Raw genomic sequence first — 45609 nt, 5'->3', positions numbered from 1 at the left:
TAGGTTTTATTATTCTTTAGTTAGTCTTTTTATTCTTTATTCTCTTTACTTCTTTACTCCCTTAAGTTTAAAACCTTACAAGCAATTAGGACAGCTTTGTTTATTATCTATTAGAGTTATTATATAGCAATGATTAATTCTATATCAAAGCTTAAGTTTCCTACTCTTGTTTGTAAGGTTTTAAGGTTGAGGGGGTTGGTTGGTTTATTTGTTTTTTAGAGTCTTTAGGTTGGTTGGATTCTTAGTTTAATTACTCCCTTAAATTAAAAACTAGATTTCTTTAAGGAGTAAAGAATTTTTTTGTGGCAACCCTTAGTTTGTAAGATTAAGTATTTGGTAGGTTTGATTGATTGGCATTGAGCTTTGTATTATGATACTAAAAGAAAAGCGGGGTAAAAATATTTTAAGAATAAAGGTAAAAAGTCTTTTGAAGAAAAGAATTAATGCTATAATGCTTCATTTCTATAAGATTTGTGGAGTTAAAGAATGATAAAAATTACTGAAAATAGTTTAAGAGATGGGCATCAATCTTTACTAGCAACTAGAATGCGAACAGAAGATATGGTAGAAGCCGCAAGGATTTTTGAAGAAGTGGGGTTTCATAGTGTTGAAGTATGGGGCGGGGCAACTTATGATACTTGTTTGAGATACCTAAAAGAAGATCCTTTTGAGCGATTAGCCATTTTTAAGGATATTTTTAAAAAGACTCCTATCCAAATGTTGCTAAGGGGTCAAAATCTCATTGGTTATCGTCATTATGCGGATGATGTAGTCCGCGAATTTATCCGTCTATCTGCACAAAATGGCGTAGATATTTTTAGAATCTTTGATGCTTTAAACGATATTAGGAATCTTGAAGTTTCCATAGAAGAAGTCAAAAAACAGGGAAAACACGCACAAGGAGCAGTTTGCTATACCACTTCACCGGTGCATACTATCAAAAACTTTGTAGAACTTGCTAAAGAGTTAGAAAAGCGGGGTTGTGATTCTGTAGCTATTAAGGATATGGCAGGTTTAATCACGCCAAATGCTGCTTATGAGCTTGTAAAGGCACTTAAAGAATCCATAGGCGTTCCTTTGGCTTTGCATACTCATTCCACAGCAGGGTTTGCTTTTGGCTCTCATTTAATGGCTATTGAAGCGGGGGTAGATATTATTGACTTAGCTAATTCGGCTTTAGCGGAGGGGACTAGTCATCCTTGCACACAATCTATGGTGGCAACACTTAAGGATACGCAATGGGATAGTAAATTAGATTTAAACCTTATGGAGAAAGCAGCAGAAATACTCAAACGCAATCGCAGGAAATATAAAAAGTTTGAATCAGAATACAATCAAATTGATACGCGTGTATTGGTTAATCAAATACCCGGTGGTATGATTTCTAATATGGCTAATCAGCTAAAAGAACAAAATGCTTTAGATAAAATGGATGAAGTTTTAGCAGAAATCCCTAAGGTAAGAAAAGATTTTGGATACCCTCCTCTTGTTACCCCCTCTAGTCAGATTGTTGGGACTCAGGCGGTTTTAAATATCCTTAGCCAAACAAGGTATAAAACACTTACCATAGAATCCAAAAATATCATTAAAGGGTATTATGGAAAGACACCTGCGCCTATTGCTCAAGAATTGCTTGATAAGATAAAGGCAGAGGGGGAAGAGATTATTGATGTGCGTCCAGCGGATAAAATAGCCCCAGAAATGCAAAAGGCTAAAGAAGAATCTCAAACATTTGCAAAAAGCCCAACAGATATTATTTCTTATGCTATTTTTGGCGGGGTTGCTAAGACTTTCTTAGAAGAGAGGAATGAAAATCGTTTGTCTCCAGAATCGCTTAAAACCTTTGAAGAAGGGATTCATACTCCAATCTCTAAGGAATTTACGATTAATCTCCACGGCGAAACTTATAGGGTGAAAGTTGAAGGAAGTGGTGCTAAAGATGAAAATGTTCGTCCGTTTTTTATTCGTATCAATGGAGATTTAAAAGAAGTTTTAGTGGAATCCCAAAATGAAAATTCCGCTAATGCTAAAGGTAGTAATGATTCTTTACCTCAAGCAAGTTTGCCAGGTCATATTATCTCTCCAATGCCGGGAAATCTAACAAAGCTTTATGTAAAAGTAGGGGATAAGATTAAAGAGGGCGATGTTTTAGCGATTGTAGAAGCTATGAAAATGGAAAATCAGGTTTTAGCAACTATTGGTGGAGAGATTAAAGAGATTTATGCTAAAGAGGGGCAGCAAATTAGTGCAAATCTTGCAATTATGCTTGTTGAATAATGCAAGTTTTAAGTGTTAGTGCATTAAATCTGCAAATTAAGAGTTTATTAGAGGCTACTTTTTTACAAGTAAGTGTTTGTGGAGAAGTGAGCAACTGCACTTACCATTCTAGCGGGCATTTGTATTTTACTTTAAAAGATAAAGATTCTAACCTTAAATGCGTAATGTTTAGAGGAAATGTATCGAAGTTGAAATTTAAAATTACAGAGGGAAGTAGTGTTATTCTCTTTGGTGCTATTTCTCTTTATACTCCAAGGGGTGAATACCAATTAAATTGTATAAGTGCTACTCCAAGTGGCATTGGTGAGCTAACCTTAGCTTATCAGCAACTCAAAGAAGAATACGAAAAGAAAGGGTATTTTAAAAAACAGCAGTTAATTCCAAAATTCCCTAAAAAAGTGGCTTTGCTTACTTCTAAGAGTGGGGCAGTGTTGCACGATATGTTAAGGGTTGCACAAAAGAGGTGGGAATTAACAGAGTTTTTTTTGCTTGATACTTTGGTTCAAGGTGAGGGTGCTAAAGAAGAGATTGCTAGGAATCTAAAATATGCCGATTCTTTAGGGGTGGATTGTGTAGTTTTGGCAAGAGGTGGGGGGAGTTTAGAGGATTTATGGGCTTTTAATGAACCTTTGGTTGTTGAAGCTATTTTTAATATGAAAACACCTGTTATTTCTGCCATAGGACACGAGCCTGATGTGGTGTTAAGTGATTTTGTGGCGGATTTACGCGCTCCTACGCCATCAGCAGCAATGGAATTGCTTTTACCTGATAAGAATGAATGCCTAATGGGATTGGACTTTTTGCAAAGGAATTTAGAAGAGAGGATCAAGCATACTTTAGAAAGCAAATTAAGAACTCTCAATACCCTAATAATGCTTTTAGAGAAGAATCCTTTCTTTCATAAGATAGAAAATCTTTATCACCAGTTCCATTATTTATCTTTATCTCTCCAACAAAAACTTGAATCAAAATTGAAAAAATACGAATATGCCTTGAAACCTCTTGAGATGAATTTGATGCAAAAATTAGAAGAGACATTTTATAAAAATCAAAACCATTTAGAATCTCTGCGATTAAGCTTAGAATCTAAGAATCCAAAAAACTATCAAAGAAAGGGTTATGTGTTTGCCCATATTCATCAAAAACCTATCCAAAATCTCTTAGATTTAAAATTCCATTCTAATATTACTTTAGAGGATAGTCGTGCTAGAGTTTTAGCACAGGTCTTAGAGATTCATTCTTTAGAGGATAAAAACTCTTAGAAATTATCCTCAAACCAACCTGCAATCTCACTTCTAATGGTGTGCTTTAAGACAATTCCTGCTAGAAAATCATCTTGTTTTGCCTTTTTTAACAAGCTTACTAATCCATTGCGGTATTTGCTAAGGTAAGGGTGGTCAATTTGTGCAGGATCGCCTAAAAATACTATTTTAGAATCTTCGGCAATTCTTGTGCCAATGAGTTTAATGGTTGCGTTAGAAGCATTTTGTGCCTCATCAAAAATAATAAATTTCTTTGCGATACTTACACCTCTGGCGTGGGCTATATCCATAACTTCAATATTATGCTTTTGGAGAAAATATTCTGTGGCTTCTCTGCTCTCAAAACTATTAGCCTCTCCTTTGTATTCTATCCTTTTTGCTAGAGATTCTTTTTGCATTTTTGTAATCATAAAATTAATGGTGCTAAAGAGAGGATACATAAAATAACTAAGTTTTTGTGCTTCATCGCCTTTTCTAAAGCCTAATTCGGCTTCTTTGTCATTTGCGGTAATGGTATTTCGCATATAAATAATGCCATTGACTACTCCTTTTTTAAGCAAGGTAATTCCAGCTTGTAGGGCAATAAGTGTTTTTCCACTACCTGTTGCCCCGCTACAAATAGTAATTTTGTTTTTGGGGTGGGTTAAGATTGTATAAAGGAATTTCTGCTCTAAGTTAATGGGGTGAATATAGAGTTTATCTTCTTGCAAGATTTCATCGAAATTTAGCTCTTCAAACTTTCCTTCTAGCTTAATCCCATAATATTTTTTCCCTGTTAGATAAAGAGAGCTTTCTGTGTTATCCTCTTCATCAATTTCTAATAAGCTCCAATTTTTTAATGTTAGAAAATCTTTGTTATTTTGTAGGGAATAGGAGAGGTCTCTTTTATGCGCTCTAAGGGTGTAGAGAAAGTTGATAGAATGAGGATTGTCGATTTTATCGCGCATTAAAGATTGGGAGATGAGATTATTAGAGATGGCATAGACTTTGAGAGAAATATCATTAGTGAGCAATATAAAACCATAATCTTTGGCAATTTCTAAGATTCTTGCATCATTTAAACCATAATCTAAATGTTGAATCTCATATTTGGGGCGATGAATGATTTGTAAGGGGATTTTTGTATCATTGTAGGCAAAGTTAATGCTATGGATACTGTCTTCTAAAAGGGGTTTAAAAGAGGAGATATGCGATTCATCACTTAAAATATTGCGAAAAAACTCCCTTGCAAAAAATCCTGTTTGTGTGCTTAAGTCTTTCTTTTTATCAAGTTCGCTTAAGGTAACATCACAGATAAAAATAGTATTCTCGCCATTTTGATGAAGAAAAAAGAGATTTTCTACATCATCTAAAATAATGGAAGTATCGATTAAATAAGTTTTATTCACTTATTGGCAACCTTCACATTCAATGCTTCTATCCATTGTGGAGTTTTCTGCTTCTATGCTTTGAGAGCGGAGATAGTAAGTAGATTTTAATCCTAATTTCCAAGCTAGGGTATAGATTTCATTGAGGTATTTTCCACTAGCCTTTTCTAAAGACATAAAGATATTGGTGCTTTGTCCTTGATCAATCCATTTTTGGCGCACAGCGGCTGCTTTTATAATAGCGGTTTGGTCGATATTATAAGCACTAATATAGTAATTCCAATTTTCTAAGTTTAAATTAGGGGCGACTACTGGGATAAGTCCGCTTAGATTTTCTTCAAACCATTTGCGCTTATAGATAGGTTCGATAGTTTGTGTTGTGCCAACTAAGATAGAAATAGAGCTTGTAGGGGCGATAGCCATTAAGTAACCATTGCGAATCCCTTTAGTCTTTACTTCATTGCGTAAAGAATCCCAATCATAAATAAATCCAAAAAGTCCGCCTCTATCTACAAGTGCTTTAGCTTCTGTATTTGCTCTATCCATAGGAAATATTCCTTGCGACCAAGAAGAACCTGCAAAATCGTTATAAACCCCTTTAGTTTGTGCTAATTCGCAACTTGCTTTAATGGCGTTGTAGCTGATGATTTCCATAATTTCATCAATCTTTTCTAAATGTTTTTTGCTTCCCCATTCTATTTTGGATTCTGCTAACATTTGAGCCTCTCCCATTATGCCAAGCCCAATAGAGCGCGTATCAAGATTAGTGGCTTTAACTTTGCGGTTAGGGTAGAAGTTTAAATCAATCACATTATCAAGCATTCTAATAGCCACAGGAACAACCCTCTCTATATCTTCTTTGGTATAAACCTTAGAGAGATTAATAGAAGCTAGGTTGCAAACAGCGGTTTTTCCATCTATGGATTGCCTTTGGGCGATAAAAACTTTTTTGCCCTTAATACTATCCAAAGAAGTGATTTTATTGGAGGGTTTTTTAACCCCACTATCAACTAAAATTTCTTGAAATTCAGGATAATCTTCAATGCTACCATCTTCAAATTCTACACGAATAAAACATTTATTGGGTTCAGTGTTTTGGAATATTTCTGTGCAGAGGTTAGAGCTTCTAATGATTCCACGATGCCCATTGGGATTTGCTCTATTGGCATTATCTTTAAAGCATAAAAAAGGCGATCCCACTTCAAAATAGCTTGTTAAGATTTTTTTCCATAATTCTTTGGCTTTAATGGTTTCTTTAGGGATACTCTCATCAGCTTCGTATTGTTGGTAACGTATTTCAAATTCTTCCCCATAAAGATTGGTTAAATCTGAACAAGTGAGTGTGTCAAAAAGACTCCATAAGCCATCTTCGGCGATTCTCTTCATAAAAAGGTCGGGAATCCATAATGCGGGGAATAAATCGTGTGTTCTTCGTCTTTCTTCTCCGCTGTTTTTCTTAATATCTACAAAATCAAAAATATCACTATGCCAAGGCTCTAAATAAACAGAAATAGCTCCTTTTCTAGTGCCAAGTTGATCCACAGCAATAGCAATATCATTAGTGATTTTTAAAAAAGGTATCACTCCCCCAGCGGCGTTTTTATGCCCATCAATAAAGCTCCCTAAGCCCCTAATCTTAGAAAAATCCCAGCCAATCCCTCCACCATATTTACTCAAAAGTGCCATTTCTTTATAAGAATCAAAAATCCCTTCAATATTATCAGGAGTGCTTCCAATATAACAAGAGCTTAATTGATGGCGCGGTGTTCTTGCATTTGAGAGAGTAGGGGTTGCTGCCATAACTTCAAATTTAGAGAGTAAGTCATAAAATTGTTCTGCCCAATAGTTTGGATATTCTTCGTTTTGTGCTAAAAACATCGCAATCCCCATAAACATATGTTGGGGTAATTCTATGGGGTCGCCTTGCTTGTCTTTTAATAAGTATCTATCATAGAGGGTTTTAATCCCTAAATAAGTAAATTGCAAATCCCTTGTTTTATCAATCTTTAAATCCAATCTTTCTAAATTAAACTTTTCTTTCATTCCTTTAATAATGCGATTTTCTCTCTCTCCTAATTCTAAATATTCTTTTAAGCTTTTATAGCCATTAAACCGATTGACACGATGGTATAAATCATAAAGAAATAATCGTGCTGCTACAAAAGTCCAATTAGGGCAATCAATGTCGATTTTATCCACAGCAGTTTTAATGAGTGTTTGTTGGATTTCTTGGGTAGTGATTTTATCTCTAAATTGCAATTTCGCATCAACTTCTAGCTCACTTTGGGAAACCCCTTCTAATCCCTTTACAGCATCTTTAGTGTATTTTTGTATTTTAGCAACATCTAGGGGTTCAACGCGTCCATTTCTTTTGATAACTGTTAGCATTTCTCTTCCTTATTTATTTTTTCGTTTTCTTTGTGTTGGATCTAAGACTTTTTTACGAATCCGAATATTTTTTGGTGTAACCTCTAAAATCTCATCTTCTTCAATCCACTCTAAGGCTCTCTCTAAATTTAAATCACGGGGTGGGGTGAGTTTGATAGCATCATCACTTCCACTTGCACGCATATTGGTTAAATGTTTCGCCTTTATAGGATTAACATCTAAATCATTTTCTCTGCTATGCTCTCCAATGATCATCCCTACATAGACTTTTGTTTGAGGAGGGATAAAGAGAACTCCTCTTTCTTGAATATTCCCTAAAGAAAAGGGAGTGGCTTCTCCATTTTCCATAGAGATTAAAGCTCCATTATTTCTTGTTTCCACATTTCCGCTAAAGGGGCGAAACTCTAAAAAGCTATTATTCATTACCCCCTCACCTTTGGTATCAGTTAAAAACTCGCTACGATAACCAATAAGCCCTCTAGCTGGAATCTCAAATTCTAATCTTGTATAACCTTCTCCCATTGGATTCATAGCTTTTAACTCCGCTTTTCTTCTCCCTAATTTTTCAATAACACTACCAGAATAATCTTGGGGTGTATCAATAACTAAGGTTTCAAAGGGTTCGCATTTCTTGCCATCTATTTCTTTGACGATAACTTCAGGACGTGAGATGCTAAACTCATAATCCTCTCTCCTTAGATTCTCTGCTAGAATGGTAATTTGCAATTCCCCTCTACCGCTTACCTTAAACTTCCCTTCGCCTAGTTCTTCAATTTTCATTGCAATATTGGTTTGCATTTCTCTCTCTAATCGCTCTTTGAGCTTGTTGGCGGTTACATGTTTGCCCTCTAATCCTGCAAAAGGAGAATCATTAACCGCAAAATTGACACTCATTGTAGGTTCTTCTAAGTGCATAGGATCAAGAGGGATAGGGTTATTAATATCTACAATAGAATCCCCTACATTAATGGAGTGAAACCCAGCTAAAGCAATAATATCCCCCGCTTGTGCTTCTTGTATCTCTGTCCTAGCAAGTCCATAAAAGCCAATGAGTTTTGTAATCTTACCCGTGGTTTTTTCTCCATTGCTTTTGGCTAACATCACATTTTCACCTTTTTTTATTTTGCCATTAAAGATTCTTGCAATTCCGATTTTTCCTACATAATTATCATAATCTAAAGTAAAGATTTGCACTTGTAAGGGATTTTCTTTATTTCCACTAGGCAATGGGACATATTCTAAAATCGCATCAAAGAGGGGTTCGAGATTCTTTTTCTCATCCTCTAAGTTTTTGATTGCATAGCCATCTCTTGCTGCTGCATAAATTACAGGAAAATCAAGTTGCTTTTCATTAGCATCCATTGCGGCAAAGAGATCAAAGACTTCATCAATCACTCTATCAGGGGCTGCAGCGGGTTTATCGATTTTATTAATGACAACAATGGGGCAAAGCCCTAGTGCTAGAGCCTTTTTGACGACAAATTTGGTTTGTGGCATTACTCCCTCTTGTGCATCAACAAGCAATAAAACTCCATCAACCATTTTTAAAACCCTCTCAACCTCACCTCCAAAATCAGCGTGTCCGGGAGTGTCGATGATGTTGATTTTTGTGTTTTTATAATGGATAGCGGTATTTTTTGAAAGAATGGTAATACCCCTTTCTTTTTCAATATCATTACTATCCATTACGCGTTCATCGATTTGTTCGTGGCTTGCAAAGGTTCCTGATTGTCTAAGCAGACCATCAACCAAGGTGGTTTTTCCGTGATCAACGTGAGCAATAACGGCAATGTTTCTAATCTCTTGCATACTATTCCCTTGAAAATAAAAATTGTGCGGATTTTATCGAAAATAGTCTTAGAGAAAATCTAAATTTTAGGAATACTATTTGCTTGTATTGGAGTAAAAATCCATAAGTTTTAGAGGTGATAAATGTTTTCTTTTCTTGAAATAGATAAAAGTAATTTAACCAATTTATCTAAAGATAAGAATAAATCTTCCATAGAAGAGGAATCGCAAGAGGAAGTAGCTTTTTCAAAAATTTTTAATGATTTGATAGAAGATAAAGAAGCAGTTAAGAAAAAAGGTAAAAACCTAGAAAAAAAAGCAATTAATCTATTGCTTAAAGAAAAGAATATTGCAGATGTAGATAAGGAAGAGATTAAAGAAGAACCAATCATAGAAACAAAAGAAGGAAACATTGCTTTTAAAAAAGAGTATAAAAAGATTATTAAAACAACTAAAGAATCCTTAGAAATAGCAATAGAAGACAAGCCTACAAAAAAGGCACATTCTTTAGAGACTTTAAGGTCTGTTCCACAAAATGCTAAAGAATTATTACAAATGGCAAAAGAAGCAAAATCTCCTAAGACAATAAAAGATGTTCTTCAAAAAGCAAATGATTTAAACCTTAATGTGAAAAAAATAAATTTTCAAGAGGAGTTACAAAAGACTAATAAAGCTTCATTACAAGAGATTTTTGAAAAGCCTAAAAGCAAAGATGTTAAGGGGTTAAAACGTGAAAAAATATCCACTTCTGATAAGGTGTTAAGCAATCTCTTACAAGATAAAAAAATCTTAGAAAATGGGAAAAAGGTAGAAAAATCTCTTTTACCAAAGCAAGAGAAAATTAAAGAAACTCCTACTTTAGGAAAAGAGCTAAAAAATCCTAAAAACACCCAAGCAGTAAAAGAAGAAGTTAAAATAGTAGAAAACCCCAAAAAAGAGGCACAACATATAATCCAAGAGAAAATCATTCCTACTTTAGTTACCAAGGAAGAAAAAAAAGAGGTATTAAGAGATTCTAAAGCCTCCTTAAACCCAAAAGAGCCTATGAGTGAGAATCTCTTACAAGATAAAAAAATCTTAGAAAATGGGAAAAAGGTAGAAAAATCTCTTTTACCAAAGCAAGAGAAAATTAAAGAAACTCCTACTTTAGGAAAAGAGCTAAAAAATCCTAAAAACACCCAAGCAGTAAAAGAAGAAGTTAAAATAGTAGAAAACCCCAAAAAAGAGGCAAAACATATAATCCAAGAGAAAATCATTCCTACTTTAGTTACCAAGGAAGAAAAAAAAGAGGTATTAAGAGATTCTAAAGCCTCCTTAAACCCAAAAGAGCCTATGAGTGAGACTCCTAAAAATTCTAATTTTATTTTAGAATCCCCTCTTAAAACAGCTACTAAACCAATAAAAGAAAGTTTAAATAAGCAAGAGAGACTAAAAACTTCCTTGAAAGAAGAGAAAAATCCTTATTCTTCTATAAAAAAAGAAAGAAAAACTATAAAAGAAGATAAAGCAATAGATAAACCTTACCAAAAACAACATTTTGCTTTGCAAGAAGAGAAGCAAAATATCCAAAATATCATTAAAGAGGAAATGCAAACTAAAGAGGGAGCGCAGCAAAATTTTTTGGATAATCTCTTAAAAATGCAACATTCACTCAAAAGCTCTTTAACCCAAGAGACTAAAGAAGCAAGTCTTACACAAAAAGAAATCAAAGAAAAAAGTCATCAAGAAGTTTATCAAAGTGCGATACAAAGTCAAAATACAGAACGTTTTAGTGTTCAAAATACCTTTGCACACTTCAGTGATAAGCTTAAAGAGGCTTTACAAAATTATCGCCCACCAGTTACTAAAATTTCTTTAGAATTAGACCCTCAAAATTTAGGCAATGTGGAGCTTACTATTACAAAAAGGGGGGATAATATCCATATCCAAATTGGTTCTAATCAACAAGCCTTACAGCTTTTTATGCAAAATGCACAAGATTTTAAAAACCAATTAAGTAGCTTAGGGTTTAATGAAGTGCAAATGGATTTTAAAGATACAGGTGGAAATAGCTTAGGAGGAGGATTTAGTGATTCCAATGGAGGAAGTTCTCAACAAAATTCTCATCAAAACTCTCAAAATAATCAAAAGAGGAATGAAAATGGCTTGTATGTTTATCAACAAGCCGATGATTCTTATAGAGAGATTTCTTATATGGATTTGAGCTTTTCCTATGATGCTTAAGGAGTAAAAATGACTACAACTAACACAACTAACACAACTGCAACAAATAATACAAATACAGCAACTAATACAAACAATAGCACTTTTCCCGGAGATTCTCCTATTCCTAGCAAAGATAAACCCACAGGAGGGAATTCTTTAAATAATGAAGCCTTTATGCGACTTTTTTTAGAGCAACTTAAAAACCAAGACCCAACAGCTCCTATGGAGACGCAAGAAATTTTGACACAAACTGCACAATTAACACAAGTGGAAGCACAAGAAAAGATGAAAACTGCGATGGAAAAAATGACAACTGCTATGGAGAGTATGCAAAAAACCAATGAAAAAACTATTGAAGCCCAAGAAAAGCTTATCCAAACACAAGATAATATGCTTAAAACTATGCAGACTTTAGCAGGTAGTATCACAGATGGAAATATTTTAAATGGTTATAGTGCGGTAGATGTGATTGGTAAAATTGCTGAAACAGGATATTCTGCTATTACGCTTTCTAATAATGATAAGGTAAATTTTTCACTCTATTTTGACAAGCCCATTGATGCCTCTAAAGGAGACCCAAAGGTTACTATTACGACTAAAGTTAAAGATAAAGATGGTAAAGATACTACACAAATTGTTAAAGAAATCAGCCTTAAAGAATACGATGGAAAAAGTGGGTATATTGAATTTGAATGGGATACAAGAGATGATGGCGGTAGTTTTGTGAAAGCAGGAGAGTATAATATTAGTGCCGAATATAACCTTGATTCTAAGACTAATAAATATTTAACTACCGAGATGGGAAGAGGAGAGGTTCAAAGTATTGTTTATGATAAAGGTGTGCCTTATATTAAATTAGGTGATCATTTTATTATGCCAATCACTTCAGCGCAAACTTTCTATCCTAAAAAATAAAGAAGGATTTGACTATGGTGGGATCTCTTTATAGTGGAATAAGTGGTATTAAAACTCATCAATTTGGGATTGATGTTACTTCTAATAATATTGCCAATGTTAATACAACGGGTTTTAGGGCAAATTCGCCAGAATTTAGTAGTCTTTTTGCAAGTAGCCTTAATTATGTGAATTCCAATTCTCCTATTAATAATGACTATAACTATGGAGTAAAAATTGCTTCTAATGCTATTAATGCTAATGATGGAAGTTATGTAAAATCTGATGGGGAATTTAATGTGGCTTATTCAGGAAGGGGTTGGTTTGTTGTTGGGACTAATAAAAATGGTTCTTTTGATGTCGGGAATCCTGTAACGGCTATGGGACAAAATTATTTCACACGAGATGGATCTTTTAGTCTTGATGGTGAGGGATATTTGGTAAATTCTTCGGGTTATTATATGTATGGGATTAATCTTAAAAAAATCGCAGCAGATGGAACGCTTATGGCTACTAATGATCTAGAGCAAGACTATGCCAAGCTTGGAGGTTCAACCTTAGAGCCAATACAAATACCTAAAGAATTATATTATCGACCGACTTTAACTAGTGAAATAGGTTTGGCGATTAATCTAAATCGCACCCAAAATGGTAAGCCTATTAATATTTTGCAAGATGAAAAAGGGGATTTTGATAAAGAAAAATTTCTTAATCAAGATATAAATACCTTTATGGATTCTAAAGGCACTCCTTTAGATGCACAAAATTTCAAAGATATTACCTTTAGCATTACCCAAAATAAACAAACTAAAAGCTATACTTTTACTTATGGTAAAGAGGGTGAAAATAGTTTTACTACTATACAAGAATTAAGTGAATTAATCAAAAAAAATACCGGTTTAGATCTTGGAATAAAACTAGATAATAAGGGACTTCCAACAGATAGCTCTCTGTATCTTGGCAATAATACGATGCAAAATATTACTTTAGGTATTAGTGGTAAATTGGCTGATAAATTGGGCTTAAAAGCAGTCAATCAAAAATTAGATTCTATTTTTGAAACGCGTATTAAAGAATTTGATGCCGCTACTGATTATGCAGAGGGTGATTATGTTAAATACAAAGGATTGGTTTTTCAAAAAAATGGTGATGGCACCACAGCTAATAATCCTCTTAATGATGCTAATTCTTGGAAGCTAATAGATACAAGTAGGGTGGAGACTTATAGCCAAAATCAAACTTATCAAGAGGGAGATTTAGTTGCTTTTGAGGGAAAAATTTACCAAAGAGAACCTAATAATAACCCACAAGTTGGTAATCCTCTTGATGATACCAATTCTTGGAAAGAAATTGCTGATTCTGTCATAGGTGAAGTTGCTACTTATCAAGAAGGAACAAATTATGAGGAAAATAGTATTGTTGCTTTAAATGGATTGCTTTATCAAAAGGTTAATGAGGCAGGAGATACCAACCCACTAGAAGATAATATAGGGTGGAAGATTGTTGCTGTAAATTCCGTGAGTAGCACACAATTACAAGTCCCAACCTATGAGAGTAATACAGAAGTTTATGATGAATCAGGAAAAAAATTTATCTTAAAAAATCAATATATCCTTATAGAGCAAGGAGACCAAAGTATCACTCCACCAATTAATGAGCGTTGGGAGGTAAGGAGTGCGATTTATGATGCTACGGGTAAAACACTCCTTAGCGACACTCCTGTTATTAATGAGATAAGTTTCAATCCAGATGGGAGCTTAGAAGCACCTGTTTTTCAAGTTCCTTTTGGGAATGGAAATATTAGTGTGGATTTAACAAAAAGCCAAGATGGCAAAGTTTCGAGTAATTTTGCTTATGCTGATTCTAGTGTGAAATCCACTACGCAAGATGGTGCTCCTGAAGGCATATTAAAAGAGATTGTTATTAATGATCAAGGGATTATTTTAGCGAATTTTACAAATAATAAGTTTGAAGCTTTAGGAAGATTTGGCATTGCAGCCTTTGTTAATGATCAAGGATTAAGCAAGGTGGGCGGGAATCTTTTGGAGATGAATATTCGTCTAAGAAATGGGGAAGTTTCCATAGTGAGCGGACCCCCTCTTTTGGCGTGGGAAGATAAGGGATATGCAGCTTTAAAATACGGAAGAATCTTAGATCATATGTTAGAAACAAGCAATGTTGATACAGGGACAGCCTTAACGGATTTAATCATTTATCAAAGGGGCTACCAAATGAGTGCAAAATCTATAACTACTGCAGACCAGCTTATGCAAGAGGCTATTCAACTAAAACGCAATTAATAGTAATAAAGTTAAAGGAAATAGCTTTTGGTGGTTTATTTATAAGTGCAAATGCTATTAAAACTATAAAGCCTTTAAAACTATAAAACTTCCTCTTGGGCATAGATTTATACTTAGGATTCTTAGTTTTATAGCAAGTTATTGTAGTCTTGGAGATTGTATCTTGCAATTTTGGTAATTTGCAAGGGCTTTTTGGATTTGAAGTTTTATGAAGAATTTAAAGAAGAGTTCTTTAAATTCTATTTTACAAGGAGTTCTAAATTATTTAAAAATTTGCGCTTAGAGAAAGCCAATATCTTCTTCCTTCTTCTACGCGGTTATAAGTGTTATACCAAGTTCCATCAGATTCTACAAAGTCTTTTGTAAAGTCTTTATTGAGTAGATTGTAAATCCCTGCATTTAAATGCCAATCTTTATTAATCTCATAGCCTAAACCTAAAGAGAGTAAGAAGATGTTTTTATAATACCGATTGACATTGTTGTATTCGCTAGGATCTCTGTATCTATTCCCTTGCCATTCTGCTTTAAGGTAAGGAGTGGCTTTTAGGATTCTATAAGTGGCTTTTCCCATAAAATTATGCTTTAATGAACCGCTTTCTGGCTTACCTATGGCATTTATTGTGCTTGAATCTTTGACTTCATTGTCTGTGTAGGTGTAGGCAAAGTCAAAGCTAAGATGTTTAGCAGGAGTGATTCCAGCTGCTAATTCTATCCCTTTATAATCGACTTCTCCGTGATTAATGGCTTGAAAGCAACGATCTGCAGAGCAAATTCCAATACTTGGGACATTTTGATCTTTATTGAATCTTGTAGTAGAGATTTTATCTTTAAACTTTGTAAAATATCCTGTTAGACTTAGATAATAGTTTTCTTGATTATAGATAGCAGAGGCTTCGTAGTTAATAGAGGTTTCTTCTTTTAAATTAGGGTTTCCATAAATAGGGTATTTACCTTGTCCTCCATAGTTATATTCTCCCGCTATTAAACGATTGGCATAAGGGGCTTTAAATCCTGTTGCTACACCACCTTTGAGTGTTAAAGCATTATTAGGATTAAAAACCAAATAAGCCCTTGGAGAGAAGTTACTACCAAAAATTTCGTGATAATTGTATCTTCCTCCTAAGGTTAAGTTTAAATTCTCTAAAATCGAAAATTCATTTTCAGCAAAAGCCGCTAAAAGGTATTGATCAAAGCTTGTTGGATTAGCAATCTTATCGTGCATTTTTTCTAATTTGTATTCTCCTCCAAGGCTTAAAATGTTTTTCTCTCCTATGGGAATAACGGCTTTGGTATCTATAATAATATCTTCTGCTTTAATATCTCTGTTTTGTCCTAAATGTTTCTGTGTGGCTTGTCCTACAACCTCTCTTCCATCATTGGTAACACGATTATATTGGATTCCTGAATCAAGATTAAAATTGCTATAAGTTCCTTGATGGGTGAGATAAGTTACGATTTTATCAACATTCATTTGAGTGGTATATCCACCTGTTAAACCACCTCCATTCATAGGGGTTGTCAAAGTCCCAAGTTGAGCATTTTTATTGTTATAAGAGTTTTTAGAATAATCTATATCAAAAGCTATGGTATCTTCTGGTGTAGGGAGATAAGTAAGTTTGGCTCCGGCATTAAAGTTATTGGCTCTTGTTGGGCTTTGTGCTTGGGTTGCTGGAACGATGTTTCCGGTAGAGTTGGTGTATGTTACATTAGAACTCTCCCGATGAAATTGTCGGTAACGCAAGGCTAATCCTAAGTTTTCTGCTAAGGGACCATTTCCATAGAGACTTACAGAATAACTATTCCCCCATTTTGAATCATTGTGAAAGAGGGCATCACTTTGGACATTTAATCCCCACTCTTTGCTGACTTTTTTTGTAATGATATTGACAACTCCACCTAAAGCCTCTGAACCATAAAGGGTACTCATAGGACCTTTTATAATCTCTATCCTTTCAATGGCAGAGAGAGGAGGCAAAAAAGCATTCGCAATTTCACTAAAGCCATTTGGTCCAACCTCTCCACCAACCCCTTGACGCCTACCATCGACCAACACAAGAGTGTATCCTGTAATCCCTCGCATAGTGATATTATAACTTCCTGTTTTTCCTTTAGAAGCAAACAAATCTACCCCGGGAATATCTGCAATAGCTTCAGTTACATCACGATAGGGCTTAGTAGATAATTCTTCTTTAGAGATAACATTAATAGTAGCAGGAGCATCTTTTACATCTTGTAAGAATCCCGAAGCACTAACAACAGAAGTATCTAAAACATACTTTGAAGAAGCTATTCCTACTTGTGATAGTAATAGAGAACTTAATGTGATTTTAAGATAACCATTTTTTAACATATCTTTTCCTTGTCTTGTTGTATTGTATTTAGCTCTTAGCTCTTAGTATATTATCAGAAATCTTCTTATTTTTTTATTATAATAATTATTTTTATTTTTTAAATAGAGAATTCTAAATCCTCAATAAATTTTTAGGCTTTTTAGGATTGTGGGGTTATAGTGAGAGTGAGTTATAAGAATGTTTTAAAGTGACATTAAGGCACAGATTGTAATGCTTGTATTTCTTCATCATTTAATAATCTTGACTCTAAAACAAACATTTCTCCACTTCCATATTCCAAAGAATACTCACTACCATAACCTTCTTTTGCGTTTATAATGAGTTGTGAATGTTTATAATATTCTAAATGGCTTTTTGGGATATAAAATGATACTCCACCTATCTCTCCCAAAAGCTCATCACCAGCTCCGACTTTAAAATCTTTTTTTTGATAGCAATTAGGAACAGAGCCATCGCAGCAGCCACCACTTAAATGAAAAAGTAACTCGCCATATTCATCTTTAAGTTTTTGAATAAGCTCTAATGCCTTTTGAGTAGCAATCACTTGCTTAACCATATCCATCCTTATAATATCGCACTATTTTGGGCTTCAAGCCCAAAATTATTGTCCAATGTCCAAAACCATTCTTCCATCAATTTGTCCTTTTCGCATTTTATCAAAGACTTCATTGACATTTTCTAGTTTTGTTGCAGTAACATGGGCTTTAACACGACCTGTTTGTGCGAAGTTAATGGCTTCTTGTAAGTCGAGTCTTGTTCCAACAATAGAGCCTCTTACTGTGATTCCATTTAAAATCATATTGAAGATGCTAATAGGGAATTCTCCTGGAGGAAGACCATTCATAGCAACAGTTCCTCCTCTTCTTGCAATAGCAACAGCTTGTTCAAAGGCTTTTGGGGAAACTGCAGTAACTAGCACACCATGAGTTCCTCCATCTGTTGCATTGCGTATTTTTTCAATAACATTTTCAGTTTTTGCATTAGCGACAATTTCAGCTCCATATTTTTTGGCTAATTCAAGTTTGTCATCAGCAACATCAACAGCGGCAATACGCAATCCCATTGCTTTAGCATACTGCACCGCAACATGTCCTAATCCACCAATTCCCGAAATGGTTACCCACTCACCGGGTCGTGCTTCAGTCATTTTAAGCCCTTTATAAACGGTTACACCCGCACAAAGAATGGGGGCAATATTGACTAAGTCTTGATGGCTTAAATTTTTATCTAGCACACCTACATAATCTGCAGCACCTACAGCATATTCTGCAAAACCTCCATTGACAGAATATCCTCCATTTTGCTGACTTTCACAAAGTGTTTCCCATCCTCCAAAACAATGCTCACAATGTCCGCAAGCACTGTAAAGCCAAGGGATACCAACAACATCACCTACTTTTAGGTGTGTTACACCTTCTCCTAATTCAACAATTCTCCCAACACCTTCATGTCCAGGGATAAGGTTTGCCTTAGGCTTAACTGGCCAATCACCATCGCAAGCGTGTAAATCGGTATGACAAACACCGCAAGCTTCGATTTTGACTAAAACCTCACCTTTTTGAGGTCTTGGAACTGGGACTTCTTCGATTACAAGTGGCTTACCATATTCTTTTGAAACAGCAGCCTTCATAGTTTTTGGAATACTAGACATAAATGCTCCTTTAATTTTTTTAAGAGTTTATAAAAACTCTATCATCCCAATTTTGTCGCTACAAAAAGCGACAAATCTCAAAAATTATTTAGAATTGTAGAATTTTCACTTCCTCCAAGAAGCGTTCATACGACACTTCTTGAAGGAGCAAGCTCCTAGAAAAACCCTAATTTATTAATAGAATAGCTCACCAAAATATTTTTAGTTTGCTGGTAATGCTCTAGCATCATTTTATGGGTTTCTCTACCAATTCCTGATTGTTTATAACCACCAAAGGCTGCGTGTGCAGGATAGGCGTGATAACAATTTGTCCAAACTCGCCCTGCTTGAATCCCACGTCCAAATCTATAAGCTCTATTCATATCGCGTGTCCAAACACCGCTTCCCAAGCCATAAATCGTATCATTAGCAATCTCTAAAGCCTCTCTTTCGTCTTTAAAAGTTGTTACTGCTAACACAGGTCCAAAGATTTCCTCTTGGAAGATTCGCATTTTGTTATGTCCTTTAAAGATAGTTGGTTTGATGTAGCAACCATTTGCCAACTCTCCACCAAGCTGATTTCTCTCGCCACCAATAAGACATTGTGCGCCTTCTTCTTTCCCTACTTTTATATAGTTTAAGATAGTTTCTACCTGCTTTTCATCCACTTGAGCGCCCATCATTGTATTTGGATCTAAAGGATTGCCCACTTTGATGGCTTCAACGCGTTTAAGAACCTTTTCCATAAACTTATCATAAATTTTTTCATGGATTAAAGCTCTGCTTGGGCAAGTGCAAACTTCTCCCTGGTTGAAAGCAAAAAGAACAAGCCCTTCAATGGCTTTATCTAGGTATTCATCTTCATGTGCCATAACATCTTCAAAGAAAATATTAGGCGATTTACCTCCAAGCTCTAAAGTGCAAGGAATAATGTTTTCTGTGGCAAATTGCATAATCTGTCGTCCAACACTTGTAGAGCCTGTAAAAGCTACTTTTGCGATTCTTGGGTTTGTCGCGAGTGTTTTTCCAATTTTTCCTCCACTTCCATTAACGATATTTACTACCCCTGCAGGAAGTAAATCACCAATAATGTCAAAAAGTACTAAAATACTTGCTGGAGTAGGGCTTGCAGGTTTTATAACAATGCAATTTCCCGCTGCTAATGCAGGAGCAAGTTTCCAAGCTGCCATCAAAATAGGAAAATTCCAAGGAATGATTTGTCCAACTACCCCTAGAGGCTCGTGAAAATGGTAAGCGACTGTATCAGCATCAAGCTCACTAATGCTTCCTTCTTGAGCGCGCAAACAACCAGCAAAATAGCGGAAGTGATCAGCACTCAAAGGAATATCGGCATTTAGGGTTTCGCGGATAGGCTTTCCATTATCCCAAGTTTCTGCATAAGCAATAAGCTCAAGATTTTCTTCGATTCTATCTGCGATTTTTAGCAGGATTTTAGATCGCTCTTGAGGGCTTGTATTTCCCCATTTGTCCTTTGCTCTATGAGCTGCATCAAGGGCAACCTCTATATCTTGCTCACTTGATAGAGGGACTTTGCACAAAACCTCTCCTGAAATAGGAGTTCTATTTTCAACATATTTTCCATCAACTGGAGCCACCCATTTACCACCAATGTAGTTTTCATATTGCTGTTTAAACACATTTGAAATTTTTGTATATTTGCTCAACTTATCTCCTTTTTATTCAAATATTTATTGAAAATCTTTTTAATAATATTGATTTTCATCTACTAATGTATCCTACAATCTATTTTTTTATTTTTAAAATGTTGCAATAAAGTAACATATTAATTTAAATGTTACTTTTAGAAACTTATAGAAATATTTGCTTCAATGGGTGAGAATATTTCCATATCAAGAAATAGGGCATTAACTAGTTGATTCTAATTAAGAATCTTTGCGGTCATTGGGGGGGGGGGAGTTGATTGGAGATAATGTTAAATATTCTTAAGTTATATGTAAATTGAAAGAGAGAATTTCTTTTCTAAGCTCTATTAAGGTTTATCTTAATTTTAGCATTTAAAAAGATAGTTTTATTTTTAATGAGAATTGCAGAAAATTTCGATTCGTTTAATGCCTTCTTCAATGCTTTTCAAATCTGTCGCAAAAGAAAATCTAAAATATCCATCCATACCAAATCCAATACCCGGAACTACTGCAACCCCAACTTTCTCTAGTAAGGATTTGCAAAAATGCATCGAATCATATTCAACTTTTGAGCAATTAACAAAGAGATAGAATGCACCATCTGGTGTATTGACATTCAATCCTTTAATGGTATTAATTTTTTCACAAGCAAAATCTCTTCTCTCTTGGAAAGCCAAGCGCATTTTTTTGATTGCTTCATCTGCCCTTCCGTCAAGTCCAGCTATGGAAGCTTTTTGTGTGATAGAGCAGATATTAGAAGTTGATTGGCTTTGGAGATTGTCAATGAGTTTGCATAGTTTTTTATCTTTGCACGCCAAATAACCCATACGCCAACCCGTCATAGCAACAGATTTGCTTAACCCATTAATGGTAATAGTTCTCTCCAGCATATCAGAGCTAATACTTGCAGTAGAGGTAAAGTTGCCGTGATAAATAAGTTTTTCATAGATTTCATCACTAATAACCCAAATATTCGTTCCTTTTAATACTTCAGCAAGTGCTTGTAGTTCTTCTTTGGAATAGAGCATCCCAGTAGGATTTGAAGGGGTTGTTAAAATAAGTATTTTGGTTTTAGGAGTGATAGAATCTTTTAATTGTTGGGGAGTGATTTTAAAATTATTTTCTTGTGTGGTTTGCAAAAAGACATTGGTTCCTAAGCTATAAGATACAAGTTCTGGATAAGTAACCCAATAAGGAGTGGGAATAAGGACTTCATCACCTTTTTGGATAAGTGCTGCGATGACATTAAAAAGAGAATGTTTTGCTCCATTGCTTACAATAATCTCTTTTGTCGTGTAGTCTAAATTATTCTCTCTTTTTAATTTATCACTAATAGCTTGTAGTAATTCTGGAATCCCAGAAACAGCTGTATATTTCGTAAAACCTGCCTGAATGGCTTTTATGGCTTCATCTTTAATGGCTTGTGGAGTATCAAAATCAGGTTCTCCAGCAGAAAATGAGAGAATATCTTTACCCTGTGCTTTTAAGTCTCTAGCTAATGTGCTAATTGCAATCGTAATAGATTCTGAGAGATTATTGATTCTATCTGAATACATAATTAATGAATCCTCCTTAATCATTATATATCTTTGTGTATGCGTGGCAAGTATAACCTTATTTTCCTTTACAAAATTTGAAAATATGATAATTATGCCATTATTTTATTATATTTAGTTAAATACACTTATTAATCTTTAGTTTATTAGACTAAGATTAAATGAATTTTTTTACTAAGGTTATTGACAAAAGATTTTTTTTGAAGTATAATCGCACTCGTTTTTATCAAATATTATTTATGGAGGTAATCCTTATGAATTTTAAACCACTTGGAGAAAGAGTCTTGGTAGAAAGACTTGAAGAAGATACTAAAACTGCTTCTGGAATAATCATTCCTGATAATGCTAAAGAAAAGCCTTTGATGGGTATTGTAAAAGCAGTTGGAAGCGAAGTAAAAGATGTAAAGACAAATGACAAAATTGTATTTGGTAAATATTCTGGAACAGAAGTTAAACTTGATGGCGTAGAATATTTAATCTTAAAATTAGAAGATGTTTTGGGCGTAATCGCTTAATTTATTAAAGTTTATAAAAGGAATTTAAAATGGCAAGTAAAGAAATTAATTTTTCAGATAGCGCAAGAAATAGATTATTTGAAGGTGTTAAGCAATTAAGTGATGCAGTAAAAGTTACTATGGGACCTAGAGGAAGAAATGTTTTAATTCAAAAAAGTTTTGGTGCGCCAAGTATCACAAAAGATGGTGTTTCAGTGGCAAAAGAGATAGAGTTAGCAGATCCTATTGCAAATATGGGTGCTCAACTTGTTAAAGAAGTTGCTAGTAAAACAGCCGATGCAGCAGGTGATGGGACAACAACTGCTACGGTTTTGGCTTATAGCATTTTTAAAGAAGGTTTAAGAAATATTACAGCAGGAGCGAATCCTATCGAAGTAAAAAGAGGTATGGATAAAGCTGCAGAAGCCATTACAGAAGAACTTAAAAAAATCACAAAACCCGTAGCTGGTAAAAAAGAAATTGCTCAAGTTGCGTCAATCTCTGCAAACTCTGATGTAAAAGTCGGGGATTTGATCGCTGAAGCTATGGAAAAAGTAGGAAAAGACGGGGTTATAACCGTCGAAGAGGCAAAAGGTATCAATGATGAGTTGAGTGTGGTTGAGGGTATGCAGTTTGATAGAGGTTATCTAAGCCCTTATTTTGTAACCAATAGTGATAAAATGGAAGCAGAGTTAGAGCATCCTTATATCCTCTTAACCGATAAAAAAATCACTTCTATGAAAGATATTTTGCCACTCTTAGAATCTACAATGAAAAGTGGTAAGCCTTTATTAATCATCGCTGAAGATATTGAGGGTGAGGCTTTAACAACTTTGGTTGTCAATAAATTAAGAGGTGTTTTAAATGTCGCTGCTGTCAAGGCTCCCGGATTTGGTGATAGAAGAAAGGAAATGCTAAAAGACATTGCAACTTTAACAGGCGGAGAAGTTATTAGCGAAGAGCTTGGCAAAACTTTAGAAAATGCTACTATTGAGGATTTAGGACAAGCTTCAAGAATCGTTATTGACAAAGACAATACAACTATCGTTGATGGAGCAGGGGATAAAGCTGCAGTAACTGCTAGAATAGCACAGATTAAAACACAAATTGAATCAACAACTAGTGATTATGACAAAGAAAAACTCCAAGAGCGATTGGCAAAACTTAGCGGTGGTGTGGCAGTTATCAAAGTAGGTGCTGCTAGTGAAGTAGAAATGAAAGAGAAAAAAGATAGAGTAGATGATGCACTCTCTGCAACTAAAGCTGCGGTAGAAGAGGGGATTATCATCGGTGGTGGAGCGGCTTTAATCCGTGCAGCTGCAAAGGTTAATCTCAATCTTGAAGGTGATGAAAAAATAGGTTATGAGATTATTAAACGAGCAATTTCTGCCCCTATTAAACAAATTGCTGCAAATGCTGGGTTTGATGATGGTGTGGTTGTGAATAATGTAGAAAAAGATTCAAATATTAATAATGGATTTGATGCTTCAAGTGGAAAATATGTTGATATGTTTGAAGCTGGGATTATCGATCCTCTTAAAGTAGCTAGAATCGCCTTACAAAATGCAGTTTCAGTATCTAGCTTACTGCTTACCACAGAAGCAACAGTTCATGAGATTAAAGAAGACAAACCTGCTATGCCCGATATGAGTGGTATGGGTGGAATGGGAGGTATGGGTGGAATGATGTAAATCCCCCTACCTTTTCTTGAAATCTTTTTAAATTTTGCAAGAAGTTTCTAGCTTCTTGTGCTTTCTACTATATTTTAAATCTAATTTAAAAAAATATCCATCATCACAAGAATCCTAAATACTCTTAACAATCTATAACTTGGCAGTCTATAAGTTTTTACAAAGGGATATAAATAATGATTATATAAGTGAGGTTTTAATTTTGTAAATGACTAGGGGGCTTGGCATAAAGCCTTTTGCCATTGCAAGAGTAAGGTTGAGGACAAAAGTGCTTTATTTATCCTTAGATGAGGCTATAAAAGTGTGCTAATTATGCCTTTGCCTCAAAAATAAGGTTTTTATTAGAGGAAACTTCTTCTACAAATTCTTGAATTTTATCGCTTAGATGTTTGTCGATAACACTAGAATCAACATTTTGTTGTTTTAATCGTTCTACCTCTCCTGCGAAATATTGTCGCACTATTTCTTGCTCTTGTGGTGAGAGTGAGCTTAAGTCTCCGCTTCGTTTGATTTTTGCTAAGATTTTCGCTGCTTCCTCTAAAGCTGATATATCGAGTTTATTTTTCTTTTTTGTTTTTATTCCCTCATTGATTGCTTTGTTGGAATTGTCTATCATTTTGGCTAAAGGATTTTCTTGAGATTTTAAAATATTTTTAAGTGTCTCCGCTAAGCTACCCCGAGTTACCTCAATATGTTCTTTCACACTTATTTCGCCATCTAAGTTTTGGTCTTGAGTGATGAAATTATCGAGTAAATCCTCTATGGTGCGCACATTGGTATTGTCTGCCTTTGAGTTTGTAGAGACAGAATGCACCACCATCCCCTTATTTAAAATACCTTTTTCTAATATCTCAAATTCATAGCCGTCTTTTATTAGCTCTCTTTCTGATTCGGAGAATTTCCCATCCTTGTCTAAATCCGCTTTTTGTGCCTCTACATCTCCAGTGGTAATGTGTGTATACCAACCACTCACATAGGATTCTGCCTTACCGCTTAAACGTATTAGCCCATCTTCTCTAGTAAAAAAATTTTTTTTATCAAATTTTTCTTGCAATCGATCTAAATTCTCCTTAGAGAGGAGTGCGCTAATTCTATCGCCACTTGTAGGATCATTAAAAAGCACGAGTTTATAATTAGAATCTTGCCCTACTAGCCTTGCTTTTATAGATTTTTTAATGTTTTGTAGTTTTGTCTGTGAATCTTGCTCTGCCTCCCCTTGTAGAGAGGATTGTGAGCGATTATTAGCGGATAGATAGAGTTTTTTGGATACGATATGATCTGCACCACCTATAGCCATCTTCTCTCCTTTAAATTATATTTTTTCATGCTAATAAACAAATATATCTCTCTATTTTCGTAAGAATTCTCTTTCTAAAGTTTTTAAAAATGTTTTAAACTTTGAGATGAGAAAATCCTAAAATAATAAGCCTCATTTATTTAAGTGAAGCTTAATTGAGGGTAATATTTCTTGTTATGCAATAGGGGGTTGTTACAATATTGAGTATTTTTGAAAATTATAAAGTTTTTAAGAATGTTTTAATGAATCCTTTTTGAAACTTTTTAACTCTCTATCTATCCTCCTATCCTCCGTGTTTAATCTTTATTTGAATAATCCCTTATTAGCCATAGGGCTTAATATATGGATAATTTAAGAATTATACAGAGTTTTGCAAAGTTTTATTAAGAAAATAAAATTTATCTAAAAATATTCTAAATTAAGTGCATTTGGTGTAGAATTCACAACTTAAGTTAAGATTTATATTTAAAAAGGAATTTTATGCAAGATGCGAAGAGTTTGTGGGATTTAACCTCACTTTTTAGTGATAGAGATTCTTTAAAGATTGCGATTAAAAAAAGTATAGGAAATACAAAACAATTCGAACAAAAATATAAGGATAAACTGAATACTTTAAGCCCCAAAGAGTTTTTTTTACTTTTAGAAAGTTATGAAAATAATTGTGAAGATCTTGCTAGAATAATGACTTATGCTTTTTTATCCTTTGCTGCTAATACTAAGGAGGGAGCATTTTATGCAGAATGTGAAATGGAGGTGAATAAAGCTCAAGAATCTTTGCTCTTTTTTGAGGTGGAGTTCAATACACTTCCAAAAACATTGCAAGAGCAGTTTATCCAACAAGGTGGAAAATATAGTTATTTTTTGGATCTTTTATCTAAAAATGCTAAACACCAACTAACCTTGCCTGAAGAAAAAGTTTTACTAAAAACGCAACCCGTTGGAGTAGAAGCTTTTAAAAGGCTGTTTGATGAACATTTTAGTCGTATAAAGTTTAAGTTTGATGAACAAGAATTAACCGAAGAGGAAATTTTAAGTTTTTTATATGATAAAAATAGAGAAATGAGAAAAAAAGCCGCAGAATCCTTGAGTTTAGAATTAAAGAATAGTATAGAATTTTTGGCATACATTTATAATGTGGTAAGAAAAGATTTAAAGATACAAAGTGAGCTTAGAGGATATGAGAGCTTAGAGGAATTTCGCCATATTAGTAATCAAACAACGCAAACAAGTGTGGATTTAATGGTGCAAACCATTAATGAAAATGTAAAGATTGTTGAGGAGTATTACAAAATAAAGAAAAAGCTTTTAAATTATGATAGGCTTTATGATTATGATAGATACGCACCTTTGGCTGTGGGTAAGAATGAAGCTTTTAATTACGAAGATTCTAAGAGAGTGGTTTTAGAGGCTTTTCAAGGTTTTTCTACTAGATTTTATGAGATTGCTAAAAAGGCTTTTGAAGAGGGTTGGATTGATTCGCATCCTAGAGATAATAAACGAGGAGGGGCTTTTAGTCACGGTGCGGTTACCAAAGCTCATCCTTATTTATTGCTAAATCATACCAACCAAAGAAGAGATGTTTTTACAATGGCTCACGAATTAGGTCATACTATTCATCAAAATCTTTCTTATGGTGTAGGGTATTTAAACTCTGACACACCTTTAACCACTGCCGAAACTGCTTCGGTATTTGCTGAAATGCTTTTGTTTGAAAAAATGAAAGATTCTTTAAGTAAGGAAGAGAAAATCTCTCTTTATGCAGGCAAGTTGGAGGATATTTTTGCGACACTTTTTAGGCAAAATGTTTTTACGAATTTTGAGCGGAAGATTCATTTGCAAGAGGGTGAGTTGTCTGTAGAAGAGATTAATAAAATATGGCAAGATGAAAATCAAAAAATGTTTGGAGATAGTGTAGTTTTAAGTGAAAATTATGCCCTGTGGTGGTCTTATATTCCTCATTTTATTCATACGCCTTTTTATTGTTATGCTTATAGTTATGGACAACTTTTGGTGATGGCACTTTTTGGCGTATATCGCAAAGAGGGTAAAAGTTTTGTCCCTAAATATGAGAAATTTTTGAGTCTTGGAGGTAGCCAATCACCTAAAGAACTTGTCTCTATTTTTGGACTTGATATTGAAGATAAAGATTTTTGGAAAATTGGTATTAATGAAGTTAGAATATTACTAGAAGAGTTAAAAAGGATTTTATAAGGAGAGAGGGTGGTGAAAGTTTTGCTAAGCGATAAAAGGTTTTTTTCTTTATTGAAAAGGTATTGCTATGAAATAATAAAAGTTCTTATGGATAAACGAATGAATTTTTCTATTGTTTGCAATGTTGCTTGTGTGAAATTTGAACCTCCATTGCCTAGTCAGATTTATGATACCTTTAGCGATTTAACGGTGTTTATTTTAGCTGGTTATACTTTTGAGAGTTTAGAATTAGAAGAGAATAATTTATATTTTGAAGCAGGGTTTGGTGAGGACAATCTGGGGAGTTTTGTAACAGTGCCTTTGGAGAGCATTGTCCAAATTTTATTACCTGATGATGAAAATTTTCGTTCAGATTTATGCCTTTATATTAATTTGCTTGGAACACTTTTAGAACCTAAAAATGCTAAAAGCAATGAAGAAGAGGGTATTAATAGCTCAATGAAAGCTTTATTGTCAAACCCTGAAAATAGTAAGTTTAAAAAATGAGGAAATTTTGTTATACTAAGAAGCTCGTTTGGGAGGTAGTTTGATGAAAAAAAAGATAGAATTAGAATTATTCCGTTTTGATATACAAACGGATTATTTGCCCTATTACACTAAAATTAATATAGCTATTAATGAATATGCTACTTTGTCTGATTTGTTAGAAATAATTAAAGAAAATGTTTTTGCATACGCTTATGATGCTTATGGGTTTAAAATCAATGAAATTGTTGTTTTTGATTTTGAATTAACCATAGAATCTTTGTGCAAAAAGTTTGGTTTTATTTGGAAAATTGAGCCTTTAAATCCACATTTAGTGATAAAAGATTTAGTGATTAATCCCGAATCTTTTATAAAAAAAATAGAAATTTTAAGAGAATATGGATTTAAGCAAGATGATAAATTTATTCTCTCTTTTTTACCCTATGCTTATGCTACACCCTTAAGTGTTAAAAATAAAGAATATTTAACGGAAGCCTTTTTTGTAATTGCTTATTCTTTATATCAGGAAAATAAAGATAAAGAATTATTGAAGCTTGTGGCAAATTTTGAAACGGGTATTTTTAATGCTCAAAATCTTGAGACTTATCTTTATCCTCAAGATAGTAAAATTGATGACTATATTTGCGAGTTCCAAAAAAATGTTTTGGAAGAATGTTTAGAGGGTGATATACAAAAATTTAAGAATTACCTTACAAAAAATTTATTGAAGGAATAATATGAATTCTTTTGTGATATTGCATAATAACTTTTATCCCACAAGTTCAGAAATTTTGTTGCAAAATTTAAAAAATCTTTTAAAGAAAATTTGCATTAACGATTACCAAATCCAACAACTCCCTTTGGGGAATAAATTTTCTTCCTTAATGGGAGAAAAATTCTATTGCCAAATTTTAAAAACTCTTATGAAGACACAACAAGAAGATAAACAAGTTCTAATCTGTGATAGTCAAAGTCTCTTAGCGATTATAAAGCTTATCAAAAAACTTTATGAAGAGCAGGAATTTAAAGAGAAATTAAGCTATCTTTTAAAAGAAGAAATTGATATTTTAGTTTTAGAGAAGAGTATCAAATTTATCCCAGAAATCATTTTGGAGTCTTTTAGAAAAGATGATAATTTTAGAAGTTGGAAAGGCTTTAAAAGTGCTTTTATTATTGATAGGGAGTTAGAAAATTTTGTTAGAGAAATACAATTTTTGGAGAAACTAGAGAGCCTATTAGGATTAAAAATCCTTCCTTTTTATAAGGAAAGTTATGATTATCTTTTAAAAACCAATCCGACTTTGGCTTATAAAATGGCTTCTGATGATTATTATGAAATGGTTGATTGTGGAATTGATTTTATCATCACTACTAATATTGGAAATTTTGAAATTTTTGATAAGCATTCAAAGATGATTCAAAAAATTGCTGGACGCGATGATTTAGAGATTCCGCTACTATTTTTACCGCAGGTATTTTTAAGCACTTTTAGAGATAGTGATGCTTCTAACTTACTTTTTAAAGAACATAATATTCTTCCAAAGATGCTTTAGTGGTTCATTTACTTAAAGTTATTGTTGCATTTGCTATTGCAGTAATGTGGTATTATCTTACAGGAAATCAAGAGATTGCCATAGCTTTTCTTGTTTTGATGCTTATTATCTCTTTTGTTAGACCTATAGCATACCAAAGCACAACTGAAAGGCAAGAATTTATAGAAAAATTTAGGAAATCCAAAGAGCGTCAGATAAATTTAGAATTAATGAGAAAAGAAGAAAAAAGACGCGCTCAAGAAGAGAAGGGCAAGAAAAAATCCAAAGAAGAAGACTCTGAATAATGGCTCTTATGATTTTACAAACAACTAGTAATTCCAAGAATGCAAGATTACTTATTCGAAAAGTTTTTAAAAAAGGTTTAACTTCTTGTGTGCAACAAGATGTTATTAGGAGTAATTACCTTTGGAAAAATAAAAGAATAAGAGAAAAGGAAATACTTTTAAGCTTTAAAATCAACCAAAAGGATTTCAAAAAGATGAAAAAGTTAATTCTTAAGTGGCATATTTATGAGATTCCAGAGATTATAGGTGTAAGGGTTAATAAAGTTTCAAAGTCTTATCGGAAATGGCATAAAAATACTCTAAAGGTTTGAGTATAAACCTTTAGCTTTTTTGCTCTTTAATGTATTCCATAATGATTGCGTGTGCTTCGTCTTTAAGTTCTAATTTTTTTCGTTTTAGCTCTCTTAGTTCCATATCGCTAAGATGTTCCCTGCCTTCTGTAATATCTTGAATCTTTTGGTCTAAATTATTATGCTCATCAAAGATTCTAGCAAAGTGAGCATTTTCTTGCTTTAAGATACTAATTTGTTCTCTATATTCGTGCAACATAAAAACTCCTAAAAATGATTTAAAAGATTATAGGTAATTTTGGCTTAAAAATTGCAACATTATTGATGAAGTATTCTCTTTAGGAAACCAAAACTTCCTAAGGAATAAATTGCTATAATTCCACAATAAACTTAGAGTTTAATTAGGGAACTTGTATGAATATAACAATCATAGGAACAGGCTATGTAGGACTAGTGAGTGGCACATGCTTTTCTGAAATGGGGAATAAAGTTTATTGTGTTGATATACAAGAGAGCAAAATACAAGACCTAAAATCAGGCAAAATTCCTATTTATGAGCCTGGATTAGAGGATTTGGTAGCAAAGAATTATCGCCATAAGAATTTGTTTTTTACAATCTCTTTGCAGGAGGCATTGAGGGATTGCGAGATAGTATTTATTGCAGTTGGTACGCCTATGGGAGAAGATGGGAGTGCGGATTTACAATATGTTTTAAATGCTGCTAGAGAAATTGGTGAGATTATGCACAAACCTCTAATTATTGTTAATAAATCTACTGCCCCAGTAGGGACAGCACAAAAGATAAAAAGGGTTATTTATGAATCTTTGCAAAAGCGAGGTTTAGAGATTAGTTTTAGCGTCGCTAGTAATCCAGAGTTTTTAAAAGAGGGTGATGCAGTCAATGATTTTTTAAAGCCCGATAGAGTGGTTATTGGGACAGAGGATAAAGCAAGTGAAGAGATATTAAAAGAGCTTTATGCGCCTTTTGGAAGAAATTATGACAAGATTATTACTATGGATATTCAAAGTGCAGAAATGACAAAATATGCAGCTAATGCAATGCTTGCAACAAAGATTAGTTTTATCAATGAGATAGCTAATATTTGTGAGGCAGTAGGCGCAAATGTTAATGATGTCAGGAGAGGTATCGGGAGTGATAAACGGATAGGTTATAGCTTTATTTATGCAGGTTGTGGTTATGGAGGGAGTTGTTTCCCAAAAGATATTAGAGCACTTAGTAAAATCGCATTAGAATCAGGGGTTAATCCAAGAATTATTAATGCAGTAGAACAAGTCAATCAAGAGCAAAGGCAAGTTTTAGCAAAAAAAATCATTCGGTATTTTGGGGAAGATTTAATCGGTAAAAGCTTTGGTATTTGGGGGCTTAGCTTTAAACCAGAAACCGATGATATGCGTGAGGCAGCCTCTGTTGTGTTGATTAATGAGCTAGTAGCAAAGGGTGCTAGGCTTAAGGTTTATGACCCAAAGGCTATGGAAGAAGCAAAATCTTTTTATCTAAAAGGGCTTCCTAATATTATCTATATGCCTAGCAAATACGAAGCTTTAAAAGATTGTGATGCTTTGGTGCTTGTTACGGAATGGAAAGAGTTTAGAAGCCCAGACTTTGATGAAATTAAAGCTTTATTAAAAACCCCTATTATTTTTGATGGTCGTAACCAATATAACTTAAAACGACTCCAAAAAATGGGGTTTATTTATTATCAAATTGGTGTAAAAGAATGCTAAAGTATTTTGTCTATTTAAGTGTCTTATGGTTTGTTGGCTGTGCAACTAGTCCTGTAAATTTTATGAAACTTACTCCTACATCTTTAGAGGAATCTTATATTCAAGCGACGAGAAAAACAGAAATCATCTATCAGGAAAAAACACAAATTATTCTAATAGCTACACACTTAAGTGAATTTGATGAGGAGACTTACCCTAAACAAAAGGGCGAGGTATTTTTTATCAGCGTTTATCAAAGTGAGCGAGAGAGAGGTTTTTTAAAAGAATATAATCTTGTTTTAAATGATGGAGAAAAACCCCTTAAGGTAACACCCTTAAAGGCTAGTGAGCTAAAAGGATTAATGGCAGAATATGCGATACCTTGGGGAGAACATTATTTATTGGAATTCTCCCCTCAAAATAAACGCATTCAAGATAGATTAAGTATTACTATATCCCACAAAAAATTTGGAGAGAATACTCTAAATTTTGGCTTTAAAGCTATTCAAAAGTGATGATGCGATTAGACATAGCCTGTGTTCAAAGAGGATTCTTTGAATCAAGAAACAAAGCGCAAGTGGCTATTAAAAAAGGGCTTATAAGCGTTAATAAAGCCTTAATGCTTAAACCCTCTTTGGAGGTTTCTTTGTGTGATGAAATTACACTTAAAGAAACAAGAAAATTTGTCAGCAGAGCAGGGGAAAAGCTGTTTTATTTTTTTTCAAACCATTTCTTTGATATAGAGGGTTTTACTGCATTAGATATAGGTTCTAGCACGGGAGGATTCACCCAAGTTTTATTGCAACAAGGGGTAAAAGCTGTTTATTGTGTAGATGTCGGCAGCTACCAATTGCATAATACTCTAAAGAATAATCCCAAGATTCAACTTTTTGAGAAGACAGATATTAGAGATTTTGTTGCAATCTCTCCTTTAAGGGTTTATGATATTGTTGTTTGTGATGTTTCTTTTATTTCTATTTTTTCTATTTTTAAAAGTTTTAAAGATTTCATTGGGCGGTGGCTAATTTTACTCTTTAAGCCACAATTTGAAGTAGGCAGAAGCACAAAAAGAAATAAAAAAGGTGTAGTAATAGAAAAAGAAGTTATCCAACAATCCCTTAAGGCTATGTTGGAATTTCTAAAAGATAATGGTTTAGAAATACGCATTTGTGAAAAATCTATTATCAAGGGAAGGGAGGGGAATGAAGAGTTTTTTATCGCTTGTGAAAGAGCCTAAAGAAGCTTCAAAAATTACTAATATTGCTTTGGGGAAATTTGATGGTATGCATATTGCACATCTTGAACTCTTTAAGGCTTTAGATGAGGGTGGGGCTATTTTATGTATTGAATCTAATGTCGGAGAGTTGCTCCCTAAAAAATATCGGCAATTCTTCGCACCCTATCCACTCTATCACCTCTCCTTGGATTTGGTTAAAAAAAAGAGTGCTAGAGAGTTTTTAAAGCTCTTATCAAGTATTTTGCCAAACCTTCAACATATTGTTGTGGGCTATGATTTTCGATTTGGCAAGGATAGGGCTTATTACCCCTTTGATATTAAAAAGCATTTTTCAGGTAAGCTTACGATTATTAATGAAGTCTTTTATAAAAAGCTCTCTGTGCATAGTGGTTTAATCAAGGAATTATTATTAAATGGAAACATTAAACAAGCCAATAGGCTTTTAGGTAGGCTTTTTGAGATTAGGGGAGAGATTATTAGAGGGCAAGGATTAGGGCAGAAGAAACTTGTTGCAACGATTAATTTAGAAAATGATGGATTTTTGCTTCCACAAGAGGGAGTGTATGCGGGTTATGTGCAATTAGGCAAACAAAGCCATACGAGCTTGAAATATCCAGCAGTGATTTTTCTAGGTAACCGCGTAAGCACTGATAAAACCTTTGCGATTGAAGGACATTTATTGAATCAAAATATAGAGATTGCAGGAAAAGAAGCAGGATTTTATTTTTATAAAAAAATCCGTGATAATGAGTATTTTAATACCTTAGAGCTTTTAAAGGAGCAAATTAAGCAAGATATACAAAAAGCTTGTAAAATCCTAAAATTAGAGCAACAATATGGATAAAATTTTCACACAATCACCACAAAAACAATTTGAATTTGACGAAAAGGTTGCAGGGGTTTTTGATGATATGCTAAGTCGCTCTATCCCTTATTATAAAGAGGTTTTATCTCTAAGTGCGGACTTTGCTTTGCGTTTTTTAAAAGAGGATTCTACATTGCTAGACTTAGGCACTTCCACAGGGGCTATGCTACTTGAGATTGCATCAAAAGCCGATTTTAAACTTAATCTTATTGGAATAGATAATTCACCCTCTATGCTAAACCTTGCAAAGAGCAAATTAGAGGCTTATGGAATAGAAGCAAAGCTTATTTGTGGAGATATTTTAAAAGAGGATTTTCCTCTATGTGATGCCATTATTGCAAATTACACCTTGCAATTTATCCGCCCTTTGCACAGAGAAAAACTCATCCAAAAGATTTATCACTCTTTAAAACCTGAAGGGTTTTTTATTTTTTCAGAAAAGGTTATCTGCGAAGATAAGCGATTAGATTTTGCAATGATTGATTATTATTTGCAAAACAAAAAGAAGCAAGGTTATAGCGAGTTTGAAATCACCAAAAAAAGAGAGGCTTTGGAGAATGTCCTTGTTCCTTATAGTGAGAGAGAAAATAAAAAAATGCTAAGAGATTCTGGCTTTAAAACCATAGAAACCCTTTTTAAATGGGTAAATTTCGCCACTTTTATTGCCATAAAAGAATAGTAAATTAACTTTTACTTAGCTGGACTACAAAATTCCCTCCCATCCTTTTATAAATCTTAATTTATATTTTACTTAATTTTTTGTAAAGTTTGGAAAAATTACTCACCCAAAAAATACCATTGCAAGTTTAAAACACATTTTAACAAACTTGAGCGATGTTTTTTAATCATCTTAGTGAGTTTAAGGAGTGTCTATGGCTTTTAATAATCCCTCTTATTCTGCCCCCCACCCCCCTAAATTAATACCCCAAGAGGGCAATTGTGAAATGCCCTCTAACTTCCCCTCTAACTTCACTACCAATCAAGGCAATAACACCCTTTTAAACCAATTCAAAAATGCTCTTAGCTCTAAAGATGTAGAGAATCTAGCCTTTTTAGTAGGCTTTTTTCGCATTAGTGGCTTTATCCATTTGCATACACTGCTAAAAGATAGCGGATATGAGAGGTTTAAAAATATCCGCATTTTGGTAGGGATGGAAGTGGATAATCTCCTTTATGAATTATCCCAAAACAACTTAGACCCCAAGCACCAAGAAGACAAATTTAAAAAACTCTTTTACCAAAGCCAAAAAGAATTTTTAAACAAAGAAGACTATAAAGAGGAGATAGAGCAATCCATACAAGCCCTAATAGATGCCTTAAATAATGTTAGTTTTTGTATGCGTATGGTGAGAGAAAAAAATGTCCATTCTAAGTATTATGTCTTTTACTCTAACCCTAAGGAAAATTTTGCGCATAAAGGGAGAATCTCTTATGAGGGCGCACTTATTGTAGGGAGTTCTAATCTCACGCATAATGGATTGGAGAAAAACTTTGAGTTTAACTTGCAAAGCAAAGATTCTGATGATATTGCTTGTGCGTTGTGTTGGTTTGAGAAGCTTTGGGAAGATTCCATAGAGATTTGCAAAGCAGACATTGAGAAATGCAGAGAAGAAAGCTTTCTTAAAGTGCTTCCTGTAAGGGATATTTACCACAAATTACTTTTATGCCATTTTGGAGAGGAGTTTTTAAAAGACGATCCTTCTTTGAGGCAACTCTTTAAAAATTACGCACCCTATGAGTATCAAATAGGCGCTATTAAAGAGGGCATTAGTAAGCTCAAGAAATATAATGGATTTTTCTTAAGCGATGTGGTTGGGCTAGGCAAGACATTGATAGCCTCTATCATCGCTAAGAAATGCCGTAATGATGGCATTATAGAGGGCAAGATTGTAATTATCGCACCCCCAGCTGTGGAAAATGCTTGGAAGAGGCATTTTGATGCTATTGAGGTAGCAAATTATCATTTTATCTCCAAAGATTCTTTGTATAAAATTGACGATAAAGAAGCAATAGAGCTTGTTATCGTCGATGAAAGTCATAACTTTAGCAACGAAGAATCTAATCGCTACAAACACCTTAAAGACCTTTGCCAAACCCCATACAAAAAAACAAAAAAACCAAAGAAAATCATACTGCTCTCAGCCACACCTCAAAAAAACAGACCCAAGGATATTGCCAATCAGATTTTCTTATTTTTGCCAGATAATTTCATAATCGAGGGGATAAATCTAAGCACTTTTTTATCAAATAAAGATAAAGACTTTAAAAATATTTTAAAAGAATTAAAACAAGACATTGAGGAAAAGCACAAAAGAAAGCTTTATAAAAAATTGAAAGAAAATTCTGAGGAGTTGCGGGATAAATTGCTTGTGCATATTATGATTCGCCGCACGAGAAAAGATATTGAGGAATATTATAAAGAGGATATGCAAAAAGCCGAACTTTCTTTTCCAGAAGCCAAAGACCCCATAGATTTGCCTTATCAGTTTAATAAACAGATATTTAAGCTTGTAGAGGAGACTTTGGATTTTGTTATAGAAAAAGAAACCTCTAAAGGCATTTTTACTTACAGCCGCTATTTGGTTTTTGACCACCTAACAGAGGAGGGCAAAGCGGTTTATAAAGGGGGTTCTAAAAAAGATGATGATTTCTTTAGCCGCACTGGAAGTAGGCTTTATGCGCTTATGAGACAGCTTTATTTTAAACGTTTTGATTCAAGCCTATATGCCTTTAAACAAACCCTCCAAAGAGGGATTGATGCTTATAAGGAGTGGATTTTGGGCTTTGAAAAAGGAGAAATCAAAATCAGCAAAAATCCTAAAAAGGAGAAAGAGCCAGAGGAGGAATACTTTAATGAAAGTTTTGATACAGAGGATGGAGGCGAGATTGATTTAGAGATTACTTTAAAGGTGGAGCATTTTGAAAAAGGTTTTTTACAAAAGCTTAAAAACGATAAAAAAATCCTAGAGTATCTTTTAAAATCGTGGGAAGCGATAGAGGAAGACCCAAAATGCAAGAGACTTCAAGACTTCATCAAAAACTCTAAAGATTCTAATCAAAAAATCATTATTTTTACAGAATACTCCGACACGGCAAAATATCTTGCAGATACTTTAAAGTCTCCTGATGTTATCCAAGTGGATGCAAGCAATAGAGAGGAAAAAAGAAAAACCTTAGAGGAAAACTTTGATGCAAACTATGATGAGAGCAAACAAAAAAATGACTTTCGCATTCTTATCACCACAGATACCTTAGCAGAGGGGGTAAATCTCCATAGAGCCGATACGATTATCAACTATGATTCTCCTTATAACCCTACGCGCTTAATGCAAAGAATAGGGAGGATTAATCGTATAGGAGCAAAGCATAAGCAAATCCATATTTATCACTTTAAGCCCGATGAATTCATTGATAGCATTACCAATATCATCTCTATTATCCAAAGCAAATTAGCGAGTTTTCACGAGACCTATGGCGGAGATTATGCGATTTATGATTCCATAGAGCAAGTAGGGAGCAAGGAGATTTATAGTATTCAAAAACTCCCAGAAGAAGAGGTAAGCAAAGACACTAAACACAAAAGGCACTTAAGAGATCTTTATTTAAAGGACAAAAAAGAATTTGAGCGCATCAAAGCTTTGCCGCTAAAATCACGCACGATTATAGAGGTTTCACAAGAAGAATCCAAAAGCTTTGCTTATATCAAACAAAACAAAAATCATCGCGATATTTTCTATCCCTATGAGATTGTCGGAGATGAAACTGATATTGAAGCTAAGAAATGTGATTTTTACACAATGGCGGATTTTTTGCACCAACATTTAGAGTGTGAGCCTTTAGAATGTGAGCCTGCCACTAAGAGCCTGCACTATAAACATATCGATAAAGCATTAGAGCAATACCAAGAAAGCACCAAAGCTAAATCAACCCTTAAAGATTCTAACCCAAAACCCAAACAAAATGCTTTCAATAAGCTAAAAAGCCTAAATCTTGATGAGAGCAAAAAAGAGATTTTAAGAGCCGCCATAGATAGAGGCGATACAAAAGTCCTTAATGCGATAAAAGAATGCAAACCAAAAGAGCTTGAAAACCTCCAAAATCTTACAGAAAGCCTCGCAAAAATCAATTTAGGTGCGACTGCTTCAGAGCCAAATGGCACTCAAGAGGCGCAAAATATCCAAAAACCACAGATTCAAATCAGCATTACCGCAATAGCCACAAAGGAGAAAGAATGAATTTAGAATCTTTTTTAAACCACCCTATGAATATGCGCATTTCAAAGACTTTGTTTTGAGAGCTTTTGGAGAGGACATAGGCATACAAAAGGAGAGAGAAAACCCCTACAAAGAGGGCAATATCATCAAGTCTTATACGCAAATTTGCAACCCCATAAAGCTAGATTCTGGGAGACTTGGAGTTTATGCCTTTAAAAGCTCCTCTATTGGTGCGAAAGTTGGCTTACACACAGAGCTAAAGAGTATCTTAAAGGACTCTAGTGATTTAAGTGTTTTATTAGCAGTGTTTTACCAAGAGGGGCTAGAGGAGTTTCGCTTAAGCCTTGTTACGCAAGGTTATGATTACGAAAAAGAAAAGCCCACTTTCTCAAACCTCTCGCGCCAAAGTTTCCTGCTAGGGAAAAATACCAAAACAAAAACCGCAGAAACCCAACTAGGAGGTTTTCTCCATTCTCAAAAAAGTTTGAATGATTTAAAAGAAGCCTTTAGTGTCGAGCCTTTAAACAAGGAGTTTTATAATGCCTATAATGGGCTTTTTGAAAAACTTACAAAAAAGCTTAATAAACCCGCACTCTATCAGGCTTTGGAGGGTTATGAGGGCTTAAGTGGAGAGAGGGCTATTAAGGCTTTTGTCAAAAAGCTTTTAGGGCGCATTGTGTTTTTGTATTTTCTCCAAAAAAAGGGTTGGCTTGGAGTGCCAAAAGGCGAAAAATACGGACAAGGGGATAAGAAGTTTTTAGCCTCACTTTTTCAAAAAAGCGAACAATCCAAGCAGTCTTTTTATGAAAAATACCTTTGTCCTTTGTTTTTTGAAACCCTAAATCAAAAGCGAGAGGAAGACTACTCCACACTCTTTGAATCCAAAATGCCCTTTTTAAATGGTGGGCTTTTTGAGGAGGGCAAAAACCACTTAGGAGAGGGAGTAGAGAGGAATTTTATCCTTAGCAAAAGCCTAGAAAACAAAGATTTTGAGCAGATTTTTGAAGTCTTTGAGAGCTATAACTTCACCATTGAAGAATCCACCCCCGATAATGTAGAAATAGGCATTGACCCAGAAATGCTAGGCAGAGTTTTTGAAAACCTCATTGACTATAATAAGCAAAATGGGGCATTTTATACCCCAAAGAGCATCGTGCATTTTATGTGTAAAAACATCCTTGCTAGAATCTTACAAGAGCATTGCATAAAAGAATCACTCTGCAAAAATGACGCAGACAAAGAGGCTATTAGGGATTTTATCCTCTACCACAAAAGAAGTGATTTTATAAATAACAACACTAAAAAGCTAGAGAAAATCATAAAATCGCTAAAAATCCTAGACCCTTGTATCGGAAGCGGGGCGTTTCCTATGGGGTTACTCAATGAAATATTGCATTGCTTAAGAGAGCTTAAGCCAGAGCTTAAAGATAAGCAAATCGCACACTTAAAGCGAGAGATTATCCAAAACCAAATCTATGGCATTGATATCGATGCCGATGCCATTGAGATAGCAAAACTCCGCTTTTGGCTCTCTATCGCAGTGGATGAGAGTGAGCCTAGCCCTCTGCCAAATCTTGATTTTAAGTTTATGCAAGGAAATGCACTTTTAGAAAAGATTAAGCAAATAGAGATTGTTAAAGAGGCAAGAGAGAGCAGTTTGTTTGATGAGGCAAACATAGGGGATTCACTCTTTAGCCAAAAGGATGTCAATACGCTTCAAAAGCTCTTTGTGGAGTATTACCAAGCTCAAGAATATAAATCCAAGCAAAGCACTAAAGCAAAGATTTTAAAGCTTATGCAAAAGGGCTTTGAGGAGCGAATAGGGCTTATTGAATCCTTTATACAAACAGAAAAGAAAAATCCAAAAATAAAGCCAAAGGAAATCTCTAAGCAGCAAGAATATATTTTGCAGCTACTAGACTTTAAGGATGAATTAAAAAAGATTTGCGAAAGTTATAGAGAAAACAACTTCCACTCCGATAAGCTTTTTTTATGGGATTTCTTTTTTGCCCCTGTGTTAGAGCAGGGTGGCTTTGATGTAGTCATCGGCAATCCACCCTATATCCGCCAAGAAAGTATCAAAAACAAAGTGCAGATTTTACAAGAGTTTCAATCCCAAGAGGAAGCAAAAAATATGGCAAACTCTACAGCCGATATTTATACTTATTTTTATGCAAAGGGGCTAGAAAAGCTAAGAGAAGGCGGAATCCTAAGCTTTATCACAAGCAATAAATGGTGCAGGGCAGGTTATGGTAAGAATCTAAGAAAATATTTGTTGCAATACTGCTTGGATTCACATTATGATTTAAATGGCATCAAAGCCTTTGAAAATGCCACAGTCGATACGGCTATCACCACTATTTTAAAATCCCCTCCAAGCCAAAGCCACGCCCTATGCTTTGCTAACCCAAAGGACTATAACCCCAAAGACAACGAGCCTTTGCAAGATTCTATCACACCTCATAGCATTCCTCAAAGTTCGCTAAATAGCGAGGGCTTTATCTTTAATAGCCCCGAAGTGGCAGCCCTAAAGGCAAAGATAGAATCCATTGGCACACCGCTCAAAGATTGGGATATTAGTATTTATCGTGGAATTTTAACGGGCTATAATGAAGCCTTTATCATTGATACGACAAAAAGAGAGGAGATATTAAACTCTTGTGATGATAGCAAGGAGAGCCTTTTGCCCTATCCTTTGAGTGAGTATGATGAGAGGCTTTGTCAAACTGACTCCTTGTATTGTCAAACTGAAATCTCCTCTTGTCATTCTGAAGTTTTCTATTGTCATTCTGAGCGAAGCGAAGAATCTCAACAACCTCAATTCATTTCCCCCTCCCTTGCGGAGGGGGCTAGGGGGTGGGGCAAATCCCAAAGCAAAAGAGATGTTTCGGCTTCGCCTCAACATGACAAACAAGATTCAAATTGTCATTCTGAACCTGCATTAGCAGGTGAAGAATCTCATTTAATACAGAGAAAAATCAATCTTGAAAACAACACCATTCTACTCACCGAAAGAGAGCGCACTGCACAATTGCTAAAGCCCATTTTGCGAGGGAGAGACATTAAGAGATACAGTTATGAATGGGCGGGGTTGTGGATAATATTTATATCGTGGCATTTTCCAAATACAGATAATCCAAAGTCTATGCAAGAAAATGAGCAAGATTTAGCAGAACAATATCCAAGTTTATACTCTCATTTGTTGCAACATAAAGATAGACTTTCTAAACGAAACAAAGATGAAACAGGTATTCGTTATGAATGGTATTGTTTGCAACGTTGGGGTGCAAATTATTATCAAGAATTTGCCAAGCCTAAGATTGTCTATAGCGAAATCGTGCGTGAGCCACAATTTTATTTAGATAATGGCGAATTTAAGTTTGGACATTTCTATGCAGAGGCAACAAGCTTTATCTTAAGTGCAAATTGTCAAACTGAAGCTTTAGAATCTCATAACCCACCCCCTAGCCCCCTCCGCACAGGGAGGGGGAATAATCCTTGTCAAGCTGAAGTCTCTCTTTGCCAAACTAACTCCCCCTATTGTCATTCTGAACCTTTAGCCGAAGAATCTCAACATTCCAAAAGAGATATTTCGCTTTCTATGAAAGCTCAATATGACAAAGGGGAAGCGCAACACCACAAAATGCAAGTGAGCTTAGAATACCTTTTAGGGATTTTGCATTCCAAACTTGCCACCTTTGCCTTTAAAGAGTTTTACGCTGGGGGAGGGCTAGGAGAGAGTGGCTATCGCTACAAAAAGGCATTTTTAGAAAAGCTCCCCATTCCAAGACTTGATAAAACACAAGAAGCAGAGTTTGTAAGGCTTGTCAATGAGATTTTAGAAACCAAAGCGCAGAATAAAGACACAAGCAAACTAGAACAAACATTAGATTCTATGGTCTTTGCGCTCTATGGCTTAGACGATAAACAAAGAGCTATGATAACCGCTGCGGGGGGGGGGCAAATATAGTTTAGCTTATTTGCTTGTTGCCTGTGTAAAATCCCAATCCCTTGCCTTGCTTAAGCTCCTTTGTGAAAACTTCGAGACTGAACTCAAAGAGGCTTTTAGATTTTGCGAGGGATTGCAAGTGCCACAAAAACAATATGAGGGTAAGATTATTTATCCAGAAACTACACAAAGTGTAAATTTTATGCTTGATAAAATGGGATATTTTTTGGATAAAACTGCTTTTATGATAAAAGGGGGCAGTTTAGAATATCTCAATGCTGTGCTTGCCTCTAAAATGGCTTTTTGGTATTTAAAGCAAATTTGTAACACACTTGGAGCAAGTGGATTTTCTATGAGCAAAATCTTTGTAGAAAAACTACCTGTGGTAGAAACCAACAAAATAGATTCTAAACTCTTAGCAGAGATTGAGGATTTAGCTGGTGAGATTTTGACAAAAAGTAATTCTAAGATAAATCATACCAACGCACAAGCGGAAGCAGTTGAGATGAGAAATTGCGGTTTTCAAGCACGAAACAAGGGAGTTACCCAAGCGGTAATGACCGAAGTTGAGGGCGAAGAATCCGCAGTTTATCGCTCAAATGCAACGCTAAAAGAGTTAGAATCCCGCCTTGATTCTCTAATCTATCAAGCATACAACCTAAACCAAGATGAGATAGCTCTCATAGAATCTGCCTTTAATTCTGCGGGGGGGGGGGGCATAAATGCCTATCTTGAAGCGTTTAATAGTATTTTGGATACTTTTATTCTCAATACTTTAGAGAGGTTGGAAGCTAGTAATCTGGCACAAAAGCATTATCAAGGCAAGATTATCTGGGCGGAGATGACAAACACACCTTGTTTTGTGTATGAATCACAAGGCTTTTATATCAATCAAACTTGCTATTTTATTCCAAGAGATGATATGTATTTATGTGCTGTGCTAAACTCAAAATTGATTTATTTTTATATGCGACAAATTGCTTCTGGCTTAGGAGATGGAGCGTTTCGATGGATAAAGCAGTTTATAGAAAAACTCCCTGTGATAGAGAAAAATGCCACTAATGAAGCAAAAATCAAAGAGATTAAGGCTCTAGCCACTCAAATCATCGCTTTACAACAAGAGAATAAAGATATCCATAGGCTAGAATCTAAGCTTGATAGTATGATTTATCAACTCTACAACCTAAACCAAGATGAAATAAACCTCATAGAATCTGCCTTTAATTCTGCGGGGGGGGGGCATAAATGCCTATCTTGAAGCGTTTATGCAAACTTTTAGAAAAGAATTTGAAGCTTTTTATTCTCTTAAGTCTTTTTATACTCCACAACTTTTAAAAACTAATGCTAGTGTTGGATATGATTCACAAGATTCCAAGCTTATTCCTCATCCTTTTGCAGATACTTCCCCAGCTCATTCCCTCTCACAGCAAGATGGGCTAACCATTCCCTCATCTATTGCAGAGGATTCCGAGCTTCTCCCCCCTCCCTTTGCGGAGGGGGTTAGGGGGTGGGGTAAATCCCAAATCCATTCTTATCAAACTAAAGCCTTTGAGGGCGAAAAATCTTACCCTCTACATTGCCAATCTGAATCCTTGCATAGCAAGGCTAAAGAATCTAAAAGAAATCCTTCACTTGCTATGCAAACTTGGAATAACAAAGGGACTTATGAGGGTAAGATTATGTGGAATAGAATCTCCAATGAACTTTGTTTTTCTTATGATTGGGCAGGGCATTATATTTTGGATTCTATGTTTATGATTACTACTAGGAATGAAACTTTAGTTAAATATCTTTTATCAGTGTTAAATTCTAATATTTCGAGGCATTGGATTAAAAATAATGCGGCAACTTTGGGTGAGGGAGTTTATGGAGCTAAAATTTATATCGAAAAGCTTCCTATCCCAAAAATCACTAAACAAAACCAAACAATCGTAGATAAAATCATTGCTTTAGTTGATGAGATTTTAGAATCTAAAGCCACAGATTCCACGACAGACACCACAGATTTAGAATATAAAATTGATGTTTTAGTGTATCAGCTCTATAATCTCACGAATGAGGAGATTAAAATCATAGAATCCAAATAGTGCTATAATGCTATAATTTGTGTGATAGCTTGAAATAAGGAGATAATCAATGACCATAGATTTAAGCGTAGAAAATGCCAATAAGGATTTAATCAAGGCTTTTAAAAATATGGCTAAGGCATCAGGCGCAAAGCTAACGATTAAGCGGGATAAAAAGTTAAGCGAATCTCTGAAGCAAACAATCAAAGAAGTGAAGCAAGGTAAAGTGGAAAAATTTAAGGATTTTGAGAGCTATAAAAAGGCTATGGATTCTTAGATGTTTGAAATACATACTTCCATAAAATACAAAAAGCAGCGTAAAAGGCTTGCATTAAATGATAGAAACCTGCTTGATGATATTGTCTATAAGCTCGCCAATAATGAAACTTTGGAGAAAAAACACAAAGACCACAAGCTAAAAGGTGAATTTAAAGACTTTAGAGAATGCCATATTAAGCCTGATTTGTTGCTGGTTTATCAAAAGCAAGAAAACCTTTTGATTCTAACTTGTGTTTCTGTGGGTAGCCATAGCGAATTGTTTGGGTAATTTCTTACCGCTTACCAAATCAAACCAAAAAATCGTAGATAGAATCATTGCTTTAGTTGATGAGATACTCGCAATCAAGGCAAATTGTCATTCTGAACCTGCGTTAGTGGGTGAAGAATCTCTAGGCAAAGAATTAAGAAGTTTTAATAGAGATATTTCGGACAAGCCCTCGCACAATCCGCAAAGATTTTGCCCACACTTGCAAACAGGACAAAAATAAAAATTGTCATTCTGAAAAAATGCAAAACACGACTAAAGAATCTCATAAAGATTTAAATAGAGATATTTCACATTTTCAAATACTCAACAGCAAAAAACTTCTTGATAAATAGGCTTCTTACCCTTGCAAATGAATGCTTGGTTCAATAAATTATCTCTATCTTTATCTAATTATTCCGCAAAGCAAAACCCATAAAACAAAATCTGCAAAACAATTCAATTTCACTTATAAATCCCACCTCTAGAATCTGCCTTATAAGCATAGATAATAAGAATTTGCTTATCCCTTAATTCATAGAGGATTCTGTATTTGCCAATCCTTAAGCGGTAATGATTGTCCTTGCCTTGTAGCTTTTGTGTATCTTGAGTGTTATTATAGGGATTTTGTGCGATTTGCTCTAAAGCATTGATGATTTTTGGGGCTAGGTCGCGGTGTTTATCTAAAAACTTATCCACTTCCTTGCTTGTTTGCACATTATTCATTGCAATATTTCCTTTTAAGCTCCTCTAAGCTTATAGTCTCGCCCCTCTCTAGCTCTTTTAAGGCTTTTTTATATGCCCTCTCATCCTCTTTTGTCCATATCGTATCAGGCTCTATTTGACTACTAACGCTAAAGGGAATCTCACCTGTTTTTAGCACCTTTGCGGCAAACATTCTAAAGGCTGTCCCTAAATCTAATCCCATATCTTTAAGCATCGCTTCTAATATCTCTTTGTCATTACTATCCATTCTAAATTGAACAACAGAAGTCATTTTTTATCCTTTTGTAGGGTTTTAGATAATCTTGTAAGGAATTATACTACAAATATTAAGATTGAT

36 protein-coding genes and 1 pseudogene are annotated in these 45609 nt (G+C 34.6%); 25 read left to right on the top strand and 12 right to left on the bottom strand.

The genetic code is table 11. From position 1 onward, the window contains the following. Positions 1 to 486 precede the first annotated feature (486 nt). Together oadA and xseA are read left to right on the top strand one after the other, a co-directional pair. Positions 487 to 2277 carry a sodium-extruding oxaloacetate decarboxylase subunit alpha gene (gene oadA / locus C6H18_RS08175; RefSeq protein ID WP_104722615.1) on the top strand — a complete coding sequence of 597 codons (1791 nt, stop codon included), beginning with the start codon at positions 487 to 489 and terminating at the stop codon, positions 2275 to 2277. Next, entirely contained in the window at positions 2277 to 3539 is a 1263-nt protein-coding gene (gene xseA, locus C6H18_RS08170) for an exodeoxyribonuclease VII large subunit (protein ID WP_104722614.1), read from the top strand. Before oadA ends, xseA begins: the two co-directional genes overlap by 1 nt. Here xseA and C6H18_RS08165 read toward each other — a convergent pair. Genes C6H18_RS08165 through typA form a run of 3 tightly spaced genes read right to left on the bottom strand, consistent with a single transcriptional unit; the run spans position 3536 to position 9103 of the window. Then, complete coding sequence (locus tag C6H18_RS08165; protein WP_104722613.1) at positions 3536 to 4927, bottom strand: PhoH family protein; 1392 nt, start codon at positions 4925 to 4927, stop codon at positions 3536 to 3538. The two genes, xseA and C6H18_RS08165, sit on opposite strands and share 4 nt — an antisense overlap. Continuing rightward, the gene (locus C6H18_RS08160) at positions 4928 to 7294 is read right to left on the bottom strand and encodes a ribonucleoside-diphosphate reductase subunit alpha (RefSeq protein WP_104722612.1); all 2367 of its coding nucleotides are present in this window, start codon (positions 7292 to 7294) and stop codon (positions 4928 to 4930) included. Between the two features lie 9 nt (positions 7295 to 7303). Then, a complete protein-coding gene (typA, locus tag C6H18_RS08155) occupies positions 7304 to 9103 on the bottom strand; it encodes a translational GTPase TypA (RefSeq protein ID WP_104722611.1) in 1800 nt (599 codons plus the stop codon). 123 nt (positions 9104 to 9226) lie between these two features. On the opposite strand from typA, the gene C6H18_RS08150 reads away from it, so the two are divergent. From C6H18_RS08150 to C6H18_RS08140, 3 genes are read left to right on the top strand one after another with little or no spacing between them, the layout of a single operon-like run. Further along, entirely contained in the window at positions 9227 to 11305 is a 2079-nt protein-coding gene (locus tag C6H18_RS08150) for a flagellar hook-length control protein FliK (RefSeq protein ID WP_104722610.1), read from the top strand. A gap of 9 nt (positions 11306 to 11314) precedes the next feature. Then, entirely contained in the window at positions 11315 to 12202 is an 888-nt protein-coding gene (gene flgD, locus C6H18_RS08145) for a flagellar hook assembly protein FlgD (protein WP_104722609.1), read from the top strand. A 14-nt stretch (positions 12203 to 12216) separates the two neighbouring features. Then, a complete protein-coding gene (locus tag C6H18_RS08140) occupies positions 12217 to 14481 on the top strand; it encodes a flagellar hook-basal body complex protein (RefSeq protein WP_104722608.1) in 2265 nt (754 codons plus the stop codon). A gap of 265 nt (positions 14482 to 14746) precedes the next feature. On the opposite strand, the gene cfrA is transcribed toward C6H18_RS08140, so the two are convergent. The 5 genes from cfrA to C6H18_RS08115 form a co-directional block, all read right to left on the bottom strand. Continuing rightward, entirely contained in the window at positions 14747 to 16831 is a 2085-nt protein-coding gene (gene cfrA / locus C6H18_RS08135) for a TonB-dependent ferric enterobactin receptor CfrA (RefSeq protein WP_104722607.1), read from the bottom strand. Positions 16832 to 17025: 194 nt separating this feature from the next. Further along, the gene (locus C6H18_RS08130) at positions 17026 to 17388 is read right to left on the bottom strand and encodes a DUF779 domain-containing protein (protein WP_104722606.1); all 363 of its coding nucleotides are present in this window, start codon (positions 17386 to 17388) and stop codon (positions 17026 to 17028) included. Between the two features lie 45 nt (positions 17389 to 17433). Then, positions 17434 to 18483, bottom strand: coding sequence for an alcohol dehydrogenase AdhP (adhP, locus tag C6H18_RS08125; protein WP_199770178.1), 1050 nt, complete (start codon positions 18481 to 18483; stop codon positions 17434 to 17436). Positions 18484 to 18638: 155 nt separating this feature from the next. Continuing rightward, positions 18639 to 20147, bottom strand: a complete 1509-nt coding sequence (gene exaC / locus C6H18_RS08120; protein WP_104722605.1) for an acetaldehyde dehydrogenase ExaC — start codon at positions 20145 to 20147, stop codon at positions 18639 to 18641. Between the two features lie 371 nt (positions 20148 to 20518). Beyond that, positions 20519 to 21682, bottom strand: a complete 1164-nt coding sequence (locus C6H18_RS08115; RefSeq protein ID WP_104722604.1) for a pyridoxal phosphate-dependent aminotransferase — start codon at positions 21680 to 21682, stop codon at positions 20519 to 20521. Between the two features lie 254 nt (positions 21683 to 21936). On the opposite strand from C6H18_RS08115, the pseudogene groES reads away from it, so the two are divergent. Both groES and groL read left to right on the top strand, forming a co-directional pair. Continuing rightward, positions 21937 to 22194 (top strand): annotated as a pseudogene (gene groES / locus C6H18_RS08110) (co-chaperone GroES); the annotation flags it as partial. 32 nt (positions 22195 to 22226) lie between these two features. Beyond that, a complete protein-coding gene (groL, locus tag C6H18_RS08105) occupies positions 22227 to 23867 on the top strand; it encodes a chaperonin GroEL (protein WP_104722603.1) in 1641 nt (546 codons plus the stop codon). 310 nt (positions 23868 to 24177) lie between these two features. Here the strand turns inward: groL and C6H18_RS08100 are convergent, their stop codons facing one another. Continuing rightward, a complete protein-coding gene (locus tag C6H18_RS08100; protein ID WP_104722602.1) occupies positions 24178 to 25164 on the bottom strand; it encodes a hypothetical protein in 987 nt (328 codons plus the stop codon). A 480-nt stretch (positions 25165 to 25644) separates the two neighbouring features. On the opposite strand from C6H18_RS08100, the gene C6H18_RS08095 reads away from it, so the two are divergent. Genes C6H18_RS08095 through cutA form a run of 6 tightly spaced genes read left to right on the top strand, consistent with a single transcriptional unit; the run spans position 25645 to position 29988 of the window. After that, positions 25645 to 27375 (top strand): M3 family oligoendopeptidase, encoded by a 1731-nt coding sequence (locus C6H18_RS08095; RefSeq protein ID WP_104722601.1) that lies wholly within the window; start codon positions 25645 to 25647, stop codon positions 27373 to 27375. A gap of 12 nt (positions 27376 to 27387) precedes the next feature. Beyond that, complete coding sequence (locus C6H18_RS08090; RefSeq protein ID WP_199770176.1) at positions 27388 to 27861, top strand: hypothetical protein; 474 nt, start codon at positions 27388 to 27390, stop codon at positions 27859 to 27861. A gap of 43 nt (positions 27862 to 27904) precedes the next feature. Beyond that, positions 27905 to 28576 (top strand): DUF5644 domain-containing protein, encoded by a 672-nt coding sequence (locus C6H18_RS08085; protein ID WP_104722599.1) that lies wholly within the window; start codon positions 27905 to 27907, stop codon positions 28574 to 28576. Between the two features lies 1 nt (position 28577). Then, a complete protein-coding gene (locus C6H18_RS08080; RefSeq protein WP_104722598.1) occupies positions 28578 to 29393 on the top strand; it encodes an HdrB C-terminal domain-containing protein in 816 nt (271 codons plus the stop codon). Continuing rightward, positions 29393 to 29677 carry a hypothetical protein gene (locus C6H18_RS08075; RefSeq protein ID WP_104722597.1) on the top strand — a complete coding sequence of 95 codons (285 nt, stop codon included), beginning with the start codon at positions 29393 to 29395 and terminating at the stop codon, positions 29675 to 29677. Before C6H18_RS08080 ends, C6H18_RS08075 begins: the two co-directional genes overlap by 1 nt. Then, positions 29677 to 29988 carry a divalent cation tolerance protein CutA gene (gene cutA, locus C6H18_RS08070; RefSeq protein WP_104722596.1) on the top strand — a complete coding sequence of 104 codons (312 nt, stop codon included), beginning with the start codon at positions 29677 to 29679 and terminating at the stop codon, positions 29986 to 29988. Before C6H18_RS08075 ends, cutA begins: the two co-directional genes overlap by 1 nt. Before the next feature lie 10 nt (positions 29989 to 29998). Here the strand turns inward: cutA and C6H18_RS08065 are convergent, their stop codons facing one another. Next, entirely contained in the window at positions 29999 to 30226 is a 228-nt protein-coding gene (locus C6H18_RS08065) for a YdcH family protein (RefSeq protein ID WP_104722595.1), read from the bottom strand. 155 nt (positions 30227 to 30381) lie between these two features. On the opposite strand from C6H18_RS08065, the gene C6H18_RS08060 reads away from it, so the two are divergent. The 12 genes from C6H18_RS08060 to C6H18_RS08005 all read left to right on the top strand — a co-directional run bounded on the left by C6H18_RS08060 (position 30382) and on the right by C6H18_RS08005 (position 44790). Next, positions 30382 to 31713 (top strand): UDP-glucose dehydrogenase family protein, encoded by a 1332-nt coding sequence (locus C6H18_RS08060; RefSeq protein WP_104722594.1) that lies wholly within the window; start codon positions 30382 to 30384, stop codon positions 31711 to 31713. Beyond that, on the top strand, positions 31707 to 32207 hold the full coding sequence (locus C6H18_RS08055) for a hypothetical protein (RefSeq protein ID WP_104722593.1): 501 nt from the start codon (positions 31707 to 31709) through the stop codon (positions 32205 to 32207). Before C6H18_RS08060 ends, C6H18_RS08055 begins: the two co-directional genes overlap by 7 nt. Further along, positions 32207 to 32929, top strand: coding sequence for a 23S rRNA (cytidine-2'-O)-methyltransferase TlyA (tlyA, locus tag C6H18_RS08050; RefSeq protein ID WP_233704106.1), 723 nt, complete (start codon positions 32207 to 32209; stop codon positions 32927 to 32929). Before C6H18_RS08055 ends, tlyA begins: the two co-directional genes overlap by 1 nt. Then, a complete protein-coding gene (locus C6H18_RS08045) occupies positions 32895 to 33773 on the top strand; it encodes a bifunctional riboflavin kinase/FAD synthetase (RefSeq protein ID WP_104722591.1) in 879 nt (292 codons plus the stop codon). The genes tlyA and C6H18_RS08045 overlap by 35 nt, the downstream gene beginning before the upstream one ends. Continuing rightward, complete coding sequence (cmoA, locus tag C6H18_RS08040) at positions 33766 to 34473, top strand: carboxy-S-adenosyl-L-methionine synthase CmoA (protein WP_104722590.1); 708 nt, start codon at positions 33766 to 33768, stop codon at positions 34471 to 34473. The genes C6H18_RS08045 and cmoA overlap by 8 nt, the downstream gene beginning before the upstream one ends. A gap of 193 nt (positions 34474 to 34666) precedes the next feature. Then, entirely contained in the window at positions 34667 to 38029 is a 3363-nt protein-coding gene (locus C6H18_RS08035; RefSeq protein WP_104722589.1) for a helicase-related protein, read from the top strand. Positions 38030 to 38084: 55 nt separating this feature from the next. Then, entirely contained in the window at positions 38085 to 41978 is a 3894-nt protein-coding gene (locus tag C6H18_RS08030; RefSeq protein WP_104722588.1) for an Eco57I restriction-modification methylase domain-containing protein, read from the top strand. Positions 41979 to 42096: 118 nt separating this feature from the next. Next, positions 42097 to 43215 (top strand): TaqI-like C-terminal specificity domain-containing protein, encoded by a 1119-nt coding sequence (locus C6H18_RS08025; RefSeq protein ID WP_158654893.1) that lies wholly within the window; start codon positions 42097 to 42099, stop codon positions 43213 to 43215. A gap of 7 nt (positions 43216 to 43222) precedes the next feature. Further along, positions 43223 to 44044, top strand: coding sequence for a TaqI-like C-terminal specificity domain-containing protein (locus C6H18_RS08020; RefSeq protein ID WP_104722586.1), 822 nt, complete (start codon positions 43223 to 43225; stop codon positions 44042 to 44044). Positions 44045 to 44093: 49 nt separating this feature from the next. Continuing rightward, a complete protein-coding gene (locus tag C6H18_RS08015; protein WP_104722585.1) occupies positions 44094 to 44300 on the top strand; it encodes a hypothetical protein in 207 nt (68 codons plus the stop codon). Next, complete coding sequence (locus tag C6H18_RS08010; RefSeq protein ID WP_104722584.1) at positions 44301 to 44570, top strand: type II toxin-antitoxin system RelE/ParE family toxin; 270 nt, start codon at positions 44301 to 44303, stop codon at positions 44568 to 44570. Further along, positions 44563 to 44790, top strand: coding sequence for a hypothetical protein (locus C6H18_RS08005; protein WP_104722583.1), 228 nt, complete (start codon positions 44563 to 44565; stop codon positions 44788 to 44790). The genes C6H18_RS08010 and C6H18_RS08005 overlap by 8 nt, the downstream gene beginning before the upstream one ends. A 221-nt stretch (positions 44791 to 45011) precedes the next feature. On the opposite strand, the gene C6H18_RS08000 is transcribed toward C6H18_RS08005, so the two are convergent. Beyond that, complete coding sequence (locus C6H18_RS08000; RefSeq protein ID WP_104722582.1) at positions 45012 to 45272, bottom strand: type II toxin-antitoxin system RelE family toxin; 261 nt, start codon at positions 45270 to 45272, stop codon at positions 45012 to 45014. Continuing rightward, positions 45265 to 45543 (bottom strand): type II toxin-antitoxin system RelB/DinJ family antitoxin, encoded by a 279-nt coding sequence (locus C6H18_RS07995; protein WP_104763612.1) that lies wholly within the window; start codon positions 45541 to 45543, stop codon positions 45265 to 45267. Before C6H18_RS07995 ends, C6H18_RS08000 begins: the two co-directional genes overlap by 8 nt. Positions 45544 to 45609 lie beyond the last annotated feature (66 nt).

It is taken from the genome of Helicobacter mesocricetorum, from assembly GCF_900198605.1.
GTDB classification, from domain to species: domain Bacteria; phylum Campylobacterota; class Campylobacteria; order Campylobacterales; family Helicobacteraceae; genus Helicobacter_D; species Helicobacter_D mesocricetorum.
Note: the sequence above shows the minus strand (reverse complement) of the source record. Positions and strands in the feature narration are given on the sequence as shown.

What these genes read in the sequence shown, in the direction of transcription:
- oadA (WP_104722615.1), top strand. Translation starts at nt 487, where the DNA reads ATGATAAAAATTACTGAAAATAGTTTAAGAGATGGGCATCAATCTTTA.
- xseA (WP_104722614.1), top strand. Translation starts at nt 2,277, where the DNA reads ATGCAAGTTTTAAGTGTTAGTGCATTAAATCTGCAAATTAAGAGTTTA.
- C6H18_RS08160 (WP_104722612.1), bottom strand. Translation starts at nt 7,294, where the DNA reads ATGCTAACAGTTATCAAAAGAAATGGACGCGTTGAACCCCTAGATGTT.
- typA (WP_104722611.1), bottom strand. Translation starts at nt 9,103, where the DNA reads ATGCAAGAGATTAGAAACATTGCCGTTATTGCTCACGTTGATCACGGA.
- C6H18_RS08150 (WP_104722610.1), top strand. Translation starts at nt 9,227, where the DNA reads ATGTTTTCTTTTCTTGAAATAGATAAAAGTAATTTAACCAATTTATCT.
- flgD (WP_104722609.1), top strand. Translation starts at nt 11,315, where the DNA reads ATGACTACAACTAACACAACTAACACAACTGCAACAAATAATACAAAT.
- C6H18_RS08140 (WP_104722608.1), top strand. Translation starts at nt 12,217, where the DNA reads ATGGTGGGATCTCTTTATAGTGGAATAAGTGGTATTAAAACTCATCAA.
- cfrA (WP_104722607.1), bottom strand. Translation starts at nt 16,831, where the DNA reads ATGTTAAAAAATGGTTATCTTAAAATCACATTAAGTTCTCTATTACTA.
- C6H18_RS08130 (WP_104722606.1), bottom strand. Translation starts at nt 17,388, where the DNA reads ATGGTTAAGCAAGTGATTGCTACTCAAAAGGCATTAGAGCTTATTCAA.
- adhP (WP_199770178.1), bottom strand. Translation starts at nt 18,483, where the DNA reads ATGTCTAGTATTCCAAAAACTATGAAGGCTGCTGTTTCAAAAGAATAT.
- C6H18_RS08115 (WP_104722604.1), bottom strand. Translation starts at nt 21,682, where the DNA reads ATGTATTCAGATAGAATCAATAATCTCTCAGAATCTATTACGATTGCA.
- groL (WP_104722603.1), top strand. Translation starts at nt 22,227, where the DNA reads ATGGCAAGTAAAGAAATTAATTTTTCAGATAGCGCAAGAAATAGATTA.
- C6H18_RS08100 (WP_104722602.1), bottom strand. Translation starts at nt 25,164, where the DNA reads ATGGCTATAGGTGGTGCAGATCATATCGTATCCAAAAAACTCTATCTA.
- C6H18_RS08095 (WP_104722601.1), top strand. Translation starts at nt 25,645, where the DNA reads ATGCAAGATGCGAAGAGTTTGTGGGATTTAACCTCACTTTTTAGTGAT.
- C6H18_RS08085 (WP_104722599.1), top strand. Translation starts at nt 27,905, where the DNA reads ATGAAAAAAAAGATAGAATTAGAATTATTCCGTTTTGATATACAAACG.
- C6H18_RS08080 (WP_104722598.1), top strand. Translation starts at nt 28,578, where the DNA reads ATGAATTCTTTTGTGATATTGCATAATAACTTTTATCCCACAAGTTCA.
- cutA (WP_104722596.1), top strand. Translation starts at nt 29,677, where the DNA reads ATGGCTCTTATGATTTTACAAACAACTAGTAATTCCAAGAATGCAAGA.
- C6H18_RS08065 (WP_104722595.1), bottom strand. Translation starts at nt 30,226, where the DNA reads ATGTTGCACGAATATAGAGAACAAATTAGTATCTTAAAGCAAGAAAAT.
- C6H18_RS08060 (WP_104722594.1), top strand. Translation starts at nt 30,382, where the DNA reads ATGAATATAACAATCATAGGAACAGGCTATGTAGGACTAGTGAGTGGC.
- C6H18_RS08055 (WP_104722593.1), top strand. Translation starts at nt 31,707, where the DNA reads ATGCTAAAGTATTTTGTCTATTTAAGTGTCTTATGGTTTGTTGGCTGT.
- tlyA (WP_233704106.1), top strand. Translation starts at nt 32,207, where the DNA reads ATGATGCGATTAGACATAGCCTGTGTTCAAAGAGGATTCTTTGAATCA.
- C6H18_RS08045 (WP_104722591.1), top strand. Translation starts at nt 32,895, where the DNA reads ATGAAGAGTTTTTTATCGCTTGTGAAAGAGCCTAAAGAAGCTTCAAAA.
- cmoA (WP_104722590.1), top strand. Translation starts at nt 33,766, where the DNA reads ATGGATAAAATTTTCACACAATCACCACAAAAACAATTTGAATTTGAC.
- C6H18_RS08035 (WP_104722589.1), top strand. Translation starts at nt 34,667, where the DNA reads ATGGCTTTTAATAATCCCTCTTATTCTGCCCCCCACCCCCCTAAATTA.
- C6H18_RS08020 (WP_104722586.1), top strand. Translation starts at nt 43,223, where the DNA reads ATGCAAACTTTTAGAAAAGAATTTGAAGCTTTTTATTCTCTTAAGTCT.
- C6H18_RS08015 (WP_104722585.1), top strand. Translation starts at nt 44,094, where the DNA reads ATGACCATAGATTTAAGCGTAGAAAATGCCAATAAGGATTTAATCAAG.
- C6H18_RS08010 (WP_104722584.1), top strand. Translation starts at nt 44,301, where the DNA reads ATGTTTGAAATACATACTTCCATAAAATACAAAAAGCAGCGTAAAAGG.
- C6H18_RS08000 (WP_104722582.1), bottom strand. Translation starts at nt 45,272, where the DNA reads ATGAATAATGTGCAAACAAGCAAGGAAGTGGATAAGTTTTTAGATAAA.
- C6H18_RS07995 (WP_104763612.1), bottom strand. Translation starts at nt 45,543, where the DNA reads ATGACTTCTGTTGTTCAATTTAGAATGGATAGTAATGACAAAGAGATA.